The following is a 57671-nucleotide window of genomic DNA, read 5'->3' on the forward strand; positions in this document are numbered from 1 at the left end:
TTAAGTTCTTTATCCGACATAGACACCAACATATCAAACCGTCCGCTAAGAAAATTGCAACAGCGCATATTCTAAAAGCGGACATTTTTACTTTGGAGAAACCGGACATTTCTATTTTGGAGTTACAACTCTCGTTTCGTATAACAGCCATTATGTTAAATGAATGATAATTGACATTTTGTTCATTAATACTGATATGCAACGAATTTTATTATATGTCACCCCTCAATTACAAATATAAATGACTGCTCGTCTAATCATCTCCATTACACAATTAAATGTTAAAATGCATAGCTACTTCATCTAAGATAAAATATATGTATCCAAATCTACAGCACAGCTTCGAAAACAGCGTCATTCTCGTTGTAGAAGATGATTATGATATTGGTGACATTCTTGAAAAATACATAAAAAATGAAAACATGCAGGTCATCCGTGCATTGGATGGACAACAAGCTTTAGAGTGCCTAAAAGCCAACTCTATCGACCTGATTCTCCTTGATATTAAATTACCCAAACTAAATGGCTGGGAAATTCTACAAATCATCCGTCAAACAAGTCATTTACCTGTCATTATGCTGACTGCCTTAGATGATCAAGTGAATAAGATCATGGGGCTAAAAATGGGTGCTGATGACTTTATTATTAAGCCATTTAACCCAAACGAAGTGATTGCACGAATACAAGCCGTACTTAGACGAAGTACAAGCCAAAATATGGAAATAACTAATATTATTCGTTATAGAAATATTGAAATTAATCCAGATCATCATCAAGTTTACATTTCAAATGGTCAAAGAAATCAGTTGCTCAACCTTACGTTAACTGAGTATAAGATACTGTTTTTGATGGCAAAAACACCGAATAAAGTCTTTACACGTAATGAATTGATCCAAAACTGTATGCCTGAAAGTGATGCTTTAGATCGCACTGTAGATAGCCATATCAGCAAATTACGCAAAAAACTTGAAGAAAATGATGTAAATGGCTTATTAATCAATGTCCGTGGCGTGGGGTATCGCTTAGATCAAAATCATGAAATTTAACTTTTTTAAAAATTCTGTTGGAATTAACTTCCAGTTTATTATCATGATGAGCCTATTCAATTTAGGCATTACGCTGTTATCTTTCATGATTGGCTATTTTGTTTATAGCTGGGCGATAAAAATAGGTTTTCTAAATACACAAGTTATTAATTCAAATGAATTTTCAGTTACCTCCGTTGACTTTATCTGGCTGTTTTTAGTGCTATTAACAGGCTTTTTTCTTTCTACTATCCTCGCCTTTAAATATGGAAAACGCTATACACAGCCAATTAGTGATTTAGCAGATGTTATTCAACAAATTCAACAAGGCAATTTAGCACTCAGAATTAAACAGCCACATCATGATATTCCACATGAAATCAAGTCTCTTATTGAGAACTTCAATGAAATGGCAAACCAACTTGAAGTATCAGTTAAGAATTCAACTGTTTGGAATGCTGCAATTGCACATGAATTACGAACACCTGTGACAATATTACAAGGTCGCTTGCAAGGTATTGTCGATGGTATATTTATTGCCGATAAAGCTTTACACCTAAGCTTATTGAACCAAGTCGAAGGCTTATCTTACCTTGTGGAAGATTTACGGACACTGACACTTATTGAAAATAAACAATTACGATTAGAACTAGAAAAGACCAATTTAAAAAATAGTATTGAAAAATGTCTGCAGATGTTTAATGAACGGTTTCATGTTAAAGGTTTAACTATTGTTTTAAATTTGACGGATAAATTGGTTTGCGTTGATATAAGAAGGATGGAACAGGTCTTTATTGCATTGTTCTCTAACTTTCTAAGATATTCGAATGCTGGAAAAATAAATATTACATCTGTAACCACAGCAGAACATTGGGTATTGACGTTTGAAGATGAAGGTCCTGGTATTGATGAATCGCATCTTAAACACCTGTTCAAACCCTTCTATCGACTGGAAGACTCTAGATCATGTCTAGATGGCGGTACTGGATTAGGCTTGGCAGTGATTGATGCAATTATTGAAGCACACCAAGGTCATATTTATTATTCTAAATCCAAAAACTTAGGTGGCAGCTGTTTTACTATTCAACTAAATCGTAAGACATCAACTCATTTATAATGTGTTAAGTTCAGATTAATACGGCTTAATTTAAACCATAAATTTAAGATAAATTGATGTCTGAACTTAACCATTCTGTTTGATGATCCTCAAATAAATTTCATCACAATGAATTCTCATCTCGATATTTAGCTAGCATAAAAAATACCACAATGGAGAGTATCCCGATGATAATCCCTGCTGTTAATAATAAATTAACATGAGCTGAACTGAAGGCAATTTTACCTGCGTTAATCAATGCTGTACCTTGTTCAACGGGTAACTGGCTCGCCACTAAATAGGTATCACCAATCGAAAGTCTGGCTTTTTCTGCTAAAACAGCAGTTAAATCTGACGGCACTTGAAGATGACTGCCAAATATATAGGCCATGAAAACACCAAATAAAGTAATACCTAGTCCTGTACCCAGTTCATAACCTGTACTTTCAAGTGAACCTGCCGCACCGCCCTTTTCTGCAGGTACTGAGCCCATGATCGCAATGGATGAAGCTGTTAAACCAATACTCAGTGTTAATCCAATCGAAGCTAAAATAAAGGGAACGATGATTCCCGGATGATGAAAATCTGAATAACTCAAACTGACCAACGCAATTGCTGCCAATATTAATGACATGGTCGCAACCAGACGGAGTCCAAATTTATTGGATAAAAAACCAGCAATAGGCCCGCCAATAGCGGCCGCAACCATAATCGGAACCATAAAAAGACCGGCTTGCAGCGGTGTTAAACGAATGACATATTGCAGCTCCATTGCCAAAGTTAACTCAACCCCTGCCAAAGCGCCTGCAGCAACCATTGCCATAATAATGCCGGCTAAAATAGCAGGACGTGAAAATAGCGAAAGATCTAGCATCGGCTGAGGAGAATTCAGCTGTTTGCGTACAAATATGGTTAATAAGCCGATAGATAAAACGACCAAAGGCAAGACAATCAACAACGACTGTTTACCGCCTAAGCCTGCTTTTAGTGCATATACAAACGAAATCAAACCGACAATCAGCAATAGCGCTTGACCAAATGCCCAATGTCCAGGGGTTATAGCTTCTTTTCGGGACAATAAGAAATAGCACATTGGTGCGACAACCAGCATGATTGGGACGTTAATCAGGAAAACTGAACCCCACCAGAAATATTCTAACAATCCCCCACCAATGAGCGGTCCAATGGCGGCACCGGCTGATCCGATTGTGCCCCAAATACCCAGCGCAATGGCACGTTCGCGACTGTCTTCGAAGGTTCTGCGAATAATACCCAATACACAGGGCATAATCATGGCACCGCCTAATGCTAATAAAGCACGTGCGGCAATCAGCATAGAAGCCGTTTGGGAAAATGCCGCAAGGACTGAGGCAATTCCAAATATAACCAAGCCAATCAGCAGAATCTTACGATTGCCGACTCGATCAGCCAAAGTTCCCATCGGAACTAAAAGTCCAGCCATAAGTAATGGATAAATATCAATAATCCATAAGACTTGGTTACTTGTGGCACTCAGCGATTGGGTTAATGAGGGAACCGCAACATGCAGTACAGTCATATCAATCACAATCGGCAGAAATGCAAGCACGACAGCGAGCAATATCCACCAGCGTTTCGGATCAAGATTGGTAGCTTTCATGATTAAACCTATATTGATGGTTTATTAAATCAATTCTGAAATAAAGATGTAAATGAAAGATTTGTTGTGGGCTAAACTCGTTAACCCACAGCTTTTATTCTCAGTTTTGATGCTTAATGTGCCGCTTTACGTTTCGAGAATTTCTCAACCATGCTCATGACGACAATAAAGAAAATCGGTACAAAAATAACAGCTAGAATTGTTGCGCTGATCATGCCGCCAAAGACGCCTGTACCAATCGCTTTTTGAGTTTCAGAACTAGCGCCACTGGCAATGACTAAAGGAATAACGCCACAGGTAAATGCCAAAGATGTCATTAGGATTGGACGTAAGCGCAATTTAGCGGCTGCAACGGTTGCCTCCACTAAACCCATTCCTTCTTCTCTTAGTGCTTTTGCAAACTCAACAATCAAAATAGCATTCTTTGCAGATAGACCAATAATCGTGATCATGCCGACCTTAAAGAAAATATCATTTGGCATACCACGTAACATTACTGCTAAAAAGGCGCCAATCAACCCTAGAGGGACAACTAGCATCACAGAGAATGGAATTGACCAGCTTTCATAAAGCGCTGCCAAGACAAGGAAAACGACTAACATCGACAACAGTAATAAAAACAAGGTTTGTGATTCCGACTGTTTTTCTTCTAGAGAAATCCCAGTCCACTCATAACCCACACCTTTCGGAAGTTGTTCAATCAAATTTTCCATCTCAGTCATGGCTTGTCCTGAAGATATACCTGCTGCTGGACTGCCAGAAATACTCAATGATGGACGACCGTTGTAACGATTGTATTGTTGTGGGGAATGTTGCCAAATTGGAGTAATTATTTCAGACATTGAAACCAATTTACCGCTTTGACTGTTCACCTTAATCTGAAGAATATCTTCAATACTCATGCGTGATTTGGCATCAAGTTGCACAATGACTTGCTGCATACGGTCATGATTTGGAAAATCATTGATATACATCGAACCCATTGAGGTTGAAATAATATCGGTCACATCACTGAAATTAACACCTAATGCCTGCAATTTATCTCTATCAATTTTAAGCTGTACAGAACTGCCATCTGGCAAACCTTCAGGATAGACCTCCGCCACGATTTTACTTTGTGCTGCTAATGCTAAAAGCTGATCTTGTGCTTCTCTTAAAGCAGGCATGCCAATATTGCCACGATCTAATAATCTCAGTGAAAAACCAGATGAGTTACCCAATTCATCAATTGCTGGTGGTAACACAGACATGGTTTGACCTTCTGAACTTTCAGCCATCGCTATATTGGCATTATTCACGACTTCTTGTGCCGTAATAGTACGCTCTTCGAATGGCAATAGATTGGTAAAATACATCGCTGTATTCTGACCAGATCCACTAAAACCAAAACCTAAGACCGCCATATTGTCTTTAATCCCCGTTTCTTGGTCTAAATAATTTTGAAACTCAGCAACGACTTTACGGGTACGTTCTTGAGTTGCATCCGCAGGAAGTTGAATCGAAGTCATAAACCACCCCTGATCTTCTTCTGGCATAAACGCAGTCGGAACGTGTTTAAAACTAAAAATCAGCACAATGACAATGCCTAAGAAACATAACATTGCGAGGGTTTTATGTTTAATTACTTTAAATAAACTGCGTTCATAGCGATTGTTCAGCTTCTCAAAACTGCGATCAAACGATGCAAAAACACCCTTTTTCTGATGGTCTTGATCAATCGGTTTTAACATCGTTGCACATAACGCAGGGGTTAATGTCAGTGCAAGGAAAGCTGAGAATAAAATTGAAACCGACATGGTAATGGTGAACTGACGATAGATAATCCCCACTGAGCCTGACGCCAATGCCATCGGCAAGAATACAGCGGCTAACACTAAGGTGATGCCAATAATCGGATTGGTAATTTCCTTCATGGCTTTAGATGTGGCTTCAACTGGAGATAAGCCTTCTGTCGCCATAATGCGTTCAACATTCTCAATGACCACAATCGCATCATCGACAATAATCCCGATCGCAAGCACCATACCGAACATGGTCAGCACATTAATCGAAAAACCAGCAAGCAGCATGACTGAGAATGTGCCAAGCAATGCAATCGGTGCAACAATCGCCGGAATTAAGGTGTATCGAACATTGTGTAAAAAGATAAACATGACAATAAAAACTAATGCCATAGCTTCAAGCAATGTCATGATTACTTTTTCAATCGAGATTTTTACAAAAGGTGCAGTGTCGTAAGGTATAGAGAATTTCATACCATCAGGCAGTGCTGAACCTAACTGTTCAATTTTCGCTTTAACACCTTCTGCAGTCTTGACAGCGTTGGCACCAGGACTCATTTGTATCGCCACAGCTGTAGAGGCTTTGCCATTTTCTAAAATCGCAAAGTTATACATCTGTGCCCCGATTTCGACACGAGCGACATCCGACAGTCGAACATTGGCGCCATTTTGTTGAGCACGTAAACTAATTTTCTTGAATTGCTCTACAGTTTCTAATTGACCTTGAGCAGTTAAAGGAATAGTAATTTGTTGCCCCGTCAAAGCAGGAACATCACCAATACGACCTGGTGATATCGGCAAGTTTTGGTTTTGGATGGCTGTATTCACATCTTGAATACTCAATCCATAAGAAACCAAACGATCTGGATCGACCCAAATCCGCATGGCTTTTTCAGCACCAAAATTTTGGACTTTACCAACACCGTCAACCCGCTTTAATTCTTCAATCACATAGCGAGTCATATAGTCACTGACATCAATTTCACTATATTTGCCATTCGGTGAACTTAAGCCCACCATCATTAAAAAACCAGACGACGCAGCATCGACCATCAGCCCTTGTTGTCGCACTGTTTGAGGTAAGCGTGACTCAATGGCTTTAATTTTGTTTTGCACATCAATTTGTGCAAGTTCTACATCTGTACCTGGTTTAAATGTTGCGGTGATTGTTGCTGTTCCAGAACTATCTGAACTTGAACTGTAATAAAGTAAGTTTTTGACACCTGACATTTCCCGCTCAATCAAGGTCACAACACTATCATTCAATGTTTTTGGCGTAGCACCTGGATAGATTGCCGTAATACTAATCTGTGGTGGCGCAACACTTGGGAATCGTGCAATAGGTAACTTGGGGATGCTTAGTACACCCAACAGAATAATAAATAAAGCAATCACCCATGCAAAAATAGGACGCCTAATGAAAAATTGGGACATTATTGCTGTCCTCCATTTTCCTTAATATTTGTAGGTTGCCACTGCTTAATTTTTAATTTTTGCTCAGGCTGTATACGATCAGCCCCTTCAACAATGACTTTCTCACCTGCTTGTAACCCTTGTTTGATCACATAGTTATTTTGATAACGTTGACCAAGCTGAACAGGCTTGCTTTGCGCTAAACCTTTTTGATTAACAATCGTAACATTGGCTTTACCACTAATATCATGTTGAATCGCTTGTTCTGGAACTAGGAGCGCATTTTCAACTTGAGCTCGGCTCATATTGACTCGAACATACATGCCTGGCAAAAGTTTTTGATTTTCATTATTGGCTAAAATACGGATTGTGACATCACCCGTATCAGGATCAACTTTAGTATCCGAAAATAGGATTTCACCTGTAACGTTATAAGGTTTACCCTGACTATTTAGGATTTCAACCGTATGTTTGGTATTTGACACGTCACCTTGCTGTAAAGCTTCCTGTAGTTTTTCATAATCACTAATTGATTGCTTTACATCAACATAGACTTTATTAATCTGTTGTATTACGGCCATTGCATTAGTATCACCTTGACCAACTAATGCACCCTCAGTCACTAAGATTTCACCAATCGTTCCCGAGATAGGGGCTGTAACAGTCGCATATTTAAGATTAAGTTGTTGTCTGCTTAACATGGCTTGCATTTGCGCCACATCGGCTTTTGCTTTTTGATAATCTGCTTCGGTATTGTTGTATTCCTGCTGACTAACCGCATTTACTTTTACTAATTCAGTGTAGCGTTTTAACAGCACCTGCAAACGTGTCACCTCAGCTTGTGCACGGTTTAAAGTGGCTTGATTGCTTTTTACATCTGCCTGAAATATTTCAGAATTCAATTTAAAAAGCGGTTGACCTGCTTGCACATAAGAGCCTTGCTTAAAAAGTACTTTATCAACAATTCCACCTACTTGCGGGCGAATTTCAGCAATACGGTAAGCGACAACACGGCCTGGAAGATTTTCAATTAAATTCATGGAATGCGGTAATACCGTGATGGTACTGACAACCGCTGGTGGCATTTCTGTTGGGGACTGTTCAGCATCTTTGGCTTGTGTACAGCCGATTAAAAGTACAGTTGTAATAAGTATTGAACCTATTAAATGATAATGTGTTGACATGCTTTTTCAGAGGGGGGGTTTTAGATACTACTATTTTGAAATAGCAGTGTTTATGAATTGCTGATGTTGTGTGGAGATTGTGTGGAGATTGTGTGGAGAGATTAAAAGATTTATTTTTTAATGACACGCTTAAACAGCGTGGCTTGTAAATTAGTATAAATAATTTTGTTGTTCTACAATTTTGATCGTATCTTAGTTTTTTCTCATAGTTCATGAACTTTAAAATTCTAAACCAAGACTAATATTTATATAAGCAATTGAAAATACAATACATAGTTTCTTTATACACTTATGAAGTGAACTTTAGGTGAACATAAGTTAAATAGAAATTTTTAATTAGTTCAGCACAAACGTACAATCTTTAAGGCCTATAACTCGATACCGTTCTCTCTTTGATGTTTATTGCTATCTAATTGAGTGAACTCTGTGGAAATATTTCTTTATACATTAAGCGTTATGTATAGCCCAGGCCCTGTAAATTTTATGGGGCTAAATTCTGGCCTTACAGGTCAATTAAAAAAGACTATAGGATTTTACCTAGGCATTGGTTTCGCCATGTTGATCTTATTCGTATTGTTTGGCTATATAGGTGAAGCTGTTATTCCACATGGATTGATTCATTATATTGCTTTAGCGGGTGCAATTTATACATTCTACTTGGCTATAAAAATGATTAGGGCGAATGTAGAAACAACTCAACAGCAAGAAAGCCATCTAACATTCTTAAATGGCTTATTTATTCAGTTATTAAATCCAAAAGCCATTCTCGTCATTCTACCTGTTACGACAATTATGTACCCTGCAGCCAAAATCACAGGAATCATGATCTTGATAGTTTCTTTACTGATTTCACTTGGTGCTGTTGGCGCACCATTCACCTATGCTCTGGTTGGAAAAGTATTAGGCAACAAAATTGCTAATCCTATCTGGTTTAATCGGCTAAATAAGCTGATGGGTATACTCTTGATTTTATCAGGGCTTTTTATGTTCAAAGATTTTCTTAATGGAATAAATCTGCTGTAGGACAAATTAGCCGTTCAAATCGAACGGCTATCTTTTAATATTTATCATTTTCCATTGAGTGGGAGTTAAACCAAATGTTTTTATAAAATGTCTGGTCATATGACTCTGATCAAAAAAGCCTGCATTTAAAGCAGCATTAACAATAGACTCCCCTTGAGCAAGGTAGAACTTAACTGTTTCTAAGCGACGCATGATCATATAACGGTGTGGGCTAGTTCCAAATAATAATCGGAAATCACGAGAAAGGCTCCAGCGGTCACGATCAGCATGTTTCTCTAAATCTGACAAACTTAAGTTTTCATGTGGATACGCCAAAATACACTCACGCGCTCTCTCTGCTGCCTTGTAGTCAAATTTTTTGTTTTGGTTAGATGAAGTATCTGAAATTTCACACAGTGTAGTTGCCAAATCAAATAGAGCATCTTCCTCTTCTAGGGTATCCATATAATTATTTATATTATTTAGAAAGCTATCCATTGCCCTAAACAGGCGAATATCATTACTTAAGCCATGTCTGATAAAAGGCAAAGGTTTACCCTTTAAAATGGTTTGGATCATCGCTGGTTCGATGTAAATCATTCTATAGCGATAGCCATCTAATGTTCCTGATTCACCATCATGCTTTTCATCCGGGTGTAGAACCATAGTCATGCCTGGCAAGCTATGTTGCAATGTACCTTTGTAATGAAAGTTTTGAACTCCGGAAAGAGTCCTGCCAATAGCATAAGTATCATGTCGGTGAGGTTTATAAGCATAATTGGAAAGAAATGCTTCAATTCTTTCTAATTTATGATTTTGAGTGGGGGATCTCACAATCCAATTATTTCCACTGGAGAAATCAGGCATAATTGATGGCCAATTTTTCGTAGATTCTATTGTAGATTATTTTTCACTTTTCCTAAAATTAACATAATACACGTTATACGAAGTTGAAATGAAAAATGGAGCTTAAAGCTCCCTTTTTTACTAGTTTTTTTTAAATTGCTAAGCGTAAATTCAGTGCTTTTACGACTTTAATAACAGTATCAAAGCTTGGATTTACATCGCCAGAAAGTGCTTTATAAAGACTTTCTCGACCTAAACCAGTGTCTCTTGATAATTGAGCCATTCCTTTAGCTTTAGCAATATTACCTAAAGCTTTTGCAATGAATGCCGCATCACCATTAGATTCATCGATACAGGCTTGTAGGTAAGCTTGCATATCTTCTTCTGTTTTAAGATGTTCAGCACTGTCCCATTTGCGAAGTTTGATAGCCATTTACAGCTCCTCCTCTAAATCTTGTGCTAATTGTAGGGCAAGTTTTATATCTTTACTTTGCGTAGACTTGTCTCCGCCTGCTAAAAGAATAACGACCCTTTGCCCTTGCTTACAGTAATAGATCCTGTAGCCAGGTCCAAAGAAGAAACGTAATTCAGAAACACCTTCACCTACTGGTTCAGTATCTCCAAAGTTTCCATCTTCAACCCGATCAATTCGGACTTGTATACGTCTTTTTGCCTGCAGGTCTTTTAACTTAGTAAACCAGTCATCAAAGACTTCAGTGGTATATATTGAGTACATAAGAGTAATGTATCCTATAGGATACATTCATGCAAGAAATAAACTTGAATGTATGGGGCTACAACAGAATTTCGTATAACCACCATTATGTTAAATAGATAGCAGTTGGGAGATTATTTATTCTTTCAATAGACAAAAACTTGCGGAATTTTTCTTAATTTGTAATCCTTGCGGCCAAGGGTGTCTAGCGTAGCTAAGACAGGTATTCGTTATAGTCGGGCCGCTATAATACGGATGACGAGTGCCTGTATGTTTAACCTAAATATCTTTAACAAGATCTCTAGCGAAGTATTGACCATCAAAAATGATCTTGAGCTGAATTCTGAAAATCAACTGATAACTAAGTATAAGACTTCTACTTCTGAAGATTATAAACAGGCTATTGTTTTGATTTTTAAAGAACGTGGCTATACACGTTTGGAAATAGGTCAATTACTTGGGGAGCCAAAAGCTTCATAAAATACCGATTAAACAAAGCTTGGATATAACATCCAGGCTTTATAAAAAAGTACCTAGCTGTTACCCTTGTCCTGATTTTTTTACTCTAAAACGTTCTTTCATCTTATGACACTTACGCCACCTTAAGTTTATTTATCGTCTTAAATCTGTAAATAACTCATCACTGTCTAGTGATGTGGTGTAGTCGTTTGTGTGTTGTATATATCACATCACTAGCCTATCTGAAAAATTAAAAAACAGGCTATGTTTATGTTATCTAATGTCCGAGAACAGTGGTTCTCTAACATCCGTGGGGATGTACTTGCCGGATTAGTCGTCGGTCTTGCACTCATCCCTGAAGCCATCGCATTTTCAATTATTGCAGGTGTAGATCCTAAAGTTGGTCTATACGCATCCTTCTGTATTGCCGTCGTGATTTCTTTCGTAGGTGGTCGTCCTGCCATGATTTCAGCAGCCACTGGTGCAATGGCGCTGCTTATGGTCACATTGGTCAAAGAGCATGGGCTTGAATATCTGCTGGCAGCAACAATTTTGACAGGCGTGATTCAAATATTGGCAGGCTATTTAAAGCTCGCCAAGTTAATGCGGTTTGTATCTAAATCTGTGGTTATTGGATTCGTAAATGCGTTAGCGATCTTAATTTTCATGGCTCAATTGCCTGAACTGATTAATGTGACCTGGCATGTATATGCTTTTGTTGCTTTAGGTTTAGCAATTATTTATCTATTCCCTCTGGTTCCCAAATTAGGAAAATTACTCCCTTCTCCACTAGTCTGCATCATTGCAATCACATTATTGGCAATCGCTTTAGGAATTGATGTACGGACCGTGGGCGATATGGGGTCTTTACCTGACACACTTCCAATGTTCTTGATTCCAGATATTCCTTTGAATATTGAAACATTGATGATTATTTTGCCTTATTCAGTCGCACTGGCGGCTGTAGGTTTACTTGAATCGATGATGACAGCAACTATCGTGGATGAAATGACTGATACGCCAAGTGATAAATATCAGGAATGTAAGGGACAAGGGATTGCGAATATTGCTTCTGGCTTTATGGGTGGCATGGCCGGTTGTGCAATGATTGGTCAATCTATGATTAACGTAAAATCAGGTGGCCTTACACGCTTATCAACATTCTCTGCGGGCATTTTTCTTCTTATTCTGGTTGTATTTATCAGCGACTGGCTCAAAGTGATTCCAATGGCTGCATTGGTAGCGGTAATGATAATGGTCTCTATCAGTACCTTTGAATGGAGTTCTGTCACTCAGTTAAAAGATAATCCTAAGAGTAGTAATATCGTCATGATTGCGACGGTGATTGTAGTTGTTGCTACGCATAACCTGGCTTTGGGTGTGTTAACAGGCGTATTACTTTCAGCCTTGTTCCTGGCGAATAAACTTGAAAATGATATCCAGGTGACAGCATCTTTTGAAGGAATGGCCCGTTTATATGAGTTGAGAGGTCAGATCTTCTTTAGTTCTTCTGAAAAATTCATGCAAGGTTTTGACTTTAAAGAGGATGTAAAGGAGGTGATTATTGATTTGACCCATTCTCACATTTGGGATGTAACATCAGTCGCCATGCTTGATTCTGTTGTAAATAAATTTCAAAAGAATGGTGCGAATGTCACAGTACGTGGTCTAAATGAAGCCAGTTCGATCATGATTGATAAGTATGGGACACATGCCAGAATTTAAGTTTTAAAAATTCTATATTTATATAGAATTTCTAAAATTAACATAATACACCTTATACGAATCTAAAAATGGGAGCCTTTAGCGTAAGCGTCCGCTGAACTCCATGCCTATTTTTTAATTCGGTTCAGGTTTCCAGCGGTGTGGTAGCAATTCTTCAATCTGAGTCACTTTATGTGTCGGCAGCCTTTTCAGCACATCACTTAAATAGGCATAGGGATCCAGCCCATTCAGCTTTGCTGACTGGATTAATGTCATAATATTGGCTGCTCGCTGACCGCTGCGCAGCGAACCTGCAAATAACCAGTTCTTACGTCCCAACGCCCAGGGGCGCATCTGGTTGTCGGGTAGTCAGACGCAGTTACCTACGTCCAACCCCCTAAGAACCGTGCATGCGAGTTTCCCAGCACACGGCTCAAGCCTCTGCTAAGGCGCCATTCGGCACCCGGTTATACATCGTTGACATTGGCAAATTGAACACTCCTTGGACAATACAGATGGTAAATCTCAAGATTAGCAACTGCATCCGTTCCACCATGACTTAGCTTCACAATATGACGGCTGTGCCATGGTGTATCTTTGGTGACTGGTTTAAGACAGGCGCAGCAGCGACCACCTTGTTTTAGCCACACCCGATACAGCTTGGCTCGCCCCTTTGCGGAGACCAGCATTCTTTTACCCCATCGGGATTCGAAGTACTCATCCCATGCGGGGTCATGAGGGTTAGCAGCAGCCTTGATCTTGATATGTCGCACAATTGGCGTGTCCGAGGCAGACACTAATGTGTATTGTCGCTTCCGACCATCGGCGGACTGTTCATCACATGAGAACACCCATCGACGCGCTCCTTGTACTTTGAAATACCGATCTTTGACCCATCGGAGTGTCTTGCGAGGGTGGCGACGTACAGCCCATCGCCAGAGCATTTCCCACACTGCGTTGTCTACCTGGTTGAAAACCTTCTTGGCAACGACATGACTATGATAGTTGGCCCAACCCCTTAGAATCGGGTTGAGCAAACCGATCAAAGTGGCCTGTCGTGTCGCTTTGTTTGCATTGATTAATGCTCGCAGCTTGTCAAGATGAGCGCTGATGTTTGCCTTTGACGGCTTGATCAGTAGCTTGCCGTTGTACTTACGTACGTTCCAGCCAAGAAAATCGAACCCATTCCCTATGTGCGTAATTTTGGTCTTTTCCTGAGAGAGCACGAGACCGCGCTGCGCCAGAAATTCAACCACGGCAGGACGAACTTCATTTTCGAGCCACTCTTTAGAATACCCCGTGATGATGAAATCATCCGCATACCGTACCAGTTGCAGCTTTTTGCCTGTCCATTTGGCGTTAGAGAACCTCTTAGCCAGCATCGTTTCCAGTCCGTCCAAGGTCATGTTGGCCAGCACCGGGGAGATAATACCTCCTTGCGGTGTTCCGGAAAGACTGGGAAACAGCTTGCTTTGGTAGACGTAACCGGCTTTGAGCCATTTCCGTAGAATCACCTTGTCCATTGGGAGGTTGGCGATCATCCAGTCATGGCTGATATTGTCGAAACAGCCTTGAATGTCACCCTCTAGCACCCACTCCGCACTTACTTTTCTTGACAGCACACCAAAGCACTGTGCTGCAGCATCCGCGGTTGAGCGTTGCGGTCTGAACCCATAAGAGTTCCGATCAGCGATGGTCTCCGCGATGGGTTCCAAAGCCAGCAGATGGAGCGCCTGCATGGCCCGGCATTTCATCGTGGGTATCCCGAGAGGTCTCATCTTGCCATTTTTCTTCGGAATAAGGACTCTCCGAAGCGGAAGGGGCGTGTAACCTCGCCTCTTCAACGACATCATCGCACCGGTCTTGGCCTTGGGTGTATTCCAAGTCACCTTGTCGACCCCAGCCGTGTTTTTGCCTTTGTTTTCAGACACTCGTTTGACGGCCAATGCTTTGCCACTAAACGAGTGAGTCAGCAGCCATTGCAAAGCTTTCGCCTTGTTATGCCTGCCGTCTTGTACCGCCTTCACAATACGCGCTTGCAGCCCTCTGACATGACGCTGTACAGCAATCCAATCGATGCTGTCCCACGATGTGCTGGAAGGCGCACACGCTGATACTGCTGCGTTCATTTGCTCTCCCTCCATTAAAAGGGTTCTACACACTCTCTTGTGATGAGAGACCATAAGGACGTCAGCCCGCTTTCGCGTGAGGTAATGTTTCAACCTCTATCCAACCCATTACAGACTGGCATTCGCTTTTTCCTCGTTCCTTCGCCCGCATCACCATGGGCAGTTTTTGCAAACTGCTTTCCCAATGGGGGTAATACGGGATTTCCACGTTCCGCTTACTGAAGTACATCGGCTTAGGTGCCTGCTATCGACCGGGAGGCGTATGGGTCACGAATGCGTAGTAGAAAGACGCAATTCCCACCTCCATTACCGTTTTGGTTCGAGCGTATCAGCCATTTCCGCTCGTTCAACTTAACGATCGTTACGCAGATTCACATGTGTTCACCATACCGATTATCTAGCCCTTGTCCGGCTATGGCTGCCAGAAGGGTACGCCTCTCACGATTGATACCCCGCACCTTGCGGTGCCTCGTTACATTGTCGAAGGCGCTCTTTATTCAGCCTTCTAGATTCACCCGGTGACACGGGTGGTTCCCGCAGGGGGAACAACTTCATTAAGCGACTTCGTGTCGCACTTCCACCCAGTTATTGCAAATCGGTAGATTGCCATCATCCAGATAGCGGCTTAAGGCTGGCCAACGCTTCAGAGTGTAATTGATCGCCTTGGCGGTAGGAGAACTCGATGGCACTGTCAGATGATGTTGGTTGAGCCATTCATATAGTTGTTGCATCACTGGTTGACTATGCTGTTGTCGGTATTCGCGGCGGTCTTCCGCTGTACCATCGGTCTTTTTCCTGAGTTCGGCTTCTATCGCATACAGTTTCTGAATCAGCACTAATGCCTGTTCAGCAACCTGACTTTTCCCAGTTACATGCAGTTCATGGAATTTACGACGTGCATGGGCCATGCAGCCCACCTCAATCACCTGACCTGATTTAAAACGTGCTTTATAACCACTGTAATCATCACAGACTAGATAGCCCTGCCAGCCTTTCAAGAACTCTTCAGCATGCTGGCCTGAACGACTATCCTGAAAGTCATAGATCACCGCCTGAACTGGATTGTACTGTGTGGTGGCATAGGCCCAGACATAACCTTTCTTCGGTTTTTTATCATTCTCACCCATCCGCATGATGGTGACCGGTGTTTCATCTGCATGCAGCACCTGCTGTTGTAGTACCACCTCTTTTAAGGCATTGGCCAGAGGCTCCAGTTCTACACCGCAGCGACCTATCCAGTCAGATAACGTTGATCTAGAAAGCTCGATTCCCGCCCGCTGATAGATCAGACGTTGACGGTACAGCGGCAAATGATCGGCATACTTCGATACCAGCACATGGCTGAGCAGTTCAGGTGAAGCAATGCCTTTATCAATCACATAGGCAGGCATCGCTTGCTGAGTCAGGGTGTCACACTGATCACAGACCCATTTGCCACGGACATGCTGTTCCTTGTAGAACTGTGCCGGTCTGAAATGCAGTTTTTCACTGATATCTTCGCCGATACGACGGAGTTGGCAGCCACAACTGCATTGGGTTGATGCAGGTTCATGCTCAATACGGATGGTGTGTAGATGATCGGGCAGCAGTCGACGTTTAGGTTTATTTGCTTTGGCTTTGTGTGTCGCTGCATGGGTTTTATCTGCATTTAATCGTTCTAATTCCAGATCAACGGCTGCGATATCTTCTTCGACCGCCTCATCCCACAGATGGATTTGTTTTGCGGTGAGATGTTCGTTTTTACTGCCGAATTTATGCTGTTTAAACAGCGCCAGTTCATGCTCGTATTTTTGATTGAGAATAGAAAGATGCTGAACTTTAGAATCTAATTGCTGATTGGTGACTTCAAGATGTTGAACTTTGGCATCTAATTGTTGATTTGATACTTCCAGATGTTGAACTTGAGCATCTAATTGTTGTTTATCTTCTGCGAGTTGTTGATGCTGCATCGCCAACTGCCGGGTGAATTCCAGCAGTTGTTCATGGGTCAGTTGGCTTAAATCTGGCAGCGTATTCATGACCGCAGTATGCCTGAGGTCATGAGAAGAATGAAATAGAACGTTTGGAGGATAGCAGAATAGCCGAGCTTGGTTTAGAGCATCGTGACCACCTGCTGTCGTCCAATGCGCTGCCAAGGCAAACCCTGGATTAATGCCTGTAACTGTTCCGGGTTGAGAGCTACGCTTTCACCCTGGTGAACTTTAGCCCAGTGGAATTTTCCCTGTTCCAGCCGCCGGGCACACAGCCAGATGCCCAGTCCATCATGTACCAGCACTTTCATGCGATGGCCACGTTTATTACAGAACAGGTAAGCACAATGCGGTTTAATGTAGCCAAAGGCTCTCACCACCTGAGCCATGACAGTATCCATCCCTGCTCGCATATCCAGAGGTTGGGTAGAAAGCCAGATTTCATCGATACGGATCATGTTGCCAGCACCTTGAGTAATTCTGCCAAGGCAGGTATTTCTGATACTTGCCATTTCAAGCCAATTTCTGCTTTTGAGTGGGGTAAAGTAATTTGAACTTTTAACATGTCAGTAGGAGTAGGATCTAATGGTGCAGAGCAAGATAAGGCAATAAATGCAGGTTTATTCGGTAGTGGTGAGCGATCACTCCCTGGCTTAGCATCAATTAAGCGAATCCATTTGGATACAAGATTTGTATTCAATCCATGTTGCAAAGCGACTGAAGCAATTGAAACGTCCGGTGCTTTACAAGCCTGAACGATCTGCTGTTTAAATTCAGCACTGTATGTTCTTCGTTTTTTCGCAAGAGATGCGATGGATGTCTGATTATTTGTAGTCATAAATTTAAGTCCCCACTTGTTTCTAAGTGGGGACTAAATTAAGGCTTATAGGATGAATTCAGAAGGTGTGTTCAGCGGACGCTTACGACTATCAGTAAATTTAGATGTTTTCATGCAGAATCTCCTGCTCGTATCTTAAGAGAAAATTCTACTTTTAGATCCTATTATTTTTAGGGGGGATTACCGTATCTTTCACATTCGTCACAGTACCTTGACCTAAGGTTGCCTTGGTCAGTTGTTCTGTTTCTTGCCCGCTGCTATTGATACCAATGGTCGTTGAACCTTTTGGAGCTGTAGAAGCTTCTTTAGTTCCCTTTTGTGGAATACCAATACTGGTCGATACATTAATTTCAAAAATTAAAATCCTTTAACGTCTTTCCTTTTTCATCCAATAATTTATATACAAAATCAGGTTCAATTTTTAAAAATAACTCAATAACATCATGAATTTTCCAACCATGTATTTCTGGATGATCAATGATTGAAATTAAATGTTCTTTTAAAAATGGAATATATTCTTTGAAGTCCTCATCGATTATTAAACCAAATAAAGAATCTATTCCAAAAGGTTGAGTATTAGCAAGCTCTATTATTTTGACAATATATGGAAACAATTTTTTTCTTGTTAAGGTACCTAGACCATGGTCAGATTTATCAGCCCAATAACGAATAAATGCTCTAAGAACATGTTGCAATGTATCATCATAACCATTTAGCCTATGATCAATAAAACCATTTAATTTATTGTTTTCAAATAATGCAGTTAAAGCATTAAAACCATAATCATCTCCCCAAAATGTCAACAATTTAGCAGCTTGGAATACAATATAGTCATCCGAATTTGTTAATAATTCTCTTAACTGTTCTATACGGCTAACTGAAATATCTTCAGCATCTAAGTCCTCTGCTATATCTGTATAATTGACACTATCAGGAATCTCATTTAATAAGTCTATAATCTTCTGTTCCAACTCTATACTCCTTACAAACTATTTCTTTATGTATTCTGATGGAACACAACCTTTGATTAAGCATTCCCCATCTCTAATAGCATGATTCAAATCTTTATTTGCATCTCTTAATTTATCTCGATTTTTTTTACTAGGATTACGATCATATTTCGCCTGAGCTGCATCGACTTTAGATTGTAATTCCTTTCTAACTTCGGTATGTGTCACAATCTGACTACCAGAAATCTTACCTGCATCAATATCTTCCTGCAATCGCTTCGTATCAATCTTAATTTGCTCACCACCATAATTTTTAGAATCAATAGCTATTGCTGGATCACTTGTTGAAATGTATGGTGTATTCTCAGAATTACCACCTCTAATATGAGATTGAACAGATCCTGTTCCTTCAGGGTTTGCAGCAACCAAATCACCTTTGTCATTTATGTAAGCTTTTGGTTTACCTTTATAATTTTCTGTAGCAGAAAAATCATGATCATTACGAGTAACATAATCAGGAACAGTAGGTTTTACTGATATTTCATCACTATTTTTAGCTTTTCCTTTCCCTGAAATTAGTGTCTCAGCAGCTATACCAACAATAAAAGTAGCACCTAGCTTTGCATTTTGCAGTGATTCCGCATAATTAAGACTTCGTTGAAAATCATCATCGCTTAGTCCAAGCTGTTTCAACTCACTAATTTTTTCAGACCGACTCCAATCATCATATAGACCATCTGAAAGTCCGTAGAGTGATTTTACTAAATGATCTGATACCGCATTTGTAGCATAATCAATATATTCTCCACTAAATTGATTAACTATATATCCTGCTGTTGCTTTTACAGGCCCTCCTAACAACACGCTAGCAGCAAGTTGTATTTTTTCAATGTCAACACCACTATCTACAGAAATTTTTTCTATATTTTTACTAATTTCTGCTGCCGCATGTAAAAATTTAAAACCTAGTAAATCCGTTTCTTTTACAGCAAGAGAACTATCTGTATTTTCAGCTAATATACTAATTAAGGAGTTTGAGTTGACTATTGGTTGCTCTTTAGAGAGCTCAGAATTAAGAATCTGTTCAATGCCACTACCATTCTGACTCAAAATATCTAATTGTTCTTGGACAGCAGATAATTTTTGAATTGCATACCAATAATTATCTGTATCTATAATCTTTTCGACCTCTTTAATTTCAAGACCATTTTTCAATAGCTCCCCTGCAACTTGCTGCCCATATTCCTCTAAACCCTCAAAATCTGCTGGTAAACTATAAAGTTTTGCTTGTATATTATTTAAACTTTGTAAAGCCTTCTCTTTATATTCTCCCTCAGGCATTTGCTTCACAATATTTTCAGCACTTTGACGGAAATTTTCAGGTAATTCCTTCTGCTCTTGAATAATCTCCGCCCGTCCACTCTTACTCAGTAAACGCTGATCAACCGTCACAGAACCATCCAGCATGCCCGTCACTTGGTCACGAGTAATTTCTTGCGTATTATTAATGTCCCGATTGGTGCTGTCTGAGGCATTTGCAACAGTCCCTTGACCCATCGTTGCCTTAGTCAATTGTTCTGTTTCTTGTCCACTGCTGTTAAGGCCAATGGTGGTTGAACCGTTTGGATATTTGGATTTTTCTCCATCTTTGTTGTTCGTGGTTTTGCCTATCGTCGTTGATACATTAAAACCACTGCTACTGTTGTAGTTATGATCTTCTATGTCTTTCAGCGCAAGTTCGCCTGAATAGTTCAGCTTACCGTGATCCGTTAATGTGCCGTCTTCATTCTTCGTCGCATTGGCAATCACACCACCAATACTGGTAATATTTTTAACACCCATCGCATCTAGATCAGCATCGTTCTGCGCATTGCCAATCAGCAGCTTACTAGTGTCATTTACCCATGCACTGTCAATGCTGCCCTTACTTTGGTTATAGCCAGCGCTGATATTGCTGGCTTTACCGTTAGAACCAAAACCTAAGCCAATATTTCCGCCTTTGCTGCTATTACTGCTAGTCTCTGTATCCTGCAAGCTTTCTACATGGATCTGATTTACTTGTAGATTACCTCGGTCAGCGATAGAAACCTCACCGCCCTGAATATTCAGTTTGTCTATTGCACCTTCAGTACGATTCAGCACAACTTCACTATTTACGTGGGTGAGGCTTTCGTTTTGTGATTGGCTGGTTTGCTTGCCTATTGAAGCACTGCCGCCACCGCCATAGGTATAGCTCACACTTTGGCTATTGGTTTTACTATTGCTGTCCTGTTTACTATGCTCGACGCCTGCAGTCACATTGAGGTCTTTGCTGCCATCAAAGGTCGTGGTGCCTGTTGCATTCACTCGGCTGCCTTGGATATTGATGTCTTGGCCTTCTGATTTAAGCTGAAGGTTATTTAAATCTAAGTTGCTACCTTGCCATTGGCTTTGTTCTGTATTCGTGGTCGTCGTAGTTTCAATCCTTTCACCATTGGCACCAATAGTAAAGCCATAGGTTGCACTGCTTGCAGCCGCAGATGCGGCTGCTGCCCCTACAGCAATCTGTGCACTTGCCACATTGGCCGTTGCCATTGCGACATTGGCTTTGCTGTCATCTAAGGCTCCTTTGGTAATTCGACCCGCTGCATAGTCACGTTGTGCTTGGCTATAATCATCTTTAGCTTTAGATAAGGCTTTAGTTGCATCTGCAACAGCTTCTACCGCTAAGATTGCATCTAAATAGGCATTGCGAATGCCGACTTCTGTACTGATGGTTTCAGTATGAGTCTTTTCTTCTGTGGTGGTTTTATTTTCATAACCGCCTATGTTAAGATTTCCTCGACCATGATCAATGATCGTATCACCTGTCGCTGTGATATTTTGGCCGAGGATATCTACACCTTCTGCACCTTGAATTGTTAAATTTTCAGTATTGATATTGCCTGACTTATGCGTTGTGGCTGTAGTTTTAACGGTATTCTCTGCGTCTTCAAGTACAAAGCCGCCCACTCGAATGCTGTCTTTATTCAGCTTAACCCCAAGACCTTGTACCGTTTCTTTGCTGTTTGACGTAACAGTTTTGTGTTGTTCTTCTGCTGCATCGAGCGTGACTTTTTTGCCCGCTAAGACCGTGTTCTGTGCATCAATGTTGCTACTGGTCAGTGTCGTTTGACCTGCTGAACCCACATAGACATTATTGGCACCAAGATCGGTCCCTGTTTGTGTTCTTTGCTCAGTCCGTGTGCTCGATGATTCTCCGATCGTGATCTTCGGTGCTTTTAATCCCGGAGCTAAAGCCTCAATACCCGCTAAGCCAACAGCAGTCACTTTCATTAAGTCTTTGGCAATGCCACGATAACCTTTTTGGGTTTCATCCCATTGCTGATCATTGGTTTCTAATGTCGTCAGACTGACATTTTCGGGCAGGGCATTACCATCTTTGGATTTTAAACTGCCATCCGCTTGGCGTTCGAATTGTTTATTGCCAATATAAATATTGTCTTGAGCTTGTATATCATTGGCTTGCAGCTCGATATTTTTACCGGCATTGATATCAACATTTTTGCCAGCTTTGAGCTGTGTTTGTGCAACATCTTCGTCGATATATCCTGATTGACGGTTTTTAAATTGAATTGTATTTTTCTTGGCTGTTTCCGTGCTCTTTATATCAGTATCAATATCTGACAAAAGTTTTACATTGCCTTGGTTTGCCGTAATTTGAATGCTGTCTTTCGCACCAGCTTGCAGGTGCGTGGCTTGAATATCTCCTGTTTGGCTATTGATCAGGATATTGCCACCCGATTGGATGTCGGTTGCAATCGATTGACTGGTCGAAGATTGGATTTTTTTATCTGTTGTAGAGAAGCCACCTTTTTCTTGGGCTGCAAGCTGAGAACTGCGTTCATCTCGTCCATTTTCGATCAAGACATTTTGTCCAGCATCAATCACTACATTGCCCGACGTACTGTTCAAGGTGCTGGCTTTAATCTGAGTATTGGCACCACTTTGCAGGGAAATATTTCCTTTCGCCTGAATCTGCGTCCCTACATCTCGACTCGAAGCATTCAGAATCTGATCCTTGTCACCTGCTGAGCTTAAATCACTGCGACTGACATTCACCGTAGAAAGATTCAGGTCTTGTCCCGCTTGGATCGCAATGCTACCTTGGCTTTGTAGATCTGATGCAGTCAGATTGATATTATTCTTGGCATTGGCAACCAGCTGACCATCCGCATCTTGTACATACAGCCCAGCAACACGGCCAATGTTTTCAGCGCTAAATTCACTTAAACCGTGCTTATTTTCAGTTTTAATCGTCGTGGTGATGTTGTTAATGTCTCGGCCCGCATCAAGGGCAAGGATTTGATTGGCGGTCATTGTCCCACCAATATTATTGATATCGGTGTGTGCTGTCGCAAAGACATCTCGACCTTGTATTAAGCCACCCACGTTATTAATGTTATTGGCTTCAAGACTCACCAATTGGCGTCCAGCAATACTGCCTTGGTTGTTTAAATCCCCACTCAGTTTTAAATTGACCGTCTCGCCTGCAATCAAGGCACCTTTGTTGTTTAAGTCCCCCGACTGTACCGCAACATACACTTTCGGTACCAAGACTTGGATTTTTTCGCCATCAACGGTAATGGTTTCTGTCACCAGCCACACCATATCACTGGTCAATCGAGCAATCTGTGCTTCTGAGAGCTTCACTCCAACACTTAAATTAAGATCTTTGGCAGCACTTACCCCAGAATCCATCAAGGCTTTGAATTGATCCTCGAAGTTCGTATAACCATCTAAATAAACTTGACCCGTCAGTTGTGCAATTTGGTCATTGACCAGTTTTTGCTCGTAATAACCATCCCCTAAACGTTTTTGCATATTTTGTGGGTTGGTCGCGAACATTTGCAGCATGTAATCACTGCCTAACCAATTTTTATAATTGGTAAAGGCATCGCTGCTTTCAATCAAAGGGCGGTTATTATTTTCTTTATTAACGCTGTATAAGGATTGCAGCGGTAAGCTGAGTTCTGAGGTATCACCATTTAATGTGCCTTGGTGAGCACCATCATATTTCACCACATCAAGTTTTATTGGCGTTACGATATCAGCTGGATTATAGGGTTTAACACTGTTCCACTTACTTCGTTTACTTGTACCTAATGTATTCCAACCTACATAGTGATACTGTGATGTCCCCGTTTTAATCACACGATGCTCACCCTCAGCATCAATATTATTCACTTCATTTTGTTCAATATTAATGCCTTTCGTCGCTAGAATTTGGCTCTTGTCATTGGTCAGGCTTTGGCCTTTTAGCGTCAGTGTGCCACCTGAAATAATCTCCGCTGGTGCACTGGAATCCACATAGTGTTGGGTTTCGTACTGGTTGTAGATATATCGGGTATAGTCTTCATATTTTTGACCATCCAGATAAATGCTGTCATAACTGCCACGACCTGTAATATGCGATGAATCAAGAATTTCAGCGCTTCCAGCACCTTGATAAGCGGTCACATCTTTGCGGGTTTCTGGTATTTCTTTGACACTTGAACTGAAATGCAAATTTCGGTTGGTCAAAATATCCACGCCTAAGTACATATCACCCACGGATTGAATACGTGCACTGGCATTGTCTAATAATGCGGCAGAGCCTTCTGCCATATGGTTTGCATTGAGTTGTCCACCAACAGTCAGCGCACCTTCGCTGGCAATTAAGGCTTGTTCTCGGTTTTCAATTTTTCCGCCTGCAATATCTAAGCGTTGACGTGCCGCAATCGTGCCTGCTTTGACATCGCCATTGGTTTGCTGTTCTGCATTGAGAAGATGCGCGGCTTGCAGGGCAATATGGTCACCATAGATTTGACCTGTACCCACGTTTTGGATGCCTTGACTGGCATCAATACGAGTTAAACCTTGGCTATTAATGAGGCCGGTATTGTTGACGTTTTCAGCCTGAATGCGTTGATCGCCTAGACTTAATATCTTGCCATTATTGTTTAAATCTTTTGCTTGAAGATTTAAACTCGCTGGGGTGCTATCGACTTTATTTTCTGCAACTACTGCACCGCTATTTTGCAGCTCGCCATTGGCACTGATTTTAATATGCCCGGCTGAAGCAAACACTTGCCCTGCATTGTTAATCCCAACCCCTTGTTCGGTACTGATTAAACTGATTTTGCCCGCATACATTCCGCCTAAGTGACTGGTATCAATGGCAAACTGTGGCACAGTGCCTGCCAACCCCGAAGCCGCCTGTATCGCACCAGCCTGCGGATTAACTTCAATATCATTTTGTCCAGCAACCACCGTCAATTCTTTAGCCCAAATCCCCGCATTGATCTGTGCAGCACGGCTGAGTAACTGGGTATAGTCGGCTTTACTGGCATCCAAGCCCTGACCTGTGATGTTAATCACCCCGTCACGGACTTGATAACCTGTCACTTGTCCATTTTGAATATTCGGATTGGCGGTACTTAAAGTCACCCCACCTGCATTGATAAAACCGCCACCATCGACATTAATCCCAGCTTGGTTGGCAATGATCACATCTGCTTTACGTCCACCGACCTCTACATAGCCATTTAAGTGACTTGGATTGCTGCCGTTCACCTGATTAACAATGACTTTGGCTTCACCGCCTGCAAGCCACGGATTGGCTTGGATATAACCCCCAAGCTGCGTTTGAGTATTTTGGCGGCTGTTATTTAAAATGACACCGTTCTGATTCACATCAAATTGCTGGTAGTGATTCACCGATACCCCAGCTTTGCTTGGGGTTTGAATATTCACCTGCGTTGTGCCATTGGCACTGTTCAATATCGTTGGACGCTGATTGCCTGCCGCATTCGAGTCTGCAACAACATTGCTGTGCGATACACCAATAGATGCATTGATCAGGGCAGTGCCTGTAATCAGCATCAATGAAAATGAAAGAACTTTTAAAGCTAAACTTTTTTCAGAAGCAACGACTGGTGTTTCAAGATCAACCGCTTTATTATTCTGTGTTGAGGCTTGTCCTGCAGCTGCGACATTTTCTGCAACAGCAATCATTTCACCACGGGTTTGACTAAAAATCGTTTTATAGCAGTTCTTATTCATTTTTCAATTACCAATGTGTCTTTATTTGGGAGATTTTTTCGCTTTAATACTACGAGCTCATTTTTTAGTTTGTACTTTTCTTTAGATCAGAATGAATAACTGGCACTAAAACCATAATTCAAATCATAATTTTGGAAATATTCAGGCTTCTTGATTGGTTTACCGATAAATATATCGTAGTAAAAAGTGCCACCCACCTTAAATTGACCACGTAGCCCCATCGCACCACCCACAAGGGTTTTACCTAAAAGCCATTGGGCAGATTGACCATCAACATGCCCAGCATCCAAGGCCATATAGAATTGATGTGCGGGAAAAATAGACATGGCTAAATCATTGCGCCAGTAGAAGCCACGGTCTGCTGCTAGGGTTAGGTCACCATCAAAACCGCGTACTGTATACCTTCCACCAATGGAAAGCCGGTCTTGGATGGTCAGCGGGGTGTCATTGTATTGCGCTCTAAAGGCACTTGAGTAGCTATATTGCTGGTTCTCAAATTGGAACGGAACATTCAGATTGGCATCTAGCGTCCAGATCTTCATCCGTGATGTACCTTCGTTCAGCGCTTCCTCAACTGCTGGTAATGAATCGAATGCACCTGTGCCTCGCTTATACCCTAGACTCAAATCCAGCACTGCAAATTGAATATATTCACGATGATCAAGGTTTAACTGCCAACCCGCAACATCTCTGCGCTGTATGGTCAGTTCGGCATCATCAATATAGCTTTTAGATTCTCGATGCCAGCCTTTCAAGGTCGCTGAGGTTTTACGCTTGGCATCCCGATAAAGCAATCGGGTCAAGCCTAAGTCTTGAGTCTGACTTTCTCCATTATAGTTATAGACATTATTGGTGCCTGCAACAGCTTGGTCATAATTGTATCGACTCGCATTGGCGCTGATCAGCCAGTTTTTATAAGGGACTGAATAATGAAGGGCATAGTTATGGGTTCCGCTCTTCACAGTGGTTCCATTTTGATCCGTAATCTCTTGCTGATCTGCTAAGTTACGGCCCATGGTGACGTAAAATAAGTCACTTCTAAATAAAGGGTTATCGACTGAAACGGTGATGTTACCTTGGTATTTACCGGTTTGACGACTACCGGCATCATCAGCACTTAAGGTCACGCGAATTGGAATTTTTCGCTGTTTCCATTTGACGATAACATCACTTTGATTGGGCGCATCTGCAGGAATAATTTGAATATCAGCTTCCGCTGTAGGCAGTCTTTTTAAGTTTTCTAAGCCTTGCTCTAAGTCACGTAAATTGAGAATATCGCCACTCTTCATTGGAAAGATATTTTTGGCATATTGAATTCGGCCTGCTCGGGTATTTTCCTCATCACTTAAATCGAGTTTGATTTCTCGAACTAATCCCGGAATGACGGTGAGTTTTAATACGCCTGTACTTAAGTTTTGAGGTGCAGCCAATATTCGTGTCGTAGTAAAGCCTCGGCCAATGATGATGTTCTGCGTTTGCGTCATCAACAGATTAATTCGCTGCTCACCCATGCATAAACCTGGAGTAAAACTTAAATCTTTTAACGCTTGTTGCACATATTGATCAAAATGCTTACTCATTTCGCCATCAAGTTCAACTGTCTTGATTTCAAAACAATTCTGATCTTCAAGGTCGGTAAGTTGTACAGCTTCTTTTTTTTGGATGACATCTAAATTAACATCACGTTCTGGTTGTATAATTTTTTCTAGTTCTGCTTGGCGCTGCTGGTTTCGAATCAAACCATCTATCGCTGGATCAAATGTTTCTGCAAATGCAAAAGGAGTAACAACAAAACCACCCAAAGTAAGCAAAATACTTTTTAATACTATATTTTTTTTGAACATAAATTTATTGCATGTTAAATTTTGCGCAGAAATTAACAAATAATGACCAAATATTCAATGGTATTTTATTTTTCAATTTCTCCCATTAGATTGTACCCCTCAATAGACACTTAACTTTCATTCTGCAGGACACCTTCACTTGCCACATGTGTCGTTGATAGCCAATCTGACCATTGTTCTTGATATAACTGTACCATATGAGCACTTGGCTGTTTTTTCGTAAGCGTCCGCTGAACACACCTTATGAATTCATCCTATAAGCCTTAATTTAGTCCCCACTTAAAAACAAGTGGGGACTTAAATTTATGACGACAAATAATCAGACATCCATCGCATCTCTAGCGAAAAAACGAAGAACATACAGTGCTGAATTTAAACAGCAGATCGTTCAGGCTTGTAAAGCACCTGACGTTTCAATTGCTTCGGTCGCTTTGCAACATGGATTGAATGCAAATCTTGTATCCAAATGGATTCGCTTATTTGATGGTAAACCAAAGAATGATCGCTCACCACCACCGAATAAACCTGCATTTATTGCCTTATCCTGCTCTGCACCATTAGATCCTATTTCTACTAATATGTTAACGGTTCAAATTGCTTTACCTCACTCAAAAGCAGAAATTGGCTTTGTGATACGGGTCTGATTTTTCTTGATAAGCTGTGGCTCAAATTTACCCTCACGATCTCTAGGGGTATCTAGTTCAAACTCACCATCATCAGTCAGTAGACGCTTCGTTGTGTAACCATTGCGAGCATTTTTACCTGTTCGTGGACTATTCTTTTCGTAACCTAAATGGTCGGTGAGTTCCGCATTAAGGGCAGTTTCAACAGTCAATTTCTTTAAAGCCCGACTAAAATTATTGAGATCGAGTTCGGTTTTTAGGTTCTTGGCTAACTCTTTAGCGAGTGCCAACATTGCTTCATCTTTCATGGTAAACACCTTTTGTTTGACCCCAACAACGTTGGGGGAGTTTAAGCGTTTACATAGTTTTATTTACAGTCTCAACAAATCCGAAAACAAGGCATCACCATTGCTCATCTAAGGAGTAGACCCAGATACGATATTAGGCATATTTAGGTTTTTTGTCGTGTACAGAGTCAAAAAAGATAGAATCTGGATTTTTATTACATTTACTATCCGTATACTTCAACAGCAGCTTTGAATGTTTCACTTAACCTTAAACTTTTTTTAAAATTAAATATATTTACATATACGTTCTAAAATTTGATATAATTTATTAAAACTTTAGATTCCAAGTGTAAATAATGAGAAGCGCTAATATTCGACGTGATGGCTACTTAAAATTTCTGAATACATGGCAAGACCGTGATGTCATTAAAGTACTTTCAGGTGTGCGTCGCTCTGGAAAATCCACCTTATTGGCAATGTTTCAACAAATCCTAAAAGCACAGGGTGTACAAGCCGAAAACATCATTGCCATCAACTTCGAATTTATGGAATTTGAAGAACTCACCGATTACCGTAAACTACATGATTATGTATTGTCCAAAGTTGATAAAAGTAAAAAAAACTATGTTTTCTTAGATGAAATACAACATGTTACAAATTTTGAGAAAGTAGTCGACTCTTTATATGTTCGGGATTATATCGATTTATATATTACAGGCTCAAATGCATTCTTTCTAAGTGGAGAACTTGCGACTTTACTTACAGGACGCTATATCGAGCAACATGTTCTACCTCTGTCATTCCAAGAATTTAAACAGTGGCATATTGAAAATAATCCGATCATCCAACAATTATCAAATCGTGATTTGTATGCCATGTATACGCGCAGTAGTTTCCCTTATACGCTTGCCATGACTAGCCAGCAGGAAACTTATGATTACTTGCAAGCAGTCTATGCCAGTGTAATGTTTAAAGATGTTATTCCCCGTTTGAATACTGCCGATATTAACTCTCTCGAGCGTGTCGCAAGATATTTGGCAAGCGTGACAGGCTCACCTATTTCCATCAATAAAATTAAAAATACCTTTGTTTCAAGTGGGGTTAAAATTTCATTTGAAACAGTAAAACGCTATATTCAGGGCTTACAGGACAGTTTGTTATTTTATAGTGCCGCACAATTTAAAGTACGCGGGCGTGAGTTATTACAATCCTCTGAAAAATACTATTTAGTTGATGTCGGATTGCGCCGGATTATGTTGCCTGATGCTAATGCTGATCAAGGTCATATCTTAGAAAATGTGATTTATCTTGAGCTTGTCAGACGAGGTTATACGGTCTATGTAGGGCGGGTTGATGAATATGAAATTGATTTTGTTGCTGTCGATACTTTACAGAATTTAACTTATTATCAGGTGGCATTAGAAACGCTCAATGAGGAGACACTCAGCCGAGAGTTACGTCCATTACAGAAAATTTCTGATTCGTATCCCAAGTATTTGCTTACCTTAGACACGATAGGGACTGAAGCGAATTATAATGGTATTGTAAAAATGAGTGCTCTCGATTGGTTGCTATCTGAAAATAAGTAAAGTTGAGGGTAGACATGGATACACTTATTTATTAATTAAAACTCAAAGACTTTTCAGCATTAACCAAGAGTGTGATCAAGCATAATTTCTGCTCCATTTGTGATGGATTGATTTACCTCGACTCGATTTCTATCTGATTAAGATGTATGGTCCGCTTGCATCATGTGAGGACAGGAAAAGGCGAAACGGCTACTTTTTGCATGTGATTAGATAGTTACGGCTGTTATAATCCGTTACTTAACGGGGGATTAATATGTTTAAAAATTTATTACTGAGTTTATTTGTGGCTGTTCCACGGCTTTGTTGCATAAAGATTTTGTAAGCTTCTGATTTAAATAGGTTTGTATGAATTTCAACCTAAAAATTAATGAACAAAATCAGTTGGTTATGTATTTATGCAACAAAGCCTATGTTAGAATATTTTTTTATCGATAGTCCAACATTAAAATTTCGTCTATCTGCGGGCTCAAAGAAACGATTATTACTATCATTGACAATCACGGAACCCACATAGTTTCGATCTAATAAATTATCTAGTCGTGCATAAGTATTTACTTTCCAGTCTTTATTGACCCACAAATAGCCAACATTTGCCGCAACGACCGTATAACTTGGTGCAGTATCAGAGTTGATATCATCGACATAAATCTTGTCCATATAACGTGCTTCTAAGCCTGCCTGAAATCCCTGCTCAGGTTGCCATGCCAAGCCTACAAAAGCTTGATTCTTGGCAATACCTGGAATATATGTTCCTTTTTGTATCAGCGGTTTGGTTGTGGTCGCTGGAATATCAGCATCAAAAGTCGCATCTAAATAACTATAACTGGTTCGAATATTGAGTGCTTGCCAGAGCTGTTTTTGCCACGATAACTCTAAGCCTTCACGTAAGGTTTTTTCTGCATTACGAAATGTGCTTCGCCCGCCATTGGCATCGTCAGGCACAATGTCATTTTTAGTTTCAGTATGAAATACAGCAAAAGTAAATAACCCTAAGGTATTCTGCGATTTTAAGCCAAGTTCTACGGTATCACTGGTCGCAGGTTTTAAATTAAAGTTAATGCCTGAAGTCCCTACTGTAAGATAGGCCATCTCGGTAAAGGTTGGTGTTTCGAAGCCTTTGCCATAGCTAGCATAAGTATAAAGCTCAGGTAATATATCCCAGCCTAAAGCGACAGTTGGAAGTAACTTTTGATAATCTGTTGAACCACTGTCATCACCATTGCCTGTGGTTTAGTCATGGTGCTGAAGCTATTTCTGATGTCTTAATTCTATTACCTGCAACACAGTACATTTAAGTTGATGATGCTACTAGCAATGTTTTAACTATTGGAAAATATTACAGTAATTTAAATTATTTGGGGGAATTTTCAATAAACATAAATTTCGACACGTCACATTGTGTCGTTAGTAAGTAGGATGATTCAATCACTTCAAACTTAGCATTGGTATAACCCTGCCCTATGAGACAGCTTCATAATAAGGCTGCTTATATCTAGAATACTGTGGCAGTTTAAAGTTTTATTTTAATTTTACCTCAAACCACATTTGATAAATAATGAAGAAAACCTAGATATAACCCCCACAAACTACTGATATTTTTAATTTGCTAAAATTTTACATTGATCATATTTCATTCATGTAATTGTCATTTTTGCTTCTTATGATGAAGCTTTTTAAACATGATGCTTCAAAAAAATGAAAAAAAAACCACTAACCTTAGCTTTATTAGCTTCGACAATTTTATTAACCGCATGTACTGATGATGGGGACAATGGTCAAAATGGATTGAATAGTTTGATTCAACAGACGCCTTTAGTACTTGGAAATGATGATTGCTGGAGTGCTGGAACACGTATTGAAAGTGGTTTGGATAAAAATCAAAATGGTGAGTTGGATGCGAATGAAATCCAGCAAAGCTCCATCCAGTGTGGTCCAAACTTATTTGCCCAAGGGGTTGCATTGCCTTACCAAAACTTAACAAGCTTTAAGGCGAATGGAACAACTATTGCGAGTGCATTTACACTTCGACAGGGTGGCTTTGGCTCTGATGTTGCTGCCCATCCTACGAACAATAAACAATTTTACGCAATCACAGATCGTGGCCCAAATGCTGACTATAATGATGGCGTGAATGGTGCTGGTAAGATTTTTCCAATGCCAGACTATATACCTAAAATTGGGTTGTTTGAGGTACAAGATGATGGCTCAATCAAACTCATCAAAACGATTTTATTAAAAGATCGTGATGGAAATAATATTAGTGGATTACCGAATACTGCTGCACTAGGTGGTACAGGCGAAACACCTTACGATATTCATGGCAAGGTCATCGCTAAAGATCCATCAAAGCCTTATGACCCAATAACGAACCCTATCAAACTTGATGATTACGGTCTCGATTCTGAAGGTTTGGCAGCATTGAATGATGGTACATTCTGGGTGAGTGATGAATATGGTCCTCACATTGTGCACTATGATGCCAATGGAAAAGAAATTGGTCGTATTAATCCTTTTGTAAATGATGTGCGCAATACCTTCACTTTACCGCAAGAATTTAGTTATCGTCGTGCCAACCGTGGTATGGAAGGTTTAACTATTACACCTGACCAAAAAACATTGGTTGGGATTATGCAATCGACAATGGACTTACCGACTAAAGCTGTTAATAAATCAACCTTAACACGTATTGTGACGATCAATCTTGAAACAGGAAAAGTTGCTCAGTATCTCTATCGTCAAGAAATTGATGCTAACTCAAACTCAGCTATTATTGCGATTAATGATCATGAGTTTTTAGTACTGGAACGTGATGGCAAATTCCTTAAAGACGATCCGAATATCATGAAACATGTTTATCGTATTGATCTGAAGGATGCTACCAATTTGGAGGATATCGCAACTCAGGGCGATCTAGTGCAAGATCCTAAACTTGGTTTAACGATTGCAGGTAAAACCCTCGAGCAATATTTCATCAATAACGATAAAAAATGGGAAGCATTACAAGCACTAAATATTCAGCCAGTAAGTAAAACATTGGTATTGGATATGGGTAAACGTGTAAGTTATGCGCATGACAAAATGGAAGGTCTATGGTTGATTAACCGACAAACTCTTGGCATTGTGAATGATGATGACATGGGTCTTTGGACAACCAATGGTTTAGAGCAAAAGTATTTGGATAATGTGGGCATGCGTGTCGATACACCTACCTTATATATTGCCGATAAGTTAAATCTTTTCAACCCATAACAATGAATGAAGCCCAAAAGCTAAAACTTTTGGGCTTTTTAAATTCAACTTTTGTCTAGAGAGAAAAATGAGAATAACTCAATCGGCTTTGATAACTTTCTTGGCAATTACAGTGCTACCATCGCTGAGCTATGCATCTCCCAAAGCCACATCTCGCGAATACAAAGTACTATTAGATCCCATAAATTTTAATTATGGAAATGAAGCAAGCAGCATAAATAGCTATTTTTCAGCGGTGAAAAATGCGATTGAAAATAAAATCAGTCGTGACGTAACTGGTGCTATGATCTTTGATACACAAAGAGAAATCCGCTTTTACGATACTCAAGGAAGCTGTACTTTAAAAAATATGGGATACAGCTTCAGAGAGCGTAATGAAAATGGTACAAAAGAAGTAACTTTAAAGTATCGTGGATATGACCATTATATTGCTGACTTCAAAGATTTGACTAGCAATGTATCAGGCGCAAAAACTAAGCTAGAAGATGACATTACTCGTAAAGATAACTTGAGTTTCCTTGTAGTTGCAAGCAAGTCAACAACCGTACCAACCTCGCGAACCATTAACGATTTTGAGGATATCAATATTCTATTTACTGGCTTCAAAAATGACTATAATTTTAATAATAGTCTAGCCCTGAATCAAGTTGGTGGTCTAACTATCTATGAACGAAAATATAGTGGTGCAACGATTGATTTAGGTGAATTCGATGCAGATTTAGAGTTAAGTTTATGGTATACCCTATTGCCTTACGGTAGTCTAAAACCTGTTTTAGCAGAAATTTCGTTTAAATATTCAGATCCCAATGCGAATTTCACAAGAAAAGTAGTTGATCGTGCTGCTTTAAGCTTCAGTGCTTTAAAAGGTTTAACCCAATATAATGCACCAACTTCGACAGCAACAAAGACTCAGTTTGTGTACCAATATCAATCAAATTTCTGCAATTAGCCTTCATACACATCTAGAAAATTTAACCTGATAGAAACAATAAAAAATGGGTAACTGTCAGATCAGGTTTGAGATACAAGTTATCCTTCTCTGCCCCAATTTCAAGCCCAATATTTAAAGCTTGGGCTGTTCTAAACACATTAATCACACAGCCTAAACCGAGTGAATAAATCGGCTGTCTTAATAGAACAACAACAGCACCTAGAATATGCTCAACTTCAGCCACAGTTTCAGGCTCGTATAGGTATTTTCCGTTCGCTTCTACGTGATTGTCAGTTTAGGACGCAAACTGGGGCTCATCCCGCCTGCACGTCCAACGCACAGCTTGGGGTATGAAGAATCACTCTATTGGTTCAGAGTATTGGCCTTCTTCGATGGCAAACGCAGCCGCATGTCGAAAAGGCCCATCAGGCGAAAATAGCAAGCCCCCCATTTGATCACTTACCGTGGCAGTTGGGACAATGGGGCAACACTTGATATGCCGAGCTTAAGAGGGTGAATAAGAGGGATGTGAACCGCCCCAAGGAATGGGGCAATTGGGGATGCGGTAACAACTCCTAACCGCATCAAGAATACCAAACTTGCAAAAGTCCCAAATTGGGACTAATATCTATTTATGAGAATTATCGCACTATCAACCTTAAAAACATTTTGGGAAGACAGCTCAGAATACATTGACGCTAAAGAGCCAACGTTAGCTTGGTATAGGCATGCATTAAACGCTGATTGGGGAGCACCGGCGGATGTGAAACAGGACTTTAGAAATGCCAGCATCCTCAAAGATGGGCGTGTCGTGTTTAACATTGCCGGTAATAAATACCGGTTAGTTGCTTGGATCAATTATGCGTACAAAGTGGTTTACATACGGTTTATCGGCAGCCATGCGCAATACGATAAAATTGATGTACAAACGATTTGAAGCCAAAAGGTAGTAACAAGAGGTAAATATAATGGACATCAGACCTATTAAAACAGATGCCGACTACCGCGCGGCATTAAACGACATCGAAAACCTAATGATGGCGGAGCCTGATACCGTCGAAGGCGAAAAGCTGGACATTTTGGTTACGTTAGTCGAGGCCTACGAAGCAAAGCATTTTCCAATGGATTTGCCAGACCCTGTTGAGGCAATAAAGTTTGAGATGGAGCGCAAAGGCTTAACCGTTAAAGATCTTGAACCCATGATAGGTAAAAGCAATCGTGTTTATGAAATCCTAAACCATAAGCGATCACTCACGCTAAAAATGATTTGGAAACTTCATGAAGGGTTAGGTATTCCAGCAGAGTCGCTGATCAAGCCACCGCAAGTTCGCGCTTTATAGTGCTGCGAATCAAAATTAGTTTGTTATGAATGACGCTCGCTACCCAAACATTTCTGCTATTGATAACAGGCTAGCTGAGCTTGAAAATGAAAAGCAGCAGCTTCTCGCATTAAGAGAGGCTTTGCGTAGCGCTCAAATCGAGCGTTCAGTACAGACATTCACGCCAGAACAAAAGGTCGCCTTATTCAGACAACGATTTCGTGGAAGAGAGGATATCTTTGCCAATCGTTGGCAAAATCAACAGGGGCGCAGTGGCTATTCCGTAGCCTGTGATAATGAGTGGGTAAGCGGGCTATGCAACAAACCCCGCATTAAATGCCAAGACTGTTCACACCGAAAGTTTAGCGAATTAAACGAGCACATTATTTACAGGCACCTTGCCGGTCATCAAGTGGTAGGTCTGTATCCACTACTTAAAGATAATTCGTGCTATTTGTTGGCAGCCGATTTTGACAAAGGCTGTTGGCAAGAAGAAGTCAAAGCAATGTCTAAAGTGTGCCAAGCGTTTGATATTCCGCACGCGATAGAAATCTCGCGTTCTGGCAACGGGGCTCACTTATGGATATTTTTTGAAACCAATATCCCAGCGAACCATGCTCGGGCACTGGGTTTCGCTTTGCTTGATAAAGCCATGGAAATATTTCCAAATCTATCGTTTGACTCCTATGACAGGCTCTTTCCTAACCAAGATGTACTTCCTGAAGGCGGGTTTGGCAATCTCATTGCGTTACCACTTCAAAAGGAGGCTCGCCTTTCAGGTCGTAGTTGCTTTGTTGACAGTGACCTGAATGCCATCGATGATCAATGGCGGTACCTTGCTGAGCTTAAAACGCTCACTCAGTCGAGTATTGACCAACTCATAACAACTATTTCACCCAACACCCTATTACTGTCCGAGCAAGGGCTAACAGACAACCGCCCTCCTTGGGAAATCACAGCCAAAGCCGCACCAATAAAATTAGAGTCTTTGCCGAAAAACGTGACCATTACCTTGGCCAACCATATCTACTTTTTGATGAGCGAGTTACCTGGGCCATTACTGGCCGGACTAAAGCGATTAGCTAGTTTTTCTAATCCTGTGTTTTTTAAAACACAAGCGTTGCGCTTTTCAACCCATGGCATTCCGAGGTTTATTTCCTGTGCTCGTATTGAAAACGGTTATCTAGCACTACCGCGAGGCTGCCTCGATGATGCGATTGCTTTGCTACAAGAGCAAAACATTTCGCCACTATTTGACGATAAGCGTGAAATTGGTAAACCATTATTAAAGCTTACCCCTGAGTTCACTTTGCGAAAGAACCAGCGTGACGCAGTGGCCGCAATATCTAAACATGACTTCGGTATTTTGCATGCGCCAACTGCATTTGGAAAAACGGTTACTGCCATTGCTATGATCGTAAAACGCAAAGTAAATACCCTCATACTGGTTCATAGCCGACAACTGCTCGACAATGGCAAGAGCGCTTACGCACGTTCCTACCCGAAGTAACCATTGGCAGTATAGGCGGAGGTAAAAGAAAGCCGAGTGGCATTATCGACATAGCCACCTACCAAAGTTTGGTTAATAAAAAAGACAATTCCATCACTCCTCTCATTCAAGACTACGGCCATATTATTGTTGACGAATGCCACCACCTATCTGCACCAAGGTTTGAAATGGTACTCAACGAGGTAAGAGCAAAATATGTATTGGGCCTTACAGCAACACCAGAGCGACAAGATGGTCATCAAAAGATCATTTTTATGGCGGCAGGGCCTATTCGCTACAAAGTGAAACAAAGCCCTGATGAGCAATTTACTCAAACCGTGATGATTCATCAGCTCTACGATGTACCAGCAGCAGAGCTTATAAAAACAGATGAGCGCCCCAAAATAAGCGATGCCTACCGCTGGCTCGTCAATAATGAGCAGCGCACTTCAAAAATCGTCTCAGACGCCTACGAGTGTGTTCAAAATGGCGGACACCCGTTAGTCCTTACAGAGCGTAGAGAGCACGCAGAATCCATACACTCACGACTTACCGAAATGGGTATAAGCACTGTCGTACTTAAAGGCGCCATGAAAGCTGCGGAACGCAAGAACGCTGACAATCATCTGCAATCGGCTCAAGTCGTCGTCGCAACAGGAAAATATGTAGGCGAAGGGTTTGACCTACCAAGACTGGATACGTTGTTTTTGGCCATGCCCATCTCATGGAAAGGAACATTGGCTCAATATGCCGGTCGTATTCATCGTGAATCGGAAGGCAAAACACAAGTCACTATTCACGACTATGTGGACTGCACTCTCCCTATGCTGCAACGCATGTTTAAAAAACGCGAGAAAAGCTACAAGGCTATGAGGTACGCCCTTGAGTACATTGATGACAACAGTAACAAGCAACCTTCATTGAAATTAGAAAACATCCCTTCACCAAATACCAAGCCAAAATAAACAGCAGCACTTCATTAAACACTTCCCCATGCCTTTACCCCCATACGCCAAAACTGAGCTAAATCAGCTGTGGTTTGTGCTCCACAATTGGAAATAAATTCAGCAATCTCTAAGTAGCTGGCACCTTGAGATTGTTCACCATCATAGTATTGAAGCTGTGTCATGGCCGACGAAAAATGCAGCCGCTTGTCACCGTCGCGGTCAAACCGTTTTGTTAAGAAGGTATGGTGCTGTGACGAAAATTGCCTCATCTCACTTGGAAACATGTCAACACCTGCCGCTAACGCCAATTCATAACAGACCATCTCCCACGCGCCCACATCATGGGTATCGTTTAAATTGGGAAACTTAGCAATCCACAAGTGGTCTTGTTCATCTGTGACACAAGCTTTGGGCCTTGCACCACCTAATGATGAGCCTGGAGAAATCAGCATTTTCAACCAGCGGTAATACTCGTCACTGTCGATGTTATCGTCTTTTTCAATCTGCATTGCTGCATGCTCTAGCTCTCGCAAAGAAGCCATTGGCGGCGCAGCAAATTCAGAATTGTCGTCCAAAAAAGCATTCGAGCCTGTTCGCTTAAATCGAATACCACCCATCCGGTAAGAGTCATTTACGCCCAGCAGGTAATCCAATTCGTTTAATCGACTTGTTGCTCGAATGCCTTTGCGCGCCTCAATCGCCGCACGCCGCTGCATTAAAATACGCCCCCATCTATCAGGCGATGAATCAAGAAATGCGCGGAAGCTTTTATCGACTTCATCGTTTTAGAGTACACCGGAGTGGAGGGTCAGGATGGGATCAATTTGCAAGCGATAGGCTGAGGTTAAAAATGCTTTATCGTAGGCAAAACTAAACACGCCACCTCGGCTTGAATCGCTGTAAGAAAGCAGCCCTATTAGCAAAGGTGCTTCAATTGGCTGCCAGTCGGCATAGACTTCAACGATTTCACGGCTCATCTTGAACCTTCCAGCAATTTTATGTTTTGCAGCTTGATACCCACTTCATCATGGGCGGCCATTTCTGCAAAGTTGCTTTCCATGCCAAGAACGGCCATCACCTTTAAGTAAGTGCCTATGGCAACGCCCGGATCACCGGCTAAGACTTAATTCACGGTTTTATGATCAAAACCAGTACGTTCACACAGTAGCTTTTTGGTAAAACCACGTCTTTTCATCGCCAACAGCAAGTCTTCACCAAACTGCGTCAGGATTTTACGCTGCTTTGGAAACAATATATTGTGTAAGTCACGCTTAGCCATATCACCAACCAAAGGGACTATATTCCCACTTTACTCAATATAATTGGATTTATATCCTACTTTTAGGTTTAGCTTGCGCGTTGGCCAAGGCGATGATGTGAATCCCTGAATGCCAAAGGTCATCAAATTACACTTTTATGCGCATAAAAATGTAAAATTCCGCACTTTTCTGCGCGTAAAAGTGTAGGCTGAGTTATACTACAGGCAGTTAACAGTCTTAATTGGCGGGAAATGACAATGCAGCGCAACTTACTAAACGCCCTAATAACATGGAAAAATCAACCGGTGCGCAAGCCATTATTGATCGATGGTGCAAGACAAACAGGTAAAACCTATCTGCTACAAGAGTTATTTGGGAATACCTTTGCCAACATCCTTCGTATCGACTTCCTTGAAAACCCTGCCTACAAAGAAGCGTTCGATGGCTCTCTGTCACCTGACGAGCTAGTAATGAATATTGAGTTGTTAACCAACCAAGCGTTCAACCCAGAAACCGATCTGCTGATATTAGATGAAATTGGCGAATGTGAACGTGCCGTTACCTCACTAAAGTACTTTGCTGAAAAAGCACCGTCCTATTTTGTCGCTGCCAGCGGCTCGAATATTGGTTTGCTCAACACCTTCCCTGTGGGCAAGGTAGAACAATACAATTTACGACCACTGACCTTCCAAGAATTTATTTACGCATCCAACGAGCAAGCGCTGATCAAAGCGTTTGATAGTCAAGCAAGCACACCGGCAGTACACACCAAATTGATGGACAAACTCACTGACTACTTTTTTACTGGTGGTATGCCGGAAGCCGTTTCTGCTTGGTATCAGTATAAGGATTCAAGCATTCTAGAGCGTGTTGAAAAAGTCACAAAAATTCATGCCGATTTAGTGGAAGGTTATCGCCGCGATTTTGGTAAGTACGCGGGCAAGGTCGACACCACACTGATTGAATCGGTATTTAATAGCATTCCAGCCCAGCTATCACTTGTCAGCGATGAGTCGGTTAAACGCTTTAAATTTAAGCATGTGCATGAGCGTAAATCTCGTTATAGCGATTTTGAAACCGCGATCCATTGGCTTAACTGCTGCCGCCTAGCTTTGCCAAACTACCCTATTGAAGGATTGCCGAAATCTCCGTTAGCGGCCTATAAAAAAGAAAATATGGTGAAACTGTTTTTGTTTGATGTGGGTCTGCTTAATCATATGCTCGGCAGCAGTTATAAAGAAATTAAGCAACAAAACTATGAATACAAAGGTTATGTGGCTGAAAACTTTGTGCAACAAGAGCTCACTGCCATTGGCGTTGACCCAAGCTATTCATGGAATGACGCCCGTGCCGAAATCGAATTTATTTTGGCGACCGATGAAGGCGATATCGTCCCTGTGGAGGTCAAAAGTGGTAAACGTACAAGAGCAAAATCGTTGGCATCCTACGTTGAAAAATGTACTCCAAGTAAAACCTTTAAGTTAACGGGTACACAAGGCTCATCCGCATTAGAGCAAACCAATATCGTGATGCCTTTGTATTTCACGCAGTATTTACCACAGAGATGGTAAAAGCGCGTTACTTAGACCCCGAGGTCTACACAAAGTGACTTCATAGGTAACAATTTGTAGACCTTTGGTGGGCTTACAACCTTTCAACCAACCCTCAATCGGTTTTTTGCTAACGTCATTTGGCCAGCCTATCGCCTCATCGTTTAAAGCAAATCACTCAAGCGATTTAACAGTGCTTTACGGCTATTATTCGCCACAACAAAGCGCTTAAAACGTTGTTCAAACGCCGCTTCATCAGCTTTGAACTGATAGGCCTCAAACAGCTGATGCAGATAGCGTGATGCCGCATCGTAACCACTGGCGCAAGTTCGATCCGCTTGCTCTTGTGATTGCTGCCAGTAGTGCTCACGTTGATTGTAGATATACGTCAACGCTTTTTCTTTTTCCGCTTTTTCGATAGCTAATTTTTTTGCGAGTGCTGCGGCTTGCTCTTGCTGTAATTGACTTTGCGCTTGCTCAATGAAAGGAGAAATGACGGCGGAAGTTAACCAGTATTGATAGATCTCGTCTGTGTTGACAGGTTCTTTTCGCGTCAGCGCTAAGGCTTGGTGACGGGTTAGCTGGCCTTGCTCAAACAACGTGCGTAATAGCGTGTCTTTCTCTGCTTGCGAGAGATTATGGATCCACGCATCAAGCGTAAGCTGAGTTTGTTTGGCTTGGTGACTGGGTTGTTCGCTCAGCACCATGGCGAGCGCCTTAACCAATGCTAAGGGAATATCATACAGCGCAGCAAACGACTGCTCCTCTTCCCTGAGGTGCTCAAAATCGAATTGAATTAACGGCACTCGCTCAACGCCATCATTAAAATCAAACGCTTTGAGCCACATTAAGTACACAAGGCGCCAATCCCCTTGCATTAACCCGCCGCGTAAAGCGGCTAAATGCTGGAAAAAGTCGTCAGCATGCTCATCGTCAAAATACTCATCACACTCCTCAAGGGAAAAAATCAGCAACTGCCACTCATCGTTTTCGTGAACATGAAGTCCATCACTTGAAAAGCCAAGTAACGCATCTGGAAGCGTTCCTGCTGGTAGCTTGATGTATACATCGATTGAGCCCCAATCGGCATAGTAAAAACCGATATCAAAGTATTTTAACATCAGCTCAAAAGGCTCGGCCTTTAGATCACTGTAGGTGTAATACACCTGAAAGGCCGTAGCGCTGATCTCGGCACGGCTTGAAATGGCTCTGAGTGCTTGACGTGCTTTAGCATCTAAATACCCATCCAGACGCTCAAATTTATAGTATTGAAATTCGCTCACGGTGACCTTGCTATTTATTTATTGTGAATTGAAAAGTTTGTTTTAACAAAGGCTGTACCTGAATCACTCTGGCGACTTGTTCAGCGTTTATATAACGTCTTGGGTCAATCGTTACAAATCCCCAAAACTGCAAAAATCGCTCAATAAATCGTGATTCGATGAGCATACTTAAGTTTCTTTCTGGCGAGAAGTAATCATCCGTAGGGAATACCAGCAATAGATTAGGGAAAGCTGTCATCACCTCTTTCACAAGCTGCTCCACACTGTTGTGGCTTTGAATACGCCACAGCATAAACAACCAAAAAGTGCGCAAGTCGACATCGTATTCGAAACTGTCCAAATAACCCCAGTTATATTTGCTGATAGCGGCCTCTAACATAGGTTTGAAAAAGGCCTGTATGCCTAGCGCTTGATACTGCTTTTGCGCTGATTTTTTTACATGGTAGCGGCCACTGCGCCGATAAATAATACCGCTAATTTCGGCAAGCACTCGGGTGTAGTGCAAGGCATTAAATTTGTCTTCATTGCTGCCCGAAAACTCGCTGATGCTTATACTACGTTCTAATTGAGCAACGGCAAACTCAGGCAATAACTCACTGGCCTGTTTAACCAACTTAGCCGGTAAGTTGCCTTTACTCGTGGCTTTGAAGGAGCCTTCTTGCGCCATGGCCTCATCAAGAATGAGGGCTAGATAACGCATTATTGGGCTGGCAGAAAGAGAGTCGGGAGTGCAAATTGTCACCCACTTTAATTCATCAAAAGGCGCATAAAGCCAATTGGCCATTTGCGTTGGCGTTACGCCACAAAAATCGGGATGAGGTTGATGATTGCGTTCTTGCACTTTGTGCTGCAAAGCGGCATTGAGTTCATCAAGACTCAAATTTGGGTTCATTGCCAGCATGGTTTCAACATCATCGAAGACTTGGGCATGTTGCTTGGAAACGCTGCTCATACAACAACGTTTAAATTTTTTACCACTGCCACAATGGCAAGGATCGTTTCGGCCGAGCTTCATTACTGTCCCTTCTTATTGTTATAGAAAAAGCGCTGCATTTTCTTGTTTACGCTGCTCCAATGTCTTAGCAATCACGGACATTGTTGTTTTACTGATCCCTTGTTGCTTGGCAAGATACGTAAATTGGCTGATGGCTTCTGCGACTTCTTCAATAACTTGCTTTGCATCATTCCAATTCGCAAAGCCAGCACTAGTAGCAAGTTTTTGCATCACCTTAAGCGATGGCGCTTTGCCATAACCGCCGAAAGCAGTGGCGTGTTCGTTGAATGGATGTGGGCTGTAGGTAACATCGTAAAAAGGTGCAGGGTTCCATTGACCGTCATCCGCTTGCAAAAACGCCCAGTTTTTACTGTGGTCGTCTTGGTTAGACGACAGCAGGTTAAAAACGGCACGGCGAAATTGCAGCTGCCCAGCAGCAGGAGATTTACACAACTGACGGCTGGCTTTGATCAAGTCAATATAATCTAAACTTGGCGTTCGAAAGTCTGCATCCAGCAGCCCGCAAGCGCTGTGCATATGCAAGCGACCTGAACTGCGATTACCGCTTAAACGGGCCTGCTCCGTGACATAATCAAAACGCTTAAGCGCCAACCAGGCAGACGCACCGCTTGTAGTTGGTGCTTCAATGAGTTGCCAGACTGGTGGTTGGCACTTGGCAAGCTCGGCCATTTGCAAATAAACCGCTTCACACAACCCTTCTTCATGCCCGAGCGCGAGATTTTTCGAGGTAAACTTAATCAGCCAAGCCTCATCTCCAGGCTGAGCAAAGGTTCGACAATGCTGAGTTTCCCCTGCAGGCATATAAATCTGCGCCTTAGGCCTTGCTCCACCCGAACTACCACCGGCGACTAATGCGGCCAACACCTGTTGCGTATGCCCATCTAACTCATCGTGATTATCATCCATATAATCTGACATTGAAGCATCGAACAGCGTTTGTGCTTCTAAGCCCAAGGTTGCTAAATCAATGTCCGCGTATGTCGTGGCTGAAAACTCAGACACCGGAGCAAAAGACAGCGCTCCCATGCCTTTATCACCGACAAAGGCCAGTCTATCCATCGCCGTTAATTGATTAGGTAGGATGCCCTTTTGCCGGAAAATACGATCTTGTAACAACATGCCCCAGCCATCGGGCAAACAATCCCCAAATACGCCATGTACACCTTGGTGCGGCGCTTTAGGTGCGGCTTGAACTAGCGTATTCGCTTGCAAGGTAAACGGTGATAAATTGCCAAACTGCTGCAAATAGTCGTCAGTATACTGAAAAAAAACGCCTTGCCGATTCTGCGCCAAGACTCCAACAGATATCTGCTCACCTGAGCTTAGCGTACGAGTAACATTAAGCTTCTGAATCGGTTTAAAACTCATCTTTTAGCACCTCATCAATACTCATGGGTATAGCAGCGCGTTCTTTGCTAAGTTGCGTGAGCTGATAAAGCCTATCTAGCGAATCAAGTGTCTGCCATAGCAACAGCAATTGACGAAATGAAATTTGCCCGGTCAGCTCAAATTTCTTAATGGTGGCCGCAGGTACGCAGCTTCGCTCAGCCAATGCAGCGCGCGACAGCTTTGCCTGCTTGCGTAACTCACGTAAATAAGCCGCATAAGCTTGGCTTACATCGGTATCATCAAGTAAGGTAAAATTCATCCGCAAAGACCAAATGGATACAGTTATATCCATTATAGCGAAATAAAACATAAAGTGGATACTATGATATCCATAATTGCGTAGAGTGTTGAAAAAATCACTCGATAAAGCCCTTCAAAACTGCTATTTTTAGACCCTAACAGCAGCATAAGATTAACCCGTTAGGTCAGGTGGCCTAACTTAAATAAAAAAGTCTCCGACAAACCCGGTACGGTTCAGCCATATATAACTCCATCAACCTGATTTTTTACCATTCGGTTTACCTAATTAATCATCACAAAATTATGTTGGTGATTATTTGGTAAATTTTTAAAAACTTATGTGACCAAAATTAAACGATCTTAATAAACATTAATTCCAATAAAAATATTTTAAAACGTAAGTTATTGATGTTATTGTACTTATATACACAGCAATTTATACAATTTAATGTAAATTATGTTGGTGACTATTGCCAAGGTTGGGGTTTCAGACTGCATAGGCCCAAGTGAACCGTATTGGGTTTGTGGGAGACTTTTATTTAACTGATGTTACGTAGTAAGTGCATTTTGAGCATCTTCGCTACTACATGTTGTAGTCGATTTATAAATTATTAATAATCATTATATTAAACTATATATTGTTATTATTTCTCACGAAAATCAGCATCAAAACATAGGTGACTTTTATAAACTAAAATGTCTAAAATGAAGTGACCAAAACCACATTAAATGATCTAAATTGATCAAAATTTTACTCCACCAAAAACTATATACCAGTAATCAAATCATATACTTATAATTAAGGTCATTTAATGGAATAAATCTCGGTGACCTTGCCAAGGTTGGGGTATTTTTATGATCTAACTTTTACTACTTTGTAGCAGGAATCACAGCCATACAATCAATCAATCCCAACCTCGGTAATAGCTTAAAAATATTACTAATAAAAATAGAACCAAATTAAATTATGCACACCAAAACTATAAATTGTGTCTACTTTTCTACACTTACACAATAAATACCGTTAGATTACTTGAAAAGTAAACAGTTAAATAGTAGAAATGTATCATAGTTATATTTTAATAATCTAAATATGTGCCGTGGAACGCGTAAACAAGTAACTTCTGAATGTTCATTTAATTTTGATAACCCCAAAATTATCTTCAAGCGAGATCTTTCTAAACTCGCATTAAACACTCATCCAGATTTTGCTGGCATTCATCACTGCTATCACATGGCCTTTCGAGCTCTACGATTAACTTCTCATTTTCGTTTAGCATCAAACAAACTCAATGTTTGGTCTATAGCAGGAATATCCAATTTCTGGATCGCTGATAATTTTGATTTGTACCTGCATCACATGAAGCTTCCGCCTTCACCTCAGGAATTACATGTATATACGTTCCCACCTGATGCCAACTTACAACAACAACTCAAACACTATGCAAGCTTTGAATTCTTAAGTTTTTTGCAAGCAAATACTTTTGATATACACAATTTAAATCCGCAGCATCTTCAGCAAGCGATCAACCGATATATTTCGACTGAAGTTTTACTCGACTTTAATCGCTTACATTCATTCAAAGCACATAAAACGCTCAGTCTTGAGGGGCTTGGTAAGTTACTCAATTTTAGCCATACACAACTCCACAATAGAAACAGAAAAATCCATGCACGTCGCCAGCATCTACTTGACGAAGTCAGCAAGCAATCAAAAGTCGTCGATCATTATTTAAATCAAAATGATTTTTCACCAAATCCAACAGATTTTTGGAATTGTTCATATGCACGAAAGTGAAACTAAGCCCCTTCCTCAACCCAAAATTTTATTATCAGACTTATTAAAAAAGCTTTTTAATGCAGAGGATTTGTGTCTTCATGCACATATTAACTTTATCGCAGATCTATTGGTTTACCATGACTGCTCAGATTATCTTAAGGGGCTTGTTCTCAGTGAGATTGAATCTGATATTTCTACAAGTTCACCACCTCGCATTCCCGCTACTCTCCAAGCGTCTAGAAAATCTAAAATTGGTGATTCCCCAATCACGTATTACATCAACAGTATTGCCAGCATTTATCATGCGCACACGGAACTACTCACCTGGAATGTGCTCGTCCTTAAAGCAGCACTATATTTATTAGCATTGCCGCAGATCAAACCAGATTTATTTGAAAAACAACATACAGAGCATCTCAATACGATTAAGCGCTTATTTCAGCGTTTCCGCGTTGCAAACAAGTCTTTTTTTGCAAAAAAAAAAGATGCTCACGCATTAGATTATCAAGCATTCTTAACTCTTAAATTCCCTGCTTTATTTCTATCATTAGAGCAATTTGTAGAGTCTGCTCTTCAACCTGAAGCAGATCAAGAACTAAATGATTTTCAGAAAAATTTCTGTGATGAATTACGTATTGCATTCAATTATGTACTAAAAAGCCGTCCAAAAATTGCCAAATCAAGTGTAGATAGTAAACTGCAATATCGTACATGGGATACCGATGGAACTATTAACGAAATCATTGAGACTAAAAAAAGTAATAGAGGTTTAGCTAATGAGCAAGCCCTTGACGAGCAAGAAGACCCCTCTGTTATTGTTCAAGCAGATCAGATTACACCACTTGCCAGACATTCTAAAAATGCCCAACGTATGGCACTTTCGTTAATTCCAAAACATATGCAACGACAAGATCATTTGCTCACTGCAAGTTGTTTACTCCCAAGTGTTTATACTATTTCTGACCTAATTACATACCTGTATCATGATGATAAAAAACATAATGATAAAAGCGTGCTCGTTGTATTACTTTGCTTAATCACAGGCGTTGGCTTTAAAGACTGGTTAAATTTTCAAAAAAGGCGTGTAAAAAGATTAAATCATCGCCAAGTCATTAAATTGCAAAGTGACCAATACTATCTCTCAACCAAATTCAGCATTTTTGAAGATGCAACGTTTGAATATCCGGAGTCACTGATCAATAACACCGTTCATTTAGATATCCCTATCCCAAATCACTTTATTGATCGTATCAAAGCAGAACCAATCATCACTGAAGATGAGCTAAAGAAAAAAATTAGAATAATAAAAGATGAAGTCAAAATTCCTCAGCTGAACTTATCAAAAACTAGCTCATTACTGCATCATGTTATTTTGCAAAAAACAGGCAATAGGCAACTTGCTGACATCATCACTGGTGTAGATGCAAGTCACTCTTCTTCAAGCTCTTACTGCCATTACAATGTAAATAAATTACAAAAAAATTATGTCAAAGTTTTATCTGAACTATGTACACAGCTCGCTGAAAATGACTACGGTGATATTGTCTATAGTGATCAGTCCATCTGCTTTGGTAGCCAAAAAGCACCAAGTAAAAATGTCATAAAGGACATCCTTTTCTATCTTTACACCAAAATTTATACGACTTCAGATAACGACTGGGTAGAAAGTTTTAATGCTTATAGCATTTGGATGTGGCATATCCTACTTTTGTTTACCGCTGCACGACCTGTTCGGGACTTTCCAGGTTTTTTGAATAATATAAGTTTTCAGCAACAGACAATTATGCTGTCTGACAAAGAGGTCGGTGGTAGACGTGGCTTTGGACGCTTGATTCCACTTTGTGCATTTCTCATCGGTGAATTAAAGAAATATCTTCGTTTCCTCGAACATATCCAACAACATTACATGGCGATTAACCGCGAAATCTCAGCCCAAATTGATGCCATATTTAATAATGAACAGCCTCTGTTAAATCTTTTACAAAATGGCACACTCACTCCGCTTACACCTTCCAATGTGCGTGACTTTCATCCTGAAGTTGGGTTAGCACATCCCAACTGGCACCGCCATACAACACGTGCCTTTCTCACCAACAAACAAATCCCCGAGCCTTTAATACTTGCACTTTTTGGACATGAAGCCTTCCAACAGGAAGCCGCACATCCATTTTCTAGTTTGTCTCTGAACCAATATCGCGCGCTCGCAACACATTTAAATGAAATGCAGGAATATTTTGAAATTATTGGAGTGAATTTAAATGTCCTCATCGCTTAAAAAAGCAGATCAACTGTTTGCCGAAAAGAAACGAGAACTTACTCGACAATTAAATGAACAAAAAATTCAAAATGAAGTTCATGCTTCACTCCGCAAATATTTTTCAGAACAGCAGTTTGATCAGAATCCACATTTGCTAGGTGATTACGGCGAGGTTTATAGCCACATCAAGAAAAACTCTACGAGTAAAAAGTGGATCAAGTTTGCATATGATTTTTTTGAAGATTACATCAAAGAGTTAAATGCTCAGCATCGCTTGGATTTAGAGCTGCCTCATGCTGTTTTAGATATTAAAAGAGATAAGCCTATCGTGACCATGAGCTGGAATGCCGATGGTCATGAAATAAATGACCTCGTACAACAGCTTTATAATTATTGGGAATTGGCTGAAAGCTGTGACTCATTCTCAAATGAGGAAATCGTGGGCAATATTATATTGTCTGCCATTCTATTTGGTGGCTTAAATGAAAAAGCTGAACTTAATGCCTTGCTTGAACACCTCAGAAATCCAGTAAAAGTACGCCATTATAAAGACCTTAATATTCTTTTTTTAGAATCCCATTCTAATCATTATGGCGATATTTTTATTGATGAATATACTGTTCGAAAATCTAGAAATTTTATTCCAGACCCCGTCACACGTCTGTGGCTAATACATTTTAATCTGAGAGATATTCGACATGTTCATCTTCCCGTAGAGGGCTATCTTGAGTATATCTTTCGAAAAATAAAGAAAAAGTTTAAAAAAAATAGCTTATCGCATTTACTTCAGCATGCTCGCTACAACTGGTTACAGCTTCCCAACGTAGATATAGATCCGGCGCTCTCTGAATGCCTCATCGGGAATTTACTCAGTTGTGGTTTACCCGAACAAGAGTTTGAGCGTTTTGTGCAACCAAAATTTAAATATAAGCATGAGCTCACTACTGAAGTCATTCATCAGTCTAAGAATTTACCTCCACAAACTGTTTATTTGCATCATGAGCAAGATGCACTAAAAGATGTACTAAAAATTCATAAAGACTTATTAAAAATTATTCGTCTTCGCCAAACAGATGCCCCAATCTATCAACTCATGATCGATTATTGTATGGAGAATGCAAAACTCTTTAATGAATACAGTAAACGAATCACCCTGTGGTTAATTAGTCTCTTTAAACCACCTCAAGAAGATATAGATCTGCTAGCTCAGAGATTTGATTTTTGCGCTACAATTTTTGCTAAAATCATTTCCAACAATAGCCAGTTAGCCAAAAGCTCAATTTACACATACTACACTCGAATTGGTGAGCCTTGGCTAATCTATTCTTTACAATATCAATTTTCTGAGGACGATGAAGAAACACGCCTGCAAAAAATATATGCACAGATTTATCAAAATAACTGTATTGCTGAAAGTCTGCTCGAAGATACTGTTAAAAAATCGGCTGCTCAAATTGTAAAAACACTCAAACGTTTTCATCAATTTCAAGAACAACTATTCGATGCCCCAGCATTCACTTTAGAGACGCTGGATCAACAAACCAGACCACGCACACGTATTATCAGCCCAGTCACATTTCAACTGTTAATCAAAAAACTTCAACAAGCACATCTACAAAATATCATCTCTCAACATGACTATGAAAATCTTAGTCTTATTTATACGCTTGCTTACAGAACTGGGATGCGAATTAATGAAATGATTGGTTTACGTATCAAAGATACTGAAGGATTAAACAGAATATCATTATTGGTCAAGCCATATGGGTCAGAAAAAATAGGCAATGAACACAGATTAAAGACTGACAGCGCGCAACGTAGCGTGCCCGTGTATTGCTTACTCAAAGCATCTGAGTATCAACAATTTCATCAATATGTTGTCAAACAGCGGTTAACAAAAAAACCGAATGATTATTTATTCAGTCAGTTCAATGAGAATAAGAAACTCAGCCAGCACATGCTGACTGCACCCTTTAAAAATTTTATGGATCAGTTATTCAAGCAACATCACTATACATTTCATTCATTTAGACATTCTGCAGCAAATCATTTAGCATTAATTTTTAAATGTGATTATCATTTTTTGTCTGATAGCCTCACAGACTATACGGAAGTTGAATATAATCAGCTCAGGGCTGAGTTATTACGTAATTCAATTGATCAAAATCATTGGATTATCATCGCACATCTTTTGGGGCATCTCGAACCCATCGAGACCTTTAAAAGTTATATTCATGTAGCTTACTTTATTGCAGGTTATCAATTTTCCAAATATCGCCCATTACTAAGCAATGGTTTGGTTAAGAAAATGCTGGGGATAAGCAATTCAACACAAGAGTTACATTTTCTAAAATCGCTCAATGATCAGTCTGAATTCAATTTTGAAATGCATGCTACAACGCTCTGTAAACTCCTTCTAAACAATCAAGAAAAATGGATAGCGAGCAATGCTCACACACTACATGCAGAATTAGAGGTAAATCAAACGCAAGAACATTGTATTTTTGACTATTTTGTCGCGACTCCAGAATCTAAAATCGATCTTGATCTATTTTATAAGGCACTCTGCTTATTAGAGTTATACAAATATGATACGGAGCGCGTAGCACAAGAACTTTGCCTATCTCATGAGCTCATCAAGTATTGGTATGACAATGCAATCCAACTCAAACAACTTAAATCTAGAAAAAACAATCCAAGACTTTTTCATATAACCGAACTGCAATACATCAAACCGTCAATGATTGATACTAATGAGGACCTTTTATTGGTCACACATTTTTTTAACTATCTACAAGCCTGCTATCAAAAGTCACCTGAAAATATTAGGTATGTCTTAGAATTCTTTATTAATCACGTAACTGCTTCACATACAGGTTTACATTCAACGCGGAAAAATATTCAGAATCTGGAAAAATTCTACTATGCGGCCAAAGATCTGTTTCCTGCCAACATGTGGCATTTACTTGGAATAGATATGGTTAATTTTTTAAACAAAGAAATTACGCCGAATCTACTCAAACTTGCCAAGGCAAATCAGAAACTAGAAGGTTACCCAACAACAAAAGAAAATAATGCACGCTTACAGCTATATTCCTTAAAACAAGGCAAAGCACTACCGGCTTTTAAATTTTGTTTACATCTGGCTTGCATTGGTAGGCCTGCTCAATTGCAGTTAGAAATAAAATGACTTCAATAAATCATCGTAACGGATACTGCTTAACTCTCGTGCTACACCTAAGTTTTAATGGTGAGTGTCTGTTTTAATTTTTTTTGGGGGTTATACAGTTAATTAATGCTGATAAAAGCCTAGGCTGGCCATATATAATTCCATCAACCTGATTTTTTACCATTCGGTTTACCTAATTAATCATCACAAAATTATGTTGGTGATAATTTGGTAAATTTTTAAAAACTTATGTGACCACAATTAAACGATCTTAATAAAAATTAATTCCAATAAAAAATATTTGAAAACGTAAGTTGTTTATTTCATTGTACTTATATACACAGCAATTTATACAATTTAATGTATATTATGTTGGTGACTATTGCCAATATCGGGCTTTGGATTTTGATGCTGTATTGATTGAATTTAATGGGGAGGATGATCATGTTCATTTATTAATTAATTACCCACCAAAAGTTGCTATTTCAAATTTAGTGAATAGCTTAAAAGGTCTATCTAGTCGCCACCTTAGAAAAGACTTTCCTGAAATTAAAAACAAACTTTGGGGTGATTCTTTATGGTCGCCAAGTTACTTTGCTTCAAGTTGCGGTGGTGCGCCATTAGAAATTATTAAACAATACATCGAGCAACAACAATCACCTCATTAGAATTAAAAATCGAGCCTTATATCACCTCCATAAATGAGGGTGTTTTACGGCTCATTGGATAAATAAACATAAACGTCGACTACTCCCAGATCATTTAGCAACCGTACGTATTGAGCATGAATCTGCATCAACGCAATACATCTGTGGGTGCACACTGCGTCGTATCGGCGAATATCAGTGAAAAATTGAATTTCAGACCAGCGCAGTTCTATAAAGAACAGCATGTGCGTGGTAAATGGGTTTGTGATCAATGTGACACCCTGACTCAGCAAACGATGCCTGCCTATGTGATCGATAAATGTATTGCGACACTTGAGTTACTTAGCCATGTGCTGGTATCCAAATATGCTGATCACTTACCGCTGTATCGTCAGCGACAGATCTTTCTGCGCGCAGGTGTAGATCTATCTAGATCCACCCTGTCAGATTGGATTGGTCGCTGTGGTGTAGACACTTGAACCTCTGGTCAATGCCTTAAAACAGGTGGTGCTGCAGCAAGGGGGTGATCTATGACTTTCAAGAAACCGTTCAGGTCTGCATGCAGAAGAATTCCTGAATGGCTGGCAGGGACATCTGGTCTGTGATGATTACAGTGGTTATAAAGCACATTTCAAATCAGGTCAGATCATTGAAGTAGGTTGCATGGCACATGCATGTCGTAAATTCCATGAACTGCATATCACTGGGAAAAGTCAGATTGCTGAACAGGCACTGGTGCTGATTCAGAAATTGTATGCGATAGAAGCAGAGTTAAGGCACAAGACCGACGGTACAGCGCAACAACGCTGCGAATACCGGCAACGGCATAGTCAACCAGTGATGCAACAACTATATGAATTGCTCAACCAACATCATCTGATGGTGCCATCAAGTTCTACCACCGCTAAGGCAATCAATTACACTCTAAAGCGCTGGCAAGCCTTAAGCCGCTATTCAGATGATGGTAATCTATCTATTTACAATGATTTGGTGGAGAACCAAATGCACCCTTGGGCTTTAAGTCGTAAGAACTGGTTGTATGTTGGATCACTGCGCAGTGGTCAGCGAGTTGCTAACATCATGACATTGATCCAGTCAGCAAAGTTGAATGGTCTAGATCTGTATGCCTATTTAAATGGTGTACTGCAAAAGTTGCCGACATACAAAGTGATCCAAATTAAAAGATTGGCATAGAGTTTAGAGGATACTTACAAATCAATGGTATCGCCAAGTTGATCGTCATCATCTTTAGCTAAAACGGTCTTTAGCTTATCATTTGTGGCTAGACGCAACAGCATCAAATATCTAGCTTAAGAAGCATCTCAGAGTAAATTTTTACAACAAAGCTAATAAGCTTAGGCTATTTTAATAGTTTTCATGATCCGCTGCTTTATACAAAGGCTATAAAAATATTTAGTAATTTTTTATCTAAATTACTCTATATACTTAAAACTTGGTTGATCTCCCTATCTTAACCACACCATTTTTTGAGCACTGAAAAACTTTTTTCTGCAAAAATATATGAGGAACAACAAAAGTGTAAAATCTAAAAATAATATCTATTCTTTTAACTATTTTTCATTCAGCTATACACACAGATATTTTGTATCCAATTTTCTTAGTACTTGAATTCTTCAGTGATACATTAAAAAATGTGTAGCAAGTTGCTACACTTTTCCTTAGACAAGCTCTTTACCAAAAATATCATTCAGCCTATCACGAATACTTTGTACAAATTCCGGATTATTTTTTAGTTTATGCTTCATATTACGTTTAAAGTCATTCAAGCTCATACCAACTTCAGCAAAATCCATTTGGAATAAAGTGTCATTAATAACAATATTTGCTTGAGAGTCAGTGAGACAACCAATTTTTTTAAACCACTTCTTGAACTGCGAATACTTTTCATCATTATTAAAAATGTACCAGGAACGTACATTCGTATCGAATTTTGCCCCCAATTCTTTTACTAATGCATTCTCTTCAAATGGAACATCAAGATAAATTTTTTCAATTACAGCAGTTTCATTTAGTGTTTTATCAGTAATACGCTGATGCAGTTTAAAATTCACCCCCACAATTGGGCGCCCTTTTTTTATGGTTTCATACTCTAGTTGTAGATCTGTATTTTCGTTAATTTCTGCAACTATTTTATCTAATACATAGCGTCTAAAATCTACCCAGCGATCATATTTAGTTTCATTAATATCAATCAGAGCTTTCAAGTTTTCTAAAAGCATTGGGACTTCATAACTCTTTTGGCTTGCGTACTTGAATTCATTTTTAATGAAATACGTATAAAGACTCATACTAGCAACAGAATCCAAGGCAAACAGATGTTTCAATTGATAGGTGGTGAAATTCCCCCCAGCCAACTGCGTGAAATACGGTAACACCTCACTGGTAAAACGAATCTGAATGGCATTTTTAGAATCATCTTCCCATCTTAACTCACGGATAATAGGAACGACAGAATGTACTTTTTTAGTCTTTCTCTTACCATCATCAGTAGGTTCCTCAATAATAAAATGAGCCACCCTAGATGAAAGTTCTTTATAAATCCGGTCTATTGCAACATTAATCGAATTGCGTTTATTCAATCCTAGTAAATCTGCCAAATCATCCTTATACAGATAAATATAGGTTTGTTCTGTGATTTCACCATTTACCCTATTTTTCTCACTATAATTTGCAACAGCCATTGCATATAGGAGCGCCTTATATTCATTGGCTGATAACTCAATTGGGCGAATTAAGCGGTTACTAGTGCTAACAACGCCATTATGACGAATATTGCCTATACAGTAAGGAATATGATTCAATTCTTCTTGCAATGATTCTGATTCTGTCATAACCGTGATATTTATATATTTAATTCTATTTTTATATACAAAAGTGGAAAAACTTTCAAGACTTTCACCACAAGAATCTAAGAGTGGAAGGCTTGTCATCAGAAATATGCATTTTTGACGATTTATTGTCCTTAAAGTGGAATGAAATATATTATTTCCACCATATAGTGACAGACCTTCCACCTTTAGCTCTAAACTAACAGTTCAAAATACCCATTTTCACTTATTTCTTCCAAATTTAGGTATGCTATGTCAGATAGAAACCTAGATGTGACAAGGCTTCCACCTTTCATTAGATTTGAAAGGTATAAATGAATAGATAATCATCAGGAAATATCCAATAAAAAAAATTTATCCACAGGGTGCTAACACATAGTGACAAACCTTCCACCCTTAAAGATTGTTTAGCCAACTTTATCAACAAATTAAGTATTTATTTTTGCAAGAGTTTTTTAAAAAATATAACCTTTTTAAAAATAGTAGTGACAAACCTTCCACTCTTGTGACAAACTTTCCACTTTACGGTGACAGACCTTCCACCTTTGAGTGACAGACCTTCCACCTTTGAGTGACAGACCTTCCACCTTTGAGTGACAAACCTTCCACTTTACGGTGACAAGCCCTCCACTTTTAAACTTATAAGCATTTGTTTTATATAGCAAAAAAACAGTCTTAATTATTAATTAGCTAAATAAATAATTATACTAATTATTAATTAAGCTAGCTTATTTAAAAATTAGTTTTTTAAGTTGTTTTACACCTAAATAAATAAGATTTATAAATTTAAAAACTATAGTATGATGAGTGAAAGTTATTTATATTGTTAAACATTCAAATACGGAAGCATCTGACACGTATGTCTGCAAAAATTATTACGGTTGCTAACCACAAAGGTGGATGTGGCAAAACAACGACCGTTGTACATCTAGCCTCTGAACTTGCAAATCTTGGCAATAAAGTTTTAGTCATTGATTTAGATCCTCAAGCAAACGCAAGTTTACACATTGGGATCCAACATCCAAGCGAAATTGTTGTTACTTCAGCAGAATTACTCGTTGGTGATATTTCATTATTAGCTGATGCATTACAAGAAGAAACAAACTTTGAAAAAGTATCATTAATTTATGGCTCATTAAATTTAGGAAAAACTGAAGACCAGCTTAAAGAAGAAGCTCCTCGTCCTTCAGAAGAATTAAGCATCAAGCTAGAACTGTTAAAAGATCTTTACGACTTCATATTAATTGATTGCCCACCTAGTCTTAAACTATTAACCAGTAATGCCTTAGCATCATCAACACATGTCATTATCCCTATCGAATCTGGATCACAATATGGACTGTATGGGGTAACAGATCTTTTAAACCATCTTGAAAAGATAAAACGTATTAATCCAGATTTAGAGCTTTTAGGCGCTTTACTGATTAAACATGATGAACGTCAGAATGTTTGTAAATTGATTCGGGATGAAGCTTTAAAACAGGTTGGAAAAATTTTACAAACTACCATTCCTCAAAGTACTAAAGTTAATCAAGCAGCAATTCTGCAACAGCCACTTTTGAAAGTAGAAAAAAATTCAAAAGTACGTAAGGCTTTTGAAAGCCTTGCTTATGAAATTGTAGCGAAAGTTTAAACCTGAGAGTATTATGGCAAGCACTAAAGAGCTTTTAGCTCAAAAATTGAAACAAAATACAGAAAAACATCAGCAAGCACAGAAAGACAATATTAAAGAGCTAAAAGAATTTAGACGTAATGTTCCTATTGAGGATATCAGTCGCAGTCCCAACCAACCGCGTAAAGTATTTGAAGATTCTCAATTAAAAGAACTGGCGGATTCTATTAATGAAATCGGCCTTTTGCAGCCCATTACAGTGCGTAAACTTGATAATCTGAAATATGAACTGATTGCAGGCGAGCGACGCTTACGGGCGCATCAATTACTCGGCAAGTCGGTGATTGAAGCCATTATCATTGATGCTAATGATGAAGAAGCATCTTTGTTAACCCTAGCTGAAAATTTAAAGCGTCAAGATCTGACAGATTATGAAATTTTTATTGGTTTGAACTCACTTGATGAAAAGTTGAAGAAGAACAAGCAACGTTTAGCTAATTCATTGGGTT

The 57671-nt window shown here is 40.0% G+C and carries 37 protein-coding genes and 9 pseudogenes (1 of these 46 running past the window's edge); 22 read left to right on the forward strand and 24 right to left on the reverse strand.

Going from position 1 to position 57671, the window contains the following annotated elements; all coding sequences use genetic code 11:
* Positions 1–317: 317 nt before the first annotated feature.
* Positions 318–1046: an efflux system response regulator transcription factor AdeR gene (gene adeR, locus FTU50_RS07285; protein WP_032073130.1), complete on the forward strand. Its 729-nt coding sequence runs from the start codon at positions 318–320 to the stop codon at positions 1044–1046.
* Positions 1036–2142: a two-component sensor histidine kinase AdeS gene (adeS, locus tag FTU50_RS07290; protein WP_032073131.1), complete on the forward strand. Its 1107-nt coding sequence runs from the start codon at positions 1036–1038 to the stop codon at positions 2140–2142. Before adeR ends, adeS begins: the two co-directional genes overlap by 11 nt.
* A 103-nt stretch (positions 2143–2245) precedes the next feature.
* Here adeS and FTU50_RS07295 read toward each other — a convergent pair whose 3' ends face one another.
* The 3 genes from FTU50_RS07295 to FTU50_RS07305 all read right to left on the reverse strand — a co-directional run bounded on the left by FTU50_RS07295 (position 2246) and on the right by FTU50_RS07305 (position 8138).
* Positions 2246–3760, reverse strand: coding sequence for an MFS transporter (locus FTU50_RS07295; protein WP_032073148.1), 1515 nt, complete (start codon positions 3758–3760; stop codon positions 2246–2248).
* Between the two features lie 113 nt (positions 3761–3873).
* Positions 3874–6978, reverse strand: a complete 3105-nt coding sequence (locus FTU50_RS07300; protein ID WP_270915313.1) for a multidrug efflux RND transporter permease subunit — start codon at positions 6976–6978, stop codon at positions 3874–3876.
* Positions 6975–8138 carry an efflux RND transporter periplasmic adaptor subunit gene (locus tag FTU50_RS07305; RefSeq protein WP_032073150.1) on the reverse strand — a complete coding sequence of 388 codons (1164 nt, stop codon included), beginning with the start codon at positions 8136–8138 and terminating at the stop codon, positions 6975–6977. Before FTU50_RS07305 ends, FTU50_RS07300 begins: the two co-directional genes overlap by 4 nt.
* Positions 8139–8564: 426 nt before the next feature.
* Between FTU50_RS07305 and FTU50_RS07310 the strand changes: the two genes are divergently transcribed.
* Positions 8565–9161 carry a LysE family translocator gene (locus FTU50_RS07310; protein WP_074163998.1) on the forward strand — a complete coding sequence of 199 codons (597 nt, stop codon included), beginning with the start codon at positions 8565–8567 and terminating at the stop codon, positions 9159–9161.
* A gap of 27 nt (positions 9162–9188) precedes the next feature.
* Here the strand turns inward: FTU50_RS07310 and FTU50_RS07315 are convergent, their stop codons facing one another.
* The 3 genes from FTU50_RS07315 to FTU50_RS07325 all read right to left on the reverse strand — a co-directional run bounded on the left by FTU50_RS07315 (position 9189) and on the right by FTU50_RS07325 (position 10722).
* Positions 9189–10007 carry an AraC family transcriptional regulator gene (locus FTU50_RS07315; RefSeq protein WP_032073151.1) on the reverse strand — a complete coding sequence of 273 codons (819 nt, stop codon included), beginning with the start codon at positions 10005–10007 and terminating at the stop codon, positions 9189–9191.
* A gap of 130 nt (positions 10008–10137) precedes the next feature.
* Positions 10138–10419, reverse strand: a complete 282-nt coding sequence (locus FTU50_RS07320; RefSeq protein WP_000985610.1) for an addiction module antidote protein — start codon at positions 10417–10419, stop codon at positions 10138–10140.
* Entirely contained in the window at positions 10420–10722 is a 303-nt protein-coding gene (locus FTU50_RS07325; RefSeq protein WP_154320144.1) for a type II toxin-antitoxin system RelE/ParE family toxin, read from the reverse strand. It abuts the gene before it with no gap.
* A gap of 249 nt (positions 10723–10971) precedes the next feature.
* Here FTU50_RS07325 and FTU50_RS07330 point away from each other — a divergent pair, with 249 nt between their 5' ends.
* Positions 10972–11181: a hypothetical protein gene (locus tag FTU50_RS07330; RefSeq protein ID WP_004976362.1), complete on the forward strand. Its 210-nt coding sequence runs from the start codon at positions 10972–10974 to the stop codon at positions 11179–11181.
* Positions 11182–11430: 249 nt separating this feature from the next.
* On the forward strand, positions 11431–12885 hold the full coding sequence (locus FTU50_RS07335; RefSeq protein WP_026438532.1) for a SulP family inorganic anion transporter: 1455 nt from the start codon (positions 11431–11433) through the stop codon (positions 12883–12885).
* 114 nt (positions 12886–12999) lie between these two features.
* Here FTU50_RS07335 and FTU50_RS07340 read toward each other — a convergent pair.
* From FTU50_RS07340 to FTU50_RS07375, 8 genes and pseudogenes are all read right to left on the reverse strand, one after another.
* A pseudogene (locus FTU50_RS07340) lies at positions 13000–13227 on the reverse strand (transposase domain-containing protein); the annotation flags it as partial.
* A 104-nt stretch (positions 13228–13331) separates the two neighbouring features.
* Positions 13332–14993 carry a group II intron reverse transcriptase/maturase gene (gene ltrA / locus FTU50_RS07345; protein WP_005167203.1) on the reverse strand — a complete coding sequence of 554 codons (1662 nt, stop codon included), beginning with the start codon at positions 14991–14993 and terminating at the stop codon, positions 13332–13334.
* A 575-nt stretch (positions 14994–15568) separates the two neighbouring features.
* Positions 15569–17011, reverse strand: a pseudogene (locus tag FTU50_RS07350) (IS66 family transposase); the annotation flags it as partial.
* A 74-nt stretch (positions 17012–17085) separates the two neighbouring features.
* Positions 17086–17421: an IS66 family insertion sequence element accessory protein TnpB gene (tnpB, locus tag FTU50_RS07355; RefSeq protein ID WP_004828548.1), complete on the reverse strand. Its 336-nt coding sequence runs from the start codon at positions 17419–17421 to the stop codon at positions 17086–17088.
* Positions 17418–17801 (reverse strand): transposase, encoded by a 384-nt coding sequence (locus FTU50_RS07360; RefSeq protein ID WP_002114018.1) that lies wholly within the window; start codon positions 17799–17801, stop codon positions 17418–17420. The genes tnpB and FTU50_RS07360 overlap by 4 nt, the downstream gene beginning before the upstream one ends.
* Before the next feature lie 350 nt (positions 17802–18151).
* A complete protein-coding gene (locus FTU50_RS07365) occupies positions 18152–18772 on the reverse strand; it encodes a hypothetical protein (RefSeq protein ID WP_154320123.1) in 621 nt (206 codons plus the stop codon).
* Between the two features lie 18 nt (positions 18773–18790).
* On the reverse strand, positions 18791–25834 hold the full coding sequence (locus FTU50_RS07370) for a hemagglutinin repeat-containing protein (RefSeq protein WP_179989050.1): 7044 nt from the start codon (positions 25832–25834) through the stop codon (positions 18791–18793).
* Between the two features lie 86 nt (positions 25835–25920).
* Positions 25921–27717: a ShlB/FhaC/HecB family hemolysin secretion/activation protein gene (locus FTU50_RS07375; protein ID WP_180062733.1), complete on the reverse strand. Its 1797-nt coding sequence runs from the start codon at positions 27715–27717 to the stop codon at positions 25921–25923.
* A 266-nt stretch (positions 27718–27983) separates the two neighbouring features.
* Here FTU50_RS07375 and FTU50_RS07380 point away from each other — a divergent pair, with 266 nt between their 5' ends.
* The gene (locus FTU50_RS07380) at positions 27984–28322 is read left to right on the forward strand and encodes a transposase (RefSeq protein WP_154320127.1); all 339 of its coding nucleotides are present in this window, start codon (positions 27984–27986) and stop codon (positions 28320–28322) included.
* On the opposite strand, the pseudogene FTU50_RS07385 reads toward FTU50_RS07380, so the two are convergent.
* Positions 28307–28609 (reverse strand): annotated as a pseudogene (locus tag FTU50_RS07385) (transposase); the annotation flags it as partial. The gene FTU50_RS07380 and the pseudogene FTU50_RS07385 overlap by 16 nt on opposite strands.
* A gap of 335 nt (positions 28610–28944) precedes the next feature.
* Here FTU50_RS07385 and FTU50_RS07390 point away from each other — a divergent pair.
* Both FTU50_RS07390 and FTU50_RS15660 read left to right on the forward strand, forming a co-directional pair.
* Positions 28945–30177, forward strand: a complete 1233-nt coding sequence (locus FTU50_RS07390) for an ATP-binding protein (protein WP_094069408.1) — start codon at positions 28945–28947, stop codon at positions 30175–30177.
* 38 nt (positions 30178–30215) lie between these two features.
* Positions 30216–30302, forward strand: a pseudogene (locus FTU50_RS15660) (HNH endonuclease); the annotation flags it as partial.
* A gap of 268 nt (positions 30303–30570) precedes the next feature.
* On the opposite strand, the pseudogene FTU50_RS07395 reads toward FTU50_RS15660, so the two are convergent.
* A pseudogene (locus FTU50_RS07395) lies at positions 30571–31398 on the reverse strand (TonB-dependent receptor domain-containing protein); the annotation flags it as partial.
* A gap of 474 nt (positions 31399–31872) precedes the next feature.
* Here FTU50_RS07395 and FTU50_RS07400 point away from each other — a divergent pair.
* Positions 31873–33426: an esterase-like activity of phytase family protein gene (locus FTU50_RS07400; protein ID WP_167846514.1), complete on the forward strand. Its 1554-nt coding sequence runs from the start codon at positions 31873–31875 to the stop codon at positions 33424–33426.
* Positions 33427–33493: 67 nt separating this feature from the next.
* Entirely contained in the window at positions 33494–34375 is an 882-nt protein-coding gene (locus FTU50_RS07405) for a hypothetical protein (RefSeq protein ID WP_179989051.1), read from the forward strand.
* Between the two features lie 22 nt (positions 34376–34397).
* On the opposite strand, the gene FTU50_RS07410 is transcribed toward FTU50_RS07405, so the two are convergent.
* A complete protein-coding gene (locus FTU50_RS07410) occupies positions 34398–34601 on the reverse strand; it encodes a hypothetical protein (RefSeq protein WP_094069354.1) in 204 nt (67 codons plus the stop codon).
* Between the two features lie 390 nt (positions 34602–34991).
* Here FTU50_RS07410 and FTU50_RS07415 point away from each other — a divergent pair, with 390 nt between their 5' ends.
* The 4 genes and pseudogenes from FTU50_RS07415 (at position 34992) to FTU50_RS15550 (ending at position 38130) form a co-directional block, all read left to right on the forward strand.
* Positions 34992–35294: a type II toxin-antitoxin system HigB family toxin gene (locus tag FTU50_RS07415; protein WP_154320130.1), complete on the forward strand. Its 303-nt coding sequence runs from the start codon at positions 34992–34994 to the stop codon at positions 35292–35294.
* A gap of 31 nt (positions 35295–35325) precedes the next feature.
* Entirely contained in the window at positions 35326–35697 is a 372-nt protein-coding gene (locus FTU50_RS07420; protein WP_000354814.1) for a type II toxin-antitoxin system HigA family antitoxin, read from the forward strand.
* A gap of 25 nt (positions 35698–35722) precedes the next feature.
* A pseudogene (locus FTU50_RS15545) lies at positions 35723–37353 on the forward strand (DEAD/DEAH box helicase family protein); the annotation flags it as partial.
* Positions 37354–37506: 153 nt separating this feature from the next.
* Positions 37507–38130, forward strand: coding sequence for a DEAD/DEAH box helicase (locus FTU50_RS15550; RefSeq protein ID WP_368856243.1), 624 nt, complete (start codon positions 37507–37509; stop codon positions 38128–38130).
* Positions 38131–38174: 44 nt separating this feature from the next.
* On the opposite strand, the pseudogene FTU50_RS07430 reads toward FTU50_RS15550, so the two are convergent.
* Together FTU50_RS07430 and FTU50_RS15665 are read right to left on the reverse strand one after the other, a co-directional pair.
* Positions 38175–39089, reverse strand: a pseudogene (locus FTU50_RS07430) (type II toxin-antitoxin system HipA family toxin); the annotation flags it as partial.
* A pseudogene (locus FTU50_RS15665) lies at positions 39086–39391 on the reverse strand (transcriptional regulator). The pseudogenes FTU50_RS15665 and FTU50_RS07430, both read right to left, overlap by 4 nt.
* A gap of 237 nt (positions 39392–39628) precedes the next feature.
* On the opposite strand from FTU50_RS15665, the gene FTU50_RS07440 reads away from it, so the two are divergent.
* Positions 39629–40942 (forward strand): ATP-binding protein, encoded by a 1314-nt coding sequence (locus FTU50_RS07440; protein ID WP_070153175.1) that lies wholly within the window; start codon positions 39629–39631, stop codon positions 40940–40942.
* A 143-nt stretch (positions 40943–41085) separates the two neighbouring features.
* Here FTU50_RS07440 and FTU50_RS07445 read toward each other — a convergent pair whose 3' ends face one another.
* Genes FTU50_RS07445 through FTU50_RS07460 form a run of 4 tightly spaced genes read right to left on the reverse strand, consistent with a single transcriptional unit; the run spans position 41086 to position 44867 of the window.
* The gene (locus FTU50_RS07445) at positions 41086–42204 is read right to left on the reverse strand and encodes a hypothetical protein (RefSeq protein ID WP_179989052.1); all 1119 of its coding nucleotides are present in this window, start codon (positions 42202–42204) and stop codon (positions 41086–41088) included.
* A 10-nt stretch (positions 42205–42214) separates the two neighbouring features.
* Positions 42215–43219, reverse strand: coding sequence for a YecA family protein (locus FTU50_RS07450; RefSeq protein WP_070153169.1), 1005 nt, complete (start codon positions 43217–43219; stop codon positions 42215–42217).
* Between the two features lie 18 nt (positions 43220–43237).
* Positions 43238–44587, reverse strand: coding sequence for a type II toxin-antitoxin system HipA family toxin (locus FTU50_RS07455; protein WP_154320132.1), 1350 nt, complete (start codon positions 44585–44587; stop codon positions 43238–43240).
* On the reverse strand, positions 44577–44867 hold the full coding sequence (locus tag FTU50_RS07460; RefSeq protein ID WP_070153163.1) for a helix-turn-helix transcriptional regulator: 291 nt from the start codon (positions 44865–44867) through the stop codon (positions 44577–44579). Before FTU50_RS07460 ends, FTU50_RS07455 begins: the two co-directional genes overlap by 11 nt.
* Before the next feature lie 1074 nt (positions 44868–45941).
* Here FTU50_RS07460 and FTU50_RS07465 point away from each other — a divergent pair.
* The 5 genes and pseudogenes from FTU50_RS07465 to FTU50_RS07485 all read left to right on the forward strand — a co-directional run.
* The gene (locus FTU50_RS07465; RefSeq protein WP_094069346.1) at positions 45942–46646 is read left to right on the forward strand and encodes a hypothetical protein; all 705 of its coding nucleotides are present in this window, start codon (positions 45942–45944) and stop codon (positions 46644–46646) included.
* A complete protein-coding gene (locus FTU50_RS07470; RefSeq protein ID WP_070153152.1) occupies positions 46633–48903 on the forward strand; it encodes a hypothetical protein in 2271 nt (756 codons plus the stop codon). Before FTU50_RS07465 ends, FTU50_RS07470 begins: the two co-directional genes overlap by 14 nt.
* Entirely contained in the window at positions 48887–52075 is a 3189-nt protein-coding gene (locus FTU50_RS07475; protein WP_154320135.1) for a tyrosine-type recombinase/integrase, read from the forward strand. Before FTU50_RS07470 ends, FTU50_RS07475 begins: the two co-directional genes overlap by 17 nt.
* Before the next feature lie 329 nt (positions 52076–52404).
* Positions 52405–52722 carry an IS200/IS605 family transposase gene (tnpA, locus tag FTU50_RS07480; protein ID WP_257229519.1) on the forward strand — a complete coding sequence of 106 codons (318 nt, stop codon included), beginning with the start codon at positions 52405–52407 and terminating at the stop codon, positions 52720–52722.
* Positions 52723–52783: 61 nt separating this feature from the next.
* A pseudogene (locus FTU50_RS07485) lies at positions 52784–53895 on the forward strand (IS66 family transposase); the annotation flags it as partial.
* A 485-nt stretch (positions 53896–54380) separates the two neighbouring features.
* Here FTU50_RS07485 and FTU50_RS07490 read toward each other — a convergent pair.
* Positions 54381–55553, reverse strand: coding sequence for a replication initiation protein (locus FTU50_RS07490; RefSeq protein ID WP_094069347.1), 1173 nt, complete (start codon positions 55551–55553; stop codon positions 54381–54383).
* Between the two features lie 856 nt (positions 55554–56409).
* On the opposite strand from FTU50_RS07490, the gene FTU50_RS07495 reads away from it, so the two are divergent.
* Both FTU50_RS07495 and FTU50_RS07500 read left to right on the forward strand, forming a co-directional pair.
* Positions 56410–57183, forward strand: coding sequence for a ParA family protein (locus tag FTU50_RS07495; protein WP_094069344.1), 774 nt, complete (start codon positions 56410–56412; stop codon positions 57181–57183).
* Positions 57184–57196: 13 nt separating this feature from the next.
* Positions 57197–57671 carry the 5' portion of a ParB/RepB/Spo0J family partition protein gene (locus FTU50_RS07500; protein ID WP_070153141.1) on the forward strand. It continues 437 nt past the right edge of the window, so the window shows 475 of its 912 coding nt (coding positions 1–475); it begins with the start codon at positions 57197–57199; the stop codon falls past the right edge of the window.

This window comes from Acinetobacter sp. YH12112, from assembly GCF_013418945.1.
GTDB classification, from domain to species: domain Bacteria; phylum Pseudomonadota; class Gammaproteobacteria; order Pseudomonadales; family Moraxellaceae; genus Acinetobacter; species Acinetobacter indicus.

Coding starts and splice junctions, on each gene's coding strand:
- adeR (WP_032073130.1), top strand. CDS start 318: ATGTATCCAAATCTACAGCACAGCTTCGAAAACAGCGTCATTCTCGTT.
- adeS (WP_032073131.1), top strand. CDS start 1,036: ATGAAATTTAACTTTTTTAAAAATTCTGTTGGAATTAACTTCCAGTTT.
- FTU50_RS07295 (WP_032073148.1), bottom strand. CDS start 3,760: ATGAAAGCTACCAATCTTGATCCGAAACGCTGGTGGATATTGCTCGCT.
- FTU50_RS07305 (WP_032073150.1), bottom strand. CDS start 8,138: ATGTCAACACATTATCATTTAATAGGTTCAATACTTATTACAACTGTA.
- FTU50_RS07315 (WP_032073151.1), bottom strand. CDS start 10,007: ATGCCTGATTTCTCCAGTGGAAATAATTGGATTGTGAGATCCCCCACT.
- FTU50_RS07320 (WP_000985610.1), bottom strand. CDS start 10,419: ATGGCTATCAAACTTCGCAAATGGGACAGTGCTGAACATCTTAAAACA.
- FTU50_RS07325 (WP_154320144.1), bottom strand. CDS start 10,722: ATGTACTCAATATATACCACTGAAGTCTTTGATGACTGGTTTACTAAG.
- FTU50_RS07330 (WP_004976362.1), top strand. CDS start 10,972: ATGTTTAACCTAAATATCTTTAACAAGATCTCTAGCGAAGTATTGACC.
- FTU50_RS07335 (WP_026438532.1), top strand. CDS start 11,431: ATGTTATCTAATGTCCGAGAACAGTGGTTCTCTAACATCCGTGGGGAT.
- ltrA (WP_005167203.1), bottom strand. CDS start 14,993: ATGAACGCAGCAGTATCAGCGTGTGCGCCTTCCAGCACATCGTGGGAC.
- tnpB (WP_004828548.1), bottom strand. CDS start 17,421: ATGATCCGTATCGATGAAATCTGGCTTTCTACCCAACCTCTGGATATG.
- FTU50_RS07360 (WP_002114018.1), bottom strand. CDS start 17,801: ATGACTACAAATAATCAGACATCCATCGCATCTCTTGCGAAAAAACGA.
- FTU50_RS07370 (WP_179989050.1), bottom strand. CDS start 25,834: ATGAATAAGAACTGCTATAAAACGATTTTTAGTCAAACCCGTGGTGAA.
- FTU50_RS07380 (WP_154320127.1), top strand. CDS start 27,984: ATGACGACAAATAATCAGACATCCATCGCATCTCTAGCGAAAAAACGA.
- FTU50_RS07390 (WP_094069408.1), top strand. CDS start 28,945: ATGAGAAGCGCTAATATTCGACGTGATGGCTACTTAAAATTTCTGAAT.
- FTU50_RS07400 (WP_167846514.1), top strand. CDS start 31,873: ATGAAAAAAAAACCACTAACCTTAGCTTTATTAGCTTCGACAATTTTA.
- FTU50_RS07405 (WP_179989051.1), top strand. CDS start 33,494: ATGAGAATAACTCAATCGGCTTTGATAACTTTCTTGGCAATTACAGTG.
- FTU50_RS07415 (WP_154320130.1), top strand. CDS start 34,992: ATGAGAATTATCGCACTATCAACCTTAAAAACATTTTGGGAAGACAGC.
- FTU50_RS07420 (WP_000354814.1), top strand. CDS start 35,326: ATGGACATCAGACCTATTAAAACAGATGCCGACTACCGCGCGGCATTA.
- FTU50_RS15550 (WP_368856243.1), top strand. CDS start 37,507: ATGATTCATCAGCTCTACGATGTACCAGCAGCAGAGCTTATAAAAACA.
- FTU50_RS07440 (WP_070153175.1), top strand. CDS start 39,629: ATGCAGCGCAACTTACTAAACGCCCTAATAACATGGAAAAATCAACCG.
- FTU50_RS07450 (WP_070153169.1), bottom strand. CDS start 43,219: ATGAAGCTCGGCCGAAACGATCCTTGCCATTGTGGCAGTGGTAAAAAA.
- FTU50_RS07455 (WP_154320132.1), bottom strand. CDS start 44,587: ATGAGTTTTAAACCGATTCAGAAGCTTAATGTTACTCGTACGCTAAGC.
- FTU50_RS07460 (WP_070153163.1), bottom strand. CDS start 44,867: ATGAATTTTACCTTACTTGATGATACCGATGTAAGCCAAGCTTATGCG.
- FTU50_RS07465 (WP_094069346.1), top strand. CDS start 45,942: ATGTGCCGTGGAACGCGTAAACAAGTAACTTCTGAATGTTCATTTAAT.
- FTU50_RS07470 (WP_070153152.1), top strand. CDS start 46,633: ATGCACGAAAGTGAAACTAAGCCCCTTCCTCAACCCAAAATTTTATTA.
- FTU50_RS07475 (WP_154320135.1), top strand. CDS start 48,887: ATGTCCTCATCGCTTAAAAAAGCAGATCAACTGTTTGCCGAAAAGAAA.
- FTU50_RS07490 (WP_094069347.1), bottom strand. CDS start 55,553: ATGACAGAATCAGAATCATTGCAAGAAGAATTGAATCATATTCCTTAC.
- FTU50_RS07495 (WP_094069344.1), top strand. CDS start 56,410: ATGTCTGCAAAAATTATTACGGTTGCTAACCACAAAGGTGGATGTGGC.